At 65.7% G+C, this 56198-nt stretch carries 54 protein-coding genes (2 of these 54 running past the window's edge); 23 read left to right on the top strand and 31 right to left on the bottom strand.

What is annotated here, in order from left to right; translation table 11 throughout:
* The 3 genes from A7X65_RS16700 to A7X65_RS16690 all read left to right on the top strand — a co-directional run.
* Positions 1-289: the 3' portion of a GntR family transcriptional regulator gene (locus A7X65_RS16700; protein WP_430643197.1), read on the top strand. The gene continues 437 nt to the left of window position 1, outside the view; the window shows 289 of its 726 coding nt (coding positions 438-726); its start codon lies off the left edge, out of view; it ends in the stop codon at positions 287-289.
* Between the two features lie 214 nt (positions 290-503).
* Positions 504-1733, top strand: a complete 1230-nt coding sequence (gene hemA, locus A7X65_RS16695; RefSeq protein WP_063687741.1) for a 5-aminolevulinate synthase — start codon at positions 504-506, stop codon at positions 1731-1733.
* Positions 1734-2016: 283 nt separating this feature from the next.
* The gene (locus tag A7X65_RS16690; protein ID WP_063686557.1) at positions 2017-5526 is read left to right on the top strand and encodes a PAS domain-containing hybrid sensor histidine kinase/response regulator; all 3510 of its coding nucleotides are present in this window, start codon (positions 2017-2019) and stop codon (positions 5524-5526) included.
* A 12-nt stretch (positions 5527-5538) separates the two neighbouring features.
* On the opposite strand, the gene A7X65_RS16685 is transcribed toward A7X65_RS16690, so the two are convergent.
* The 4 genes from A7X65_RS16685 to A7X65_RS16670 form a co-directional block, all read right to left on the bottom strand.
* Positions 5539-6360 carry an SDR family NAD(P)-dependent oxidoreductase gene (locus A7X65_RS16685; protein WP_063686555.1) on the bottom strand — a complete coding sequence of 274 codons (822 nt, stop codon included), beginning with the start codon at positions 6358-6360 and terminating at the stop codon, positions 5539-5541.
* Between the two features lie 18 nt (positions 6361-6378).
* Positions 6379-6942 (bottom strand): cytochrome P460 family protein, encoded by a 564-nt coding sequence (locus A7X65_RS16680; protein ID WP_082884962.1) that lies wholly within the window; start codon positions 6940-6942, stop codon positions 6379-6381.
* 74 nt (positions 6943-7016) lie between these two features.
* A complete protein-coding gene (locus tag A7X65_RS16675) occupies positions 7017-8045 on the bottom strand; it encodes an alpha/beta fold hydrolase (RefSeq protein WP_063686553.1) in 1029 nt (342 codons plus the stop codon).
* Positions 8046-8080: 35 nt separating this feature from the next.
* On the bottom strand, positions 8081-8500 hold the full coding sequence (locus A7X65_RS16670) for an organic hydroperoxide resistance protein (protein ID WP_063687739.1): 420 nt from the start codon (positions 8498-8500) through the stop codon (positions 8081-8083).
* A gap of 196 nt (positions 8501-8696) precedes the next feature.
* On the opposite strand from A7X65_RS16670, the gene A7X65_RS16665 reads away from it, so the two are divergent.
* Positions 8697-11540 (top strand): ATP-binding protein, encoded by a 2844-nt coding sequence (locus tag A7X65_RS16665; protein WP_063686551.1) that lies wholly within the window; start codon positions 8697-8699, stop codon positions 11538-11540.
* A gap of 73 nt (positions 11541-11613) precedes the next feature.
* On the opposite strand, the gene A7X65_RS16660 is transcribed toward A7X65_RS16665, so the two are convergent.
* Positions 11614-12285, bottom strand: a complete 672-nt coding sequence (locus A7X65_RS16660) for a response regulator (protein ID WP_063686549.1) — start codon at positions 12283-12285, stop codon at positions 11614-11616.
* Between the two features lie 342 nt (positions 12286-12627).
* On the opposite strand from A7X65_RS16660, the gene A7X65_RS16655 reads away from it, so the two are divergent.
* The gene (locus A7X65_RS16655) at positions 12628-14253 is read left to right on the top strand and encodes an MFS transporter (RefSeq protein WP_186467154.1); all 1626 of its coding nucleotides are present in this window, start codon (positions 12628-12630) and stop codon (positions 14251-14253) included.
* 84 nt (positions 14254-14337) lie between these two features.
* Here A7X65_RS16655 and A7X65_RS16650 read toward each other — a convergent pair whose 3' ends face one another.
* The 3 genes from A7X65_RS16650 to A7X65_RS42635 all read right to left on the bottom strand — a co-directional run bounded on the left by A7X65_RS16650 (position 14338) and on the right by A7X65_RS42635 (position 15756).
* Positions 14338-14817 (bottom strand): secondary thiamine-phosphate synthase enzyme YjbQ, encoded by a 480-nt coding sequence (locus A7X65_RS16650; protein WP_063686545.1) that lies wholly within the window; start codon positions 14815-14817, stop codon positions 14338-14340.
* Between the two features lie 132 nt (positions 14818-14949).
* A complete protein-coding gene (locus A7X65_RS16645) occupies positions 14950-15471 on the bottom strand; it encodes a hypothetical protein (protein ID WP_063686543.1) in 522 nt (173 codons plus the stop codon).
* Positions 15472-15513: 42 nt separating this feature from the next.
* Complete coding sequence (locus A7X65_RS42635) at positions 15514-15756, bottom strand: hypothetical protein (protein ID WP_167358253.1); 243 nt, start codon at positions 15754-15756, stop codon at positions 15514-15516.
* Positions 15757-15831: 75 nt separating this feature from the next.
* Here A7X65_RS42635 and A7X65_RS16640 point away from each other — a divergent pair, with 75 nt between their 5' ends.
* The 5 genes from A7X65_RS16640 (at position 15832) to A7X65_RS16620 (ending at position 18466) form a co-directional block, all read left to right on the top strand.
* Entirely contained in the window at positions 15832-16206 is a 375-nt protein-coding gene (locus A7X65_RS16640) for an AtpZ/AtpI family protein (protein ID WP_063686541.1), read from the top strand.
* 111 nt (positions 16207-16317) lie between these two features.
* The gene (locus A7X65_RS16635) at positions 16318-17067 is read left to right on the top strand and encodes a F0F1 ATP synthase subunit A (RefSeq protein ID WP_063686539.1); all 750 of its coding nucleotides are present in this window, start codon (positions 16318-16320) and stop codon (positions 17065-17067) included.
* Positions 17068-17120: 53 nt separating this feature from the next.
* Positions 17121-17348, top strand: coding sequence for a F0F1 ATP synthase subunit C (locus A7X65_RS16630; protein WP_018643436.1), 228 nt, complete (start codon positions 17121-17123; stop codon positions 17346-17348).
* Between the two features lie 60 nt (positions 17349-17408).
* Complete coding sequence (locus A7X65_RS16625) at positions 17409-17975, top strand: F0F1 ATP synthase subunit B family protein (RefSeq protein ID WP_063686537.1); 567 nt, start codon at positions 17409-17411, stop codon at positions 17973-17975.
* Positions 17976-17980: 5 nt separating this feature from the next.
* The gene (locus tag A7X65_RS16620; RefSeq protein WP_063686536.1) at positions 17981-18466 is read left to right on the top strand and encodes a F0F1 ATP synthase subunit B family protein; all 486 of its coding nucleotides are present in this window, start codon (positions 17981-17983) and stop codon (positions 18464-18466) included.
* A gap of 209 nt (positions 18467-18675) precedes the next feature.
* On the opposite strand, the gene A7X65_RS16615 is transcribed toward A7X65_RS16620, so the two are convergent.
* The 5 genes from A7X65_RS16615 to A7X65_RS16595 all read right to left on the bottom strand — a co-directional run bounded on the left by A7X65_RS16615 (position 18676) and on the right by A7X65_RS16595 (position 23966).
* On the bottom strand, positions 18676-19329 hold the full coding sequence (locus A7X65_RS16615; protein ID WP_063686534.1) for a hypothetical protein: 654 nt from the start codon (positions 19327-19329) through the stop codon (positions 18676-18678).
* A 118-nt stretch (positions 19330-19447) separates the two neighbouring features.
* Positions 19448-20035, bottom strand: coding sequence for a GNAT family N-acetyltransferase (locus A7X65_RS16610; protein WP_063686532.1), 588 nt, complete (start codon positions 20033-20035; stop codon positions 19448-19450).
* A gap of 39 nt (positions 20036-20074) precedes the next feature.
* Positions 20075-21364 carry a M16 family metallopeptidase gene (locus A7X65_RS16605; RefSeq protein ID WP_063686530.1) on the bottom strand — a complete coding sequence of 430 codons (1290 nt, stop codon included), beginning with the start codon at positions 21362-21364 and terminating at the stop codon, positions 20075-20077.
* Positions 21361-22779 carry a threonine synthase gene (thrC, locus tag A7X65_RS16600; RefSeq protein ID WP_063686528.1) on the bottom strand — a complete coding sequence of 473 codons (1419 nt, stop codon included), beginning with the start codon at positions 22777-22779 and terminating at the stop codon, positions 21361-21363. The genes A7X65_RS16605 and thrC overlap by 4 nt, the downstream gene beginning before the upstream one ends.
* A 542-nt stretch (positions 22780-23321) precedes the next feature.
* Complete coding sequence (locus tag A7X65_RS16595) at positions 23322-23966, bottom strand: response regulator transcription factor (protein WP_063686526.1); 645 nt, start codon at positions 23964-23966, stop codon at positions 23322-23324.
* 86 nt (positions 23967-24052) lie between these two features.
* On the opposite strand from A7X65_RS16595, the gene A7X65_RS16590 reads away from it, so the two are divergent.
* On the top strand, positions 24053-25390 hold the full coding sequence (locus tag A7X65_RS16590; RefSeq protein WP_063686524.1) for an ATP-binding protein: 1338 nt from the start codon (positions 24053-24055) through the stop codon (positions 25388-25390).
* Between the two features lie 20 nt (positions 25391-25410).
* Here the strand turns inward: A7X65_RS16590 and A7X65_RS16585 are convergent, their stop codons facing one another.
* From A7X65_RS16585 to coxB, 9 genes are all read right to left on the bottom strand, one after another.
* On the bottom strand, positions 25411-25779 hold the full coding sequence (locus A7X65_RS16585; RefSeq protein WP_063686522.1) for a nuclear transport factor 2 family protein: 369 nt from the start codon (positions 25777-25779) through the stop codon (positions 25411-25413).
* Between the two features lie 108 nt (positions 25780-25887).
* A complete protein-coding gene (locus A7X65_RS16580) occupies positions 25888-26652 on the bottom strand; it encodes an SURF1 family protein (RefSeq protein ID WP_063686520.1) in 765 nt (254 codons plus the stop codon).
* Positions 26649-27050, bottom strand: a complete 402-nt coding sequence (locus A7X65_RS16575; RefSeq protein WP_063686518.1) for a DUF983 domain-containing protein — start codon at positions 27048-27050, stop codon at positions 26649-26651. Before A7X65_RS16575 ends, A7X65_RS16580 begins: the two co-directional genes overlap by 4 nt.
* 97 nt (positions 27051-27147) lie before the next feature.
* A complete protein-coding gene (locus A7X65_RS16570) occupies positions 27148-28044 on the bottom strand; it encodes a cytochrome c oxidase subunit 3 (RefSeq protein ID WP_063686517.1) in 897 nt (298 codons plus the stop codon).
* A 79-nt stretch (positions 28045-28123) separates the two neighbouring features.
* Positions 28124-28771, bottom strand: coding sequence for a cytochrome c oxidase assembly protein (locus A7X65_RS16565; protein WP_063686515.1), 648 nt, complete (start codon positions 28769-28771; stop codon positions 28124-28126).
* Positions 28772-28776: 5 nt separating this feature from the next.
* Positions 28777-28953, bottom strand: a complete 177-nt coding sequence (locus A7X65_RS16560; RefSeq protein WP_063686513.1) for a hypothetical protein — start codon at positions 28951-28953, stop codon at positions 28777-28779.
* On the bottom strand, positions 28950-29894 hold the full coding sequence (locus A7X65_RS16555) for a heme o synthase (RefSeq protein WP_063686511.1): 945 nt from the start codon (positions 29892-29894) through the stop codon (positions 28950-28952). Before A7X65_RS16555 ends, A7X65_RS16560 begins: the two co-directional genes overlap by 4 nt.
* 60 nt (positions 29895-29954) lie before the next feature.
* Positions 29955-31583 (bottom strand): cytochrome c oxidase subunit I, encoded by a 1629-nt coding sequence (gene ctaD / locus A7X65_RS16550; protein ID WP_063686509.1) that lies wholly within the window; start codon positions 31581-31583, stop codon positions 29955-29957.
* A gap of 88 nt (positions 31584-31671) precedes the next feature.
* Entirely contained in the window at positions 31672-32511 is an 840-nt protein-coding gene (coxB, locus tag A7X65_RS16545; RefSeq protein ID WP_063686507.1) for a cytochrome c oxidase subunit II, read from the bottom strand.
* A 446-nt stretch (positions 32512-32957) separates the two neighbouring features.
* On the opposite strand from coxB, the gene A7X65_RS16540 reads away from it, so the two are divergent.
* From A7X65_RS16540 to A7X65_RS16525, 4 genes are all read left to right on the top strand, one after another.
* The gene (locus A7X65_RS16540) at positions 32958-33503 is read left to right on the top strand and encodes an invasion associated locus B family protein (protein ID WP_063686505.1); all 546 of its coding nucleotides are present in this window, start codon (positions 32958-32960) and stop codon (positions 33501-33503) included.
* A 107-nt stretch (positions 33504-33610) separates the two neighbouring features.
* Complete coding sequence (gene tldD, locus A7X65_RS16535; protein WP_028151631.1) at positions 33611-35038, top strand: metalloprotease TldD; 1428 nt, start codon at positions 33611-33613, stop codon at positions 35036-35038.
* The gene (gene lepB / locus A7X65_RS16530; protein ID WP_063686503.1) at positions 35035-35814 is read left to right on the top strand and encodes a signal peptidase I; all 780 of its coding nucleotides are present in this window, start codon (positions 35035-35037) and stop codon (positions 35812-35814) included. Before tldD ends, lepB begins: the two co-directional genes overlap by 4 nt.
* A gap of 120 nt (positions 35815-35934) precedes the next feature.
* Entirely contained in the window at positions 35935-36501 is a 567-nt protein-coding gene (locus A7X65_RS16525; protein ID WP_063686501.1) for a nucleotidyltransferase family protein, read from the top strand.
* A 122-nt stretch (positions 36502-36623) separates the two neighbouring features.
* Here A7X65_RS16525 and A7X65_RS16520 read toward each other — a convergent pair whose 3' ends face one another.
* From A7X65_RS16520 to A7X65_RS16510, 3 genes are all read right to left on the bottom strand, one after another.
* Positions 36624-37190, bottom strand: coding sequence for a PAN domain-containing protein (locus tag A7X65_RS16520; RefSeq protein WP_063686499.1), 567 nt, complete (start codon positions 37188-37190; stop codon positions 36624-36626).
* A gap of 210 nt (positions 37191-37400) precedes the next feature.
* Complete coding sequence (locus tag A7X65_RS16515; RefSeq protein ID WP_063686497.1) at positions 37401-38771, bottom strand: glutamate--cysteine ligase; 1371 nt, start codon at positions 38769-38771, stop codon at positions 37401-37403.
* A gap of 96 nt (positions 38772-38867) precedes the next feature.
* A complete protein-coding gene (locus A7X65_RS16510) occupies positions 38868-39365 on the bottom strand; it encodes a MarR family winged helix-turn-helix transcriptional regulator (protein WP_063686495.1) in 498 nt (165 codons plus the stop codon).
* A gap of 126 nt (positions 39366-39491) precedes the next feature.
* On the opposite strand from A7X65_RS16510, the gene gstA reads away from it, so the two are divergent.
* From gstA to A7X65_RS16495, 3 genes are all read left to right on the top strand, one after another.
* Positions 39492-40106: a glutathione transferase GstA gene (gstA, locus tag A7X65_RS16505; protein WP_063686493.1), complete on the top strand. Its 615-nt coding sequence runs from the start codon at positions 39492-39494 to the stop codon at positions 40104-40106.
* Between the two features lie 116 nt (positions 40107-40222).
* On the top strand, positions 40223-40567 hold the full coding sequence (locus A7X65_RS16500) for a hypothetical protein (protein ID WP_063686491.1): 345 nt from the start codon (positions 40223-40225) through the stop codon (positions 40565-40567).
* 205 nt (positions 40568-40772) lie between these two features.
* Positions 40773-41081: a hypothetical protein gene (locus A7X65_RS16495; protein WP_063687738.1), complete on the top strand. Its 309-nt coding sequence runs from the start codon at positions 40773-40775 to the stop codon at positions 41079-41081.
* Between the two features lie 449 nt (positions 41082-41530).
* Here the strand turns inward: A7X65_RS16495 and A7X65_RS16490 are convergent, their stop codons facing one another.
* The 4 genes from A7X65_RS16490 to A7X65_RS16475 all read right to left on the bottom strand — a co-directional run bounded on the left by A7X65_RS16490 (position 41531) and on the right by A7X65_RS16475 (position 47266).
* Positions 41531-43747, bottom strand: coding sequence for an FAD-dependent oxidoreductase (locus A7X65_RS16490; RefSeq protein WP_063686489.1), 2217 nt, complete (start codon positions 43745-43747; stop codon positions 41531-41533).
* An 18-nt stretch (positions 43748-43765) separates the two neighbouring features.
* Complete coding sequence (locus A7X65_RS16485) at positions 43766-44974, bottom strand: acetyl-CoA C-acetyltransferase (protein WP_063686486.1); 1209 nt, start codon at positions 44972-44974, stop codon at positions 43766-43768.
* Positions 44975-45047: 73 nt separating this feature from the next.
* Positions 45048-46838, bottom strand: coding sequence for an acyl-CoA dehydrogenase C-terminal domain-containing protein (locus A7X65_RS16480; RefSeq protein ID WP_063686484.1), 1791 nt, complete (start codon positions 46836-46838; stop codon positions 45048-45050).
* 41 nt (positions 46839-46879) lie between these two features.
* Positions 46880-47266, bottom strand: coding sequence for a nuclear transport factor 2 family protein (locus A7X65_RS16475; protein ID WP_063686482.1), 387 nt, complete (start codon positions 47264-47266; stop codon positions 46880-46882).
* 213 nt (positions 47267-47479) lie between these two features.
* Between A7X65_RS16475 and A7X65_RS16470 the strand changes: the two genes are divergently transcribed.
* The 4 genes from A7X65_RS16470 to A7X65_RS16455 all read left to right on the top strand — a co-directional run bounded on the left by A7X65_RS16470 (position 47480) and on the right by A7X65_RS16455 (position 53824).
* Complete coding sequence (locus tag A7X65_RS16470; protein ID WP_063686480.1) at positions 47480-48067, top strand: PadR family transcriptional regulator; 588 nt, start codon at positions 47480-47482, stop codon at positions 48065-48067.
* Positions 48068-48363: 296 nt separating this feature from the next.
* On the top strand, positions 48364-51825 hold the full coding sequence (locus tag A7X65_RS16465) for a tetratricopeptide repeat protein (protein ID WP_063686478.1): 3462 nt from the start codon (positions 48364-48366) through the stop codon (positions 51823-51825).
* Between the two features lie 314 nt (positions 51826-52139).
* Positions 52140-53057 carry a sulfite exporter TauE/SafE family protein gene (locus A7X65_RS16460; RefSeq protein ID WP_063686477.1) on the top strand — a complete coding sequence of 306 codons (918 nt, stop codon included), beginning with the start codon at positions 52140-52142 and terminating at the stop codon, positions 53055-53057.
* Positions 53057-53824: a TIGR02186 family protein gene (locus A7X65_RS16455; RefSeq protein ID WP_063686476.1), complete on the top strand. Its 768-nt coding sequence runs from the start codon at positions 53057-53059 to the stop codon at positions 53822-53824. Before A7X65_RS16460 ends, A7X65_RS16455 begins: the two co-directional genes overlap by 1 nt.
* 193 nt (positions 53825-54017) lie before the next feature.
* Here A7X65_RS16455 and A7X65_RS16450 read toward each other — a convergent pair whose 3' ends face one another.
* Both A7X65_RS16450 and A7X65_RS16445 read right to left on the bottom strand, forming a co-directional pair.
* Complete coding sequence (locus A7X65_RS16450; RefSeq protein ID WP_063686475.1) at positions 54018-54791, bottom strand: MBL fold metallo-hydrolase; 774 nt, start codon at positions 54789-54791, stop codon at positions 54018-54020.
* 12 nt (positions 54792-54803) lie between these two features.
* The gene (locus tag A7X65_RS16445; RefSeq protein ID WP_063686474.1) at positions 54804-55715 is read right to left on the bottom strand and encodes a DMT family transporter; all 912 of its coding nucleotides are present in this window, start codon (positions 55713-55715) and stop codon (positions 54804-54806) included.
* Between the two features lie 98 nt (positions 55716-55813).
* Here A7X65_RS16445 and A7X65_RS16440 point away from each other — a divergent pair, with 98 nt between their 5' ends.
* Positions 55814-56198, top strand: partial view of a LysR family transcriptional regulator gene (locus tag A7X65_RS16440; protein WP_063686473.1) — the 5' portion only. The gene runs 479 nt beyond the window's last position; only the first 385 of its 864 coding nucleotides appear in the window; it begins with the start codon at positions 55814-55816; the stop codon falls past the right edge of the window.

Below are 56198 nucleotides of genomic sequence, written 5' to 3'. Positions count from 1 at the left end.
CGTCGCGGCCTGCGGCTCCAAGGTGCTGCTCGATGCACATGCTGCGGTCTACGACCGCTATCTGCGCTATCAGATGATCGCCGTGGTGTTTCGCGGCGAGATGGCGGCTGCCGAACATCGCGAGCTCAAGGAGCTGGCGCTGAAGCGCGACGCCAAGGGCGCCAACAAGGTGCTGCACACCCACATCCATGATTGCGTGACGCATGCCTTGCGCAATTCGGATTGGTTGAAGCCGGTCACGGCGAAGGACGTGCAGCGCGAGCCGCGCAAGAAGGCCAAGGCATCCTAACAAGGCAGCCCGGATCGACCGCGCCCCGGCGCATGGTGCAAAGCAACATTACCTCTCGCGCGAACTTGATCCGGATCAAGTTTCAATTCGCACGATAGGGCATTTTGCCCAAATGCCCCGCAGGGCCAAATGTGGGATAGCGCATAGACATTGGAGCTGGAAAAGCTCTAAGAAGATGCCGCCCTTTTGGTCAGTTCCGTCTTAGGTTTTGCCGATGGATTACAGCCAGTTCTTCAACTCCGCCCTCGATCGTCTCCACTCCGAGCGGCGCTATCGCGTGTTCGCCGATCTCGAGCGCACCGCCGGCCGGTTCCCGCACGCGGTCTGGCATTCGCCGAAGGGCAAGCGCGACGTCGTGATCTGGTGCTCCAACGATTATCTCGGCATGGGCCAGCATCCGAAAGTGGTCGGCGCCATGGTCGAGACCGCGACCCGCGTCGGCACCGGCGCAGGCGGCACCCGCAACATCGCCGGCACGCATCATCCGCTGGTGCAGCTCGAGGCGGAGCTCGCCGACCTCCACGGCAAGGAAGCCGCGCTGCTGTTCACCTCGGGCTATGTCTCGAACCAGACCGGCATCGCCACCATCGCGAAGCTCATTCCGAACTGCCTCATCCTCTCCGATGAGCTCAACCACAATTCGATGATCGAGGGCATCCGCCAGTCCGGCTGCGAGCGCGTCGTGTTCCGCCACAACGACCTCGCCGACCTCGAAGAGAAGCTGAAGGCCGCAGGGACGAGCCGGCCGAAGCTGATCGCCTGCGAGAGCCTCTATTCCATGGACGGCGACGTCGCGCCGCTCGCAAAAATCTGCGATCTCGCCGAGAAGTACGGCGCAATGACCTATGTCGACGAGGTCCACGCCGTCGGCATGTACGGCCCGCGCGGCGGCGGCATCGCCGAGCGTGACGGCGTCATGCATCGCATCGACATTCTCGAAGGCACGCTCGCCAAGGCGTTCGGCTGCCTCGGCGGCTACATCGCCGCCAACGGCCAGATCATCGACGCTGTGCGCTCCTATGCGCCGGGCTTCATCTTCACCACCGCGCTGCCGCCGGCGATCTGCTCGGCCGCCACCGCCGCGATCAAGCACCTGAAGACCTCGAGCTGGGAGCGCGAGCGCCATCAGGACCGCGCCGCCCGCGTCAAGGCGATCCTCAATGCCGCCGGCCTGCCTGTGATGTCGAGCGACACCCACATCGTGCCGCTGTTCATCGGCGATGCCGAGAAGTGCAAGCAGGCCTCCGACCTGCTGCTGGAAGAGCACGGCATCTACATCCAGCCGATCAACTATCCGACCGTCGCCAAGGGCACCGAGCGCCTGCGCATCACGCCCTCGCCCTATCACGACGACGGCCTGATCGATCAGCTCGCCGAAGCCCTGCTGCAGGTCTGGGACCGCCTCGGCCTGCCGCTGCGCCAGAAGTCGCTGGCGGCGGAGTAGTTACTGGTCGTCCTGGCGAAAGCCAGGACCCATTACCCCGACTGCGGATTGTTGTAGCTCGCTGGGGCAACAAGCGTGCCCGAAACCACGTCCCGTGGTTATGGGTCCTGGCTTTCGCCAGGACGACAGCGGGGTTACCACCTGCCCCACCGCTTAACGACAACCCCAGTTCCTCCCCCGGCCCGGCATTTCGCTGTCGCTTGCGTCCCTGCAACGCGCTAGATTTAAAGGGAAAATGAGCATTGGCGCGGGTTTGCCGCGCCCAGGGAGAAACGCGCTCGCCATGCTGCACGACTGGGGCGTGATCGCCGCGGCCTTCGGCTATATCGGCTTCCTGTTCCTGGTGGCGAGCCACGGCGACCGCCGCTCGCAGGCCAAGGCCGGCCGCGCGTCCGGGCTGATCTATCCGCTGTCGCTCGCGATCTACTGCACCTCCTGGACATTCTTCGGCTCGGTCGGCTTCGCCACCCGCACCTCGACCGACTTCCTCGCGATCTATGTCGGCCCGATCCTGATGATCGGCCTCGGCGCGGGCGTGCTCCGCCGCGTGATCCAGCTCGCCAAGGCCCACAACATCACCTCGATCGCCGACTTTATCGGTGCGCGCTACGGCAAGAGCCAGGCGGTGGCGGCGACCGTGGCGCTGATCGCGATCATCGGCTCGGTGCCCTACATCGCGCTCCAGCTCAAGGCCGTGGCCTCCTCGCTCGAGACCATTCTCAGCGAGGACCAGGCCTTCTCCCACATCCCGATCCTCGGCGACATGGCGCTGATGGTGACGCTGGCGATGGCGGCCTTCGCGGTGCTGTTCGGCACGCGGCAGACCGACGCGACCGAGCACCAGCACGGATTGATGCTGGCGGTGGCGACCGAGTCCATCATCAAGCTGGTCGCCTTCCTCACCGCGGGCATCTTCGTCACCTTCTGGATGTTCTCGCCGCATGAGTTGATCGAACGCGCGATGAAGACGCCGGAAGCGGTCCGCGCCATCAACTACTCGCCGTCGATCGGCAACTTCCTGACCATGACGCTGCTGTCGCTGTGCGCGGTCATGCTGCTGCCGCGCCAGTTCCATGTCAGCGTCGTCGAGAATTCCAGCGATGCCGAGGTCGGCCGCGCACGCTGGCTGTTCCCGCTCTACCTCGTCGCCATCAATTTGTTCGTGATCCCGATCGCGATCGCCGGCCTCGTCACCTTTCCGTTCGGCGCGGCCGACCCCGACATGTACGTGCTGGCGCTGCCGATGGAGGGGGGCGCCGACCTGCTCAGCGTCGCCGTCTTCGTCGGCGGCCTCTCCGCGGCGACCGCGATGGTGATCGTCGAATGCGTCGCGCTCTCGATCATGGTCTCGAACGACCTCGTGGTTCCCCTGGTGCTGCAGCGGCGGCCGGAGGGGCGCACCGGCGGCGCCGATTTCAGCGACTTCCTGCTGCGATCGCGGCGCCTCGCGATCTTCGCCATCATGGTCATGGCCTATTTCTACTACCGCGCGCTCGGCAACACCCAGCTTGCGGCCATCGGCCTGCTCTCCTTCGCCGCCATCGCCCAGCTCGCGCCGAGCTTCTTCGGCGGCCTGTTGTGGCGGCGCGCGACCGCGCGCGGCGCGATCGGCGGCATGCTGGTCGGCTTTGCGGTGTGGCTCTACACGCTGTTCATGCCGAGCTTCATGGATTCCTCGACCGCAGGCATCCTGTGGCTCCAGCACGGCCCGTTCGGGATCGAGGCGCTGCGGCCGCAGGCGCTGTTCGGCGCCGATTTGCCGCCGCTGATGCACGGCGTGATCTGGTCGCTGTCGCTCAACATCCTCACCTATGTGCTGCTGTCGCTGGCGCGCCGGCCATCCTCCATCGAGCTGGTGCAGGCCGATCTGTTCGTGCCCAACACGCTGGCACCGATCTCCCCGAGCTTCCGCCGCTGGCGCACCACCGTCACGGTGCAGGACATCCAGACCACGGTGGCGCAATATCTCGGCCCCGACCGCGCCCGGCATTCGTTCGAGGCCTTCTCGGCGCGCCGCAACGTGCGGCTCGAATCCGCCGCACCTGCCGATTTCGAGCTGTTGCAGCATGCCGAGCACCTGATCGCCTCCTCGATCGGGGCGGCCTCCTCGCGCCTCGTGATGTCGCTCTTACTGCGCAAGCGGACGGTGTCCGCCAAGGCTGCCCTGAAGCTGCTCGACGATTCCCACGCGGCGCTGCATTTCAACCGCGAGATCCTCCAGACCGCACTCAACCATGTCCGCCAGGGCATCGCGGTGTTCGACGCCGATTTGCAACTGATCTGCTCCAACCGCCAGTTCGGCGATCTCCTCAACGTGCCCCCGCATTTCATCCAGTTCGGCACACCCTTGCGCGAGATCCTGGAATTCATGGGCGTGAGCGATCAGGCGGGCGAGACCGACCGCGAGGCGATGATCGAGCAGCGGCTCGTGGCCTACACCACCGACAGTGAGCCCTATCTGGAGCGCCTGCCGGACCGCCACATGGTGATCGAGGTGCTGACCAACCGCATGCCCGGCGGCGGCTTCGTCATCACCTTCACCGACGTCACGCCGACCTTCGAGGCGGCCGAAGCGCTGGAGCGCGCCAACGCGACCCTGGAAAAGCGCGTGCGCGACCGCACCGAGGAACTGACCCGGCTGAACTCGGAGCTCGCGCTCGCCAAGAGCGCGGCGGAAGATGCCAGCATCTCCAAGACGCGCTTCCTCGCCGCCGCGAGCCACGACATTCTCCAGCCGCTGAACGCGGCCCGGCTCTATGTCACGAGCCTGGTCGAACGCCAGCACAATGGCGAGGAGACGCGGCTGGTCGAGAACATCGACGAGTCGCTGCAGGCCATCGAGGAGATCCTCGGCGCGCTGCTCGACATCTCGCGGCTGGACGCCGGCGCGATGACGACCTCGATCTCGAGCTTCAAGATGGCCGACCTGATGCGTTCGCTGGAGATCGAGTTCGCGCCGGTCGCGCGCGCCAAGGGCCTCGATCTCACCTTCGTGCCCTGCTCGCTGCCGGTACAGTCGGACCGGCTGCTGCTGCGGCGCCTGCTGCAGAACCTGATCTCCAACGCAATCAAATACACCCCGCGCGGACGCGTGCTGGTCGGCTGCCGCCGCCAGGGCCCCTCGCTCAGGATCTGCGTCTATGACACCGGCGTCGGCATTCCGCCGGTCAAGCGCGTCGAGATCTTCAAGGAATTCCACCGTCTCGAGCAAGGCGCGCGGATCGCGCGCGGCCTCGGGCTCGGGCTCTCGATCGTGGAACGGCTGGCGCGCGTGCTCAAGCACGGCATCGCCATCGAAGGCAACAAGAGCGGCGGCTCGGTCTTCTCGGTGACGGTGCCGACGGCGAAGGCGGTCACCCTCACCGCCGCCGTCACCAGCGCGACGCCGCTGGCGCGCACACCGATCGCGGGCGCGCTGATCGTCTGCATCGAGAACGATGCCGCGATCCTCGACGGCATGCGCACGCTGCTGAAGGCCTGGGACGCCGAGGTGATCGCGGTCGCCGATCCCGAAGGCGCGATCGCGGCGATCGAGGCGGCCGGCAAGCGCGTCACCGGACTGCTCGTCGACTACCACCTCGACCGCGGCAACGGCATCGCCGCGATCCGCGAGATCCGCCGCCGCTTCGGCGACGGCATCCCCGCGATCCTGATCACCGCGGACCGCAGCCCCGCCGTGCAGATCGCGGCACGCGACGAGAAAGTCGCCGTGCTCAACAAGCCGGTGAAGCCGGCTTCGCTGCGCGCCTTGCTCGGCCAGTGGCGCACGCAGCAGATGGTGGCGGCGGAGTAGCTCTGCCGCCGCTCAGAAGTCCGTGGAGACGCCGAGTGCGCGCCACTTCTCCAGCTCTTGGAGACGCTGCCGGTCCGTCGCCGCGATCGCGTTGACGGCATCACTCCCGAGCGCGATCCGCAAGGGCGGACTTTCCATCGCGACGAGCTTCAAGAGGACGGCGGCGGCTTTGACGGGATCGCCGGGCTGCCGGCCATCGTAGTCGCGCTGCATCCTGACAGCGGCGCCGACGACGGCATCGTACTCGGCACGCCCCTCGTCAGTCGCGTGCGCGGTCTGCGCAAACCCGGTGCGGAAACCGCCGGGCTCGACGATCGTCACGTGCACGCCGATCAGCGCCATCTCGCGCGCCAGCGACTCCGAGAAGCCTTCGATGCCCCATTTCGCGGCCGAATAGGCCGCGCGCGCCGGCGCGCCGATCCGGCCGCCCACGGACGAGACTTGAACGATATGCCCGCGGCATTGCCGGCGCAGCACCGGGATCGCCGCTTTGGTGACGATGATGGTGCCGATCAGATTGGCCTCGATCTGCTGCCGGAACGACTCCAGGCTCGTGTCCTCGACCGATCCGAGCTCACCATAGCCGGCATTGTTGACGACCACGTCGAGGCCGCCGAACGCCGTCACGGCGAGTTCGATGGCCGCTTGCGCGGCGGCCTCGTCAGTGACGTCGAGTGTCGCGAGCCGCAGTCTGTCGCCGAACCGGTCGCGCAACGATTCAAGCGGCGCGAGATTCCGGGCAGTGGCAACCACCCGGTCGCCCGCGGCAAGCGCGGCTTCCGTGATGGCGCGGCCAAGCCCACGGGAGCTGCCGCTGATGAACCAGGTCTTCAAGTCGGCCTCCGCATGATCTCAGGGCGCAAGCCGGGTGAAGACATAATCATGGCTCTTGGCGCGGGCTTCGTGACAACCCCAGCAGGTGCGGTGCTGGGCCGCGTCGACCGGCTTGCCGTCGATGAAGCGGCCAAAGCCCCAGCCGCCGGTCGCTGCGTATTTCTTGGAATCCTTGACCATCACCTGCACCGTGGTTGCGACGCCGGGAACCGTTGCCGACGCGAATTCCGGCGATTGCTTCCGCTTCCAGGCGCGCTTGACCAGAATGGTCCCGTCCGGGAACGGCAGCTTGCCGGCCTGATAGGCGTCGATCGCCGTCTGGTTGCCGACGACGGCGCGAAGCTCGTCGAGCGGCGGCGCCTCTTCGGCGGGCGCGATCAGCTCCCACTGCTTGTATCCGGCGGGAATCGTGACACCGAAGATCGGGGAGGCGTCCGCCGCGTTGTCTGGCGCCGGCCCTTCGGCAAGTGCGATCGAGACCAGATAGGGGACGCAAGTGAGGAGAACGACGAGAAGGAGCATGCCCAGCGTGATCGCCGTGGCATAGGAGCGCTTTTTCGTCTCGGGTTCGACAGGGGTCATGATGTTTTCTTCAAGCGAGGGATCGCGGCAGGTCCTCGGTCCAGCTGCGCTGGACCGAGGCATCGAATGAGTGCTCAGGCGCCGTCGGCGTCGATCACCGCCTTGGCAAAGGCCTGCGGCGCTTCCTGCGGCAGATTGTGGCCAATGCCACCGGTGATCAGGCGGAAGTCGTAGCGACCCTCGAACTTCTTGGCATAGGCGCTGGGATCGGGATGCGGCGCGCCGTTGGCGTCGCCCTCCATCGTAATCGTCGGGACCTTGATCACCGGAGCTTCCGCGAGCCTCTTTTCGAGATGGTCGAACTTCGGCTCGCCCTCGGCGAGCCCGAGCCGCCAGCGATAATTGTGGATCGTGATCGCGACGTGGTCCTTGTTGTCGAGCGCCGCCGCACTGCGGTTGAAGGTGGCGTCGTCGAACTTCCATTGCGGCGAGGCGAGCTTCCAGATCAGCTTGGCGAAGTCGTGCGTGTACTTCGCGTATCCGAGGCGGCCGCGCTCGGTCGCGAAATAGAACTGGTACCACCATTGCAGCTCGGCCGACGGCGGCAGCGGAGCATTGCCTGCGGCCTGGCTGGAGATCAGATAGCCGCTGACCGACACCAGCGCGCGGCAGCGATCCGGCCACAGCGCGGCGATGATGTCGGCGGTGCGCGCGCCCCAGTCGAAGCCGGCGATAACAGCCTTCTTGATGTCGAGCTTGTCCATCAGCTCGATGATGTCGACGGCCATCGCCGCCGGCTCGCCGTTGCGCGGCGTCTCGCTGGAGAGGAACTGCGTCGTACCATAGCCGCGCAGATAGGGGATGATCACGCGATAGCCGGCCTTTGCCAGGATCGGCGCGACATCGACGTAGGCGTGAATGTCGTACGGCCAGCCGTGCAGCAGGATCGCCACGGGCCCGTTCGATGGGCCGACCTCGGCATAGCCGACATTGAGGACGCCGGCATCGATCTGCTTGATCGGGCCGAAGGATGCATTCGATGCGGCGCCGCGCGTCGCTTCCGTTTCGGCGCGGGCAAGGTCGATCACGCCGAGACCGAGAGCGACGGTCCCTGCGGCGACGCCAAAGAACTTGCGGCGATGCTGGTCGATGAGCTGGTTCATGATGGGCTACCTCGTTGCTGGTTGGTTGGGGGTGATCAAATCAGTGCGACCGTGACGTCGATGTTGCCGCGCACGGCCTTGGAATAGGGGCAGGTCAGATGTGCCTCATCGATGATGGCGCGCGCGACCTCGAGATCGAGGCCCGGCAGGCTGACATTGAGGCGCGCCCGCAGGGAGTAAGTGTTGTCTTCGAGCAGAAGATCGATTTCCGCATCGATCGCGCTTTTTCGAGGAAGCACGATTTCCCGCTTGCGCGCCGCCTTCTCCATCGCGCCTTCGAAACACGCCGACCAGCCGGCCGCGAACAGTTGCTCGGGATTGGTGCCGATGCCCGCGCCGCCCGGCGGCGACAATTTGACATCGAGACGGCCGTCCGAGCTGCGCGATATGCCGTCGTGTCGTCCGCCGCTGGTGTGAGTGCTGGCCGTGTAGATCAGTTTTGCCGCTTGCGTCATGAAGGTCTCCTTGCCGTCAGGCAAATGACTAGCAGCCGCCTCGGCGGGACACCCGTTGGGAGTTGTGAGAACTTGTGAGGCTGGCCGGGAACCCAATGGCGAGACCTGCAAACGTAGCCGGATGGCGATGCGCTGCTGGCCTTGCCGGATCGACGACGGCTCGTTATCCGGTTCTCCAAATGAGCAAGAATTCGTGATGACTGAACCGGCTGCGCCCGCGGCATCGATATTGATATTCGGCCCCTTCACCGTGACGCCGCATGAAAGGCTCGTGATGCGCGACGGCGTCGCGCTGCCGATGGGCGCCAAGAGCTTCGATACGCTGATCGCGCTGATGTCGCGGCCGAACCAGGTCGTCAGCAAATGGGATTTGATGGCGCTGGTCTGGCCCGGCATGACGGTCGAGGAGACCAATCTGCGCTTTCACATCGCCGCGCTGCGCAAGGCCCTCGGCGACGGCAAGGACGGTGCACGCTACATCACCACGCTCTCCGGCCGCGGCTACTGCTTCGTGGCGCCGATCTCGCAAGCGGAGCCTTCGGCAAAGCCGGCTCCGGCAGCGCCGCGAACCGAACTTCCGCCGGTCAAGCTGCCGAACCGGCTGCAGCGAATGGTCGGGCGCGACGAGGAGGTCGCCGCCATTTCGGACAAGCTCATCACCATGCGCTTCGTCACGATTGCCGGCCCCGGCGGCGTCGGCAAGACGGCGGTCGCGGTGGCGATCGCTCACGACCTGCTCGAAACCTTCTCCGATGCCGCACACTTCGTCGATCTTGCGGCTCTGAGCGATCCCGAACTCGTGATCACGTCGATCCTGCTGATGCTGGGCCTGCCGGCCCAGGCCGACGATCCGCTGCCCGCGCTGCTCGCGCATATCAGGGACAAGCGGATGCTGCTGATCCTCGACAATTGCGAGCATGTCATCGCGGCTGTGGCACCGCTGGCGGCAGCGATCTTCCATGCGGCGCCGCATGTCCACATCCTCGCCACGAGCCGTGAAGCCCTGCGCGTCGAGGGCGAGCAGGTCTATCGGCTGGCACCGCTCGCCGTTCCGCCGGACAATGCCGCTCTGACGGCGACGGCCGCGCAGACTTATCCAGCACTTCAACTGTTCATCGAGCGCGCGACGGCCGGCGGCGCACACATCGCGCTCAACGACGGCAATGCCGCGATCATGGCCGGCATCTGCCGCAAGCTCGACGGCATGGCGCTGGCGATCGAGCTCGCGGCGGGCCGGGTCGAGGCCTACGGCCTGGAGCAGACGGCGGCACTGCTCGACGAACGCCTCAATCTGCTCTGGCAGGGCCAGCGCACCGCGCCGCCGCGGCAGAAGACCTTGCAGGCGACGCTGGACTGGAGCTACGGACTGCTGTCCGACGTCGAGCGCCTCGTGCTGCGCAGGCTCGCGGTCTTCGCCGGCCATTTCACCATCGACGCCGCGCTCGAGGTCGTGCCGGACCAGCGTGTCGACCGTGCCCGCCTGTTCGACGCCATCGACAGCCTCGTCGCCAAGTCGATGGTCGCGCCGCGCCCGATCGGCGCCATGATGCGTTACCGTCTGCTCGACACGACGCGCGCCTATCTGCTCGAGAACGAGCCCAGCGACGCGGCGCTCTCGGCCCGGCACGCGACCTATTACCGGCAATGGCTGGAGCAGGCCGGCACGACCTGGGCGACGGTGCCGAGCGCGGACGAACGGGCAATCCACTTCTCCGCGCTTCACAACGTGCGCGCCGCTCTGCACTGGTGCTTCGGCGCGGACGGCGATGCGGGCATCGGCATTGCGCTCACCGCCGCGGCAGCTCCCATCTTTCTGGCGATGTCGCTGCTGATCGAATGCCGGCGCTGGTCGGAACGGGCGCTGCTGGCGATCGCCCCGTCCGAGCACGGCAGCGCCGAGGAGATGCACATCCAGGCGGCGCTCGGATTGACGCTGATGTTCACGCGCGGCGGCAGCGAAGCGGCGCGTGACGCATTGAGCAGGGCGCTTGCGATCGCGCAGGCGCGTGGCGACGCGCCGAACCAGCTCCAGTTGCTCGGCCGCATGCATATTTTCCACGAGCGGATGGGACAGTTCGATGGCGCGCTCGGTTATGCCCGGCAGAGCCTCACCGTCGCCGAGACGCTCGGCGATGCCGCCTCGATCGCGCTCGCAAAATCACTGCTGGGCGTCTCCCTGCATCTGGCCGGCGAGCATCGCGACGCATTGACGATGCTGAAGGCTGCCTGGCAGGGGCCGGGCACGGAGCGGATCAGCACGGTGCACGGCTTCGACCATCGCAACCGGGCCGGCATCTCGCTTGCGCGCGAGCTCTGGCTGCAGGGCCGTCCCGCGGAGGCTCAGCAGCTCGCGCGACAAACGGTCACCGAGGCCGCGCAGATGGACCACCCGATCACGCTCTGCATCGCGCTGATCTGGGCGGTGTCGATCGATCTCTGGAGCGGCGACCTCGACGGCGCCGAATGCGACATTGGCCACTTCATCGCCCACGCCGAATCGCGCTCGATGGGCCCCTATCTCGCGGTCGGCCGCGGCGTCAAAGGCGAGCTGGCTATCGGGCGCGGCGACGCCGCCGCCGGCGTCGAGACGATACGCGCCTGCCTGCGCGAGCTGCACGAGGCCGGCTACGAGCTGCTCACCACGACGTTCAACATCGCGCTGGTTCAGGGCCTGCTGGCGCTCGGCCAGACCGGACAGGCGGCGCGCCTGATCGACGACGCGATCCGCCTCGTCGATCAAGGCGGCGATCATCTCTACATGCCGGAGCTGCTGCGGATGAGGGCCAGCGTACTGCTGTCGCTCCCTGAACCCGACAGAGGGGAAGCTGAAGCCAATCTCATGCAGTCGCTGGAGCTCAGCCGCGACAAGGGCGCGAAGGCCTGGGAGCTGCGGGCGACGATTGACCTTGCGCAGATCCTGGCCGAACGGGACCGCCGCGGGGACGCAAAGCTGTTGCTCCAGAGCGCCCTCGAAGGTTTCGTCGACGCCTCGGACATGGCGGATATCAGGATCGCCAACGAGCTGCTGCAGGCATTATAAATCCGACGCTGTACCGAATACCGTCATCCTGAAGCGCTCGCGAAGCGAGCCTCGAAGAATGACGGCTCCAGTATCACCCCGTCGGCGTGCCCTGCTTCCACTGGCCGCCGGCGATCCTCGCGGCGGCGATCACCGCTTGGGTACGGCTCTCGACGCCGAGCTTTTGCAGGATCGCCGAGACGTGCGCCTTGATGGTGGCTTCGGAGACGCCGAGCTCGTAGGCGATCTGCTTGTTGAGCAGCCCCTCGGACAGCATCATCAGGACCCGGACCTGCTGCGGCGTCAGCGTGACCAGGCGGTCGCGCAGGCGCGTCATGTCGGGATCGGCTGCGGCCGACAGGTCGGTGTCGGCGGGAACCCAGACGTCGCCTTCCATCACCTTGAGGATGGCGTCGCGCAGCGTTTCGACGCCGAAGCGCTTCGGGATGAAGCCGGAGGCGCCGAAATCGAGCGAGCGGCGGATCGTGGCGCTGTCGTCGGAGGCCGAGACGATCACCACCGGGATCGCCGGATATTGCGCGCGCAGATAGATCAGGCCGGAAAAGCCCGAGATCCCGGGCATCGACAGGTCGAGCAGGATCAGGTCGACGTCGGAGGTCTGTTCCAGAAGCTTGGTCAGATCCTCGAACGATCCTGCCTCATCGATCCTGGCCGAGGTCAGGACGCTCGCCACCGCCTGCCGTAGCGCGTCGCGGAACAGGGGATGATCATCGGCAATGACGAGATGGGTCGAGGGAGCGTTCATCGTTCTCTTGCTGTCGTTCGCAACCGCCGGGCGAGTCGATGCCGCGGCGGGTCAATTCTTCCCCGAGCGGCCGTGGCATGCAAGTGTACATTATCCCTTTGCTGGAAAGGGGTTAATCCGGAATTCTCCGCACTTGCGGTCCGGCATCTGCGACGGGACGTCAGGTGCGCGTCAGTGCGCAAGGCCGAAAGTCGTATTGGGGCAGGTTTCACGCCGATGTTACCTTGCGGGCAAGACCTGGGTTGGTCCGGCATGTCCGGACATCCGGGGCGCGAGGAAACGCATTTCGGGGAGCGACTCACTATGTCGACAATGGCTGTGTCTCAGGCTGGCGCAGGAGGGATGACGAAAGACGAACGTTTCGTCATTCTCGCCTCCTCGCTCGGTACCGTCTTCGAATGGTACGACTTCTATCTCTACGGTTCGCTGGCCGGCATCATCGGCGCGCAGTTCTTCTCGGCCTATCCGCCGGCAACCCGCGACATCTTCGCGCTGCTGGCATTCGCCGCGGGCTTCCTGGTACGTCCGTTCGGCGCCATCGTGTTCGGCCGTATCGGCGACATCGTCGGCCGCAAATACACCTTCCTCGTCACCATCCTGATCATGGGCCTGTCGACGTTCATCGTCGGCCTGCTGCCCAACGCGGCGACCATCGGCATCGCGGCCCCGATCATCCTGATCGCGCTGCGCCTCGCCCAGGGCCTGGCGCTCGGCGGTGAATATGGCGGCGCGGCGACCTACGTCGCTGAGCATGCTCCGAACGGCAAGCGCGGCTACTACACCTCCTTCATCCAGACGACGGCGACGCTCGGCCTGTTCCTGTCGCTGCTGGTGATCCTGTTCACCCGCACCGCGACCGGCGAAGCCGACTTCGCGGCCTGGGGCTGGCGCATTCCGTTCCTGGTCTCGGTGCTGCTGCTCGGCATCTCGGTCTGGATCCGTCTCCGCCTCAACGAATCGCCGATCTTCCAGAAGATGAAGGACGAGGGGAAGAGCTCGAAGGCGCCGCTCACGGAAGCCTTCGGCAACTGGCAGAACGGCAAGCTCGTGCTGCTCGCCCTGCTCGGCGGCGTGATGGGCCAGGGCGTGGTCTGGTACACCGGCCAGTTCTACGCGCTGTTCTTCCTGCAATCGATCCTCAAGGTCGACGGCTACACCGCCAACCTGCTGATCGCCTGGTCGCTGCTGCTCGGCACCGGCTTCTTCATCGTGTTCGGCGTGCTGTCCGACAAGATCGGCCGCAAGCCGATCATCCTCGGCGGCTGCTTGATCGCGGCGCTGACCTTCTTCCCGATCTTCAAGATGATCACCACCAACGCCAACCCGGCGCTGGAAAAGGCGATCGAGACGGTCAAGGTCGACGTGGTGGCGGATCCCGCAGCTTGCGGTGACCTGTTCAACCCGGTCGGCACCCGCGTCTTCAGCGCGCCCTGCGACACCGCGCGTGCCTACCTGTCGCAGTCGTCGGTCAAGTACTCGACCTCGCCTGGCCCCGCCGGCTCCGGCGTGAAGGTTGTGGTCAACGGCAAGGACGTTGCCTACGCCAACGCCAAGGACGGCAACCCCGCACTGCTCGCCGCAGTGCAGGCAGCCGGCTATCCGAAGCCGGGTGACGCGGGCATCGTGAAGATGTCGAACCCGTTCGACATCTTCCGTCCGCAGGTGGCCGCGACCATCGGCTTGCTGTTCATCCTGGTGGTGTTCGTCACCATGGTGTACGGCCCGATCGCCGCGATGCTGGTCGAACTGTTCCCGACCCGCATCCGCTACACCTCGATGTCGCTGCCCTACCACATCGGCAACGGCTGGTTCGGCGGCCTGCTGCCCGCGACCGCCTTCGCCATCGTGGCCTCCACGGGCGATATCTATGCCGGTCTCTGGTATCCGGTCATCTTCGCCTCCATCACGGTCGTGATCGGCTTCCTGTTCCTGCCCGAGACCAAGGACGTCGACATCAAGGCGACCTGATCGAAGCAGCGATCAACCAACACCAACCGGCCGCGGTCTCCGCGGCCGGTTTTGTTTTGGGCCCGAGCTTCGCGCGAGAGCGCTCTAGCGATTGCCGCCGATGAATTGCAGCACGACCTCGCGGCGATGCGGGCGGGTCCGGTGCTCGATCAGATAGATCGCCTGCCAGGTGCCGAGCGCGAGCTTCCCGTCCAGGACTGGCACGTGGAGCGAGGTCCCCGTCAGCATGGTCTTGACGTGCGCCGGCATGTCGTCCGGCCCTTCGGTGTCGTGAGTCCAGCCTGCATCTTCATCGTCCGGCGCGAACCGCGCCAGCGCCGTGGTGAGGTCGACGAGCACGGAAGGATCGGCATTCTCCTGGATCGTCAGCGACGCCGAGGTGTGACGGATGAACAGCGTCAGCGCGCCGTCGCGCGCGCGGACTTCGGCGACGAACTTCGCGGCCTCGCTGGTGAGATCGATGAAGCCGCAGCCCGGCGTCTGCACGGTCAGCAGCGACGATGAGATGGTGGTGGCCTGCACCGAGCTCGGCGTCGAGCGGGTGATGGATTTGGTGGATGTCATGAACGTCTCTCAACTCGGAAAGCCGCCGTAGGGCGGGCAAAGCGAAGCGTGCCCACCAATCCGCGCGACGATATCAAGATCGTGGGCATGGCGCGTTGCGCCTTTGCCCACCCTACGGCAGCTCGTCGCGCGTCAAATCTTCCCCGACACGTCCTTTTGCACGCGGTTGGCCATGTCGATCAGCCGGCGCCAGGCCTTTTCCAGGAACGACATCACGCGGTCGACGTCCTGATCGCTCGGCAACGGAATCTCGATCTTGCGGTCGCCCTCGGCAACCTTCGGCTCGGTCTTCTTCAGCGGATCGGATTTCGGCAGCGCCTCGTCGATCTTGCCCGAGACCGTCGGCCCGGCCGCGAGCTGTCCCTTCAGCTTCTCGACTTCGGCCTGGAGCCGGCCGATCTCGGCATCGAACGCGGCACGCTCGTCGGGCACCGCGTAGCAGGCCCAGCCGGACCCGTTCCGGGTGCAGGTCGACATCGTGCCGGTGCGGGTGTCGAGCCGCAGCACCCCCTCCGGGATCGGTGTCATGGTGTAGCGGCCGTTTTCGCTGTCGGGCGCCGATTGGGCGGCCAAGAGGCTGCCGCTGACGGTCATCACTACGGCGAACGACGCCGCCGCAAGCCATGATGCTGTGGATGACGTCACTGGTCTCATCGCACTCTCCGCCACGACGCCAAACGTGGCACATCCGCAATTCTACACCCGGGCGAGGCGATCCGCCGCCAAAAACACCCGCCCGGAATCAACGATGCCGGGCGGGTGTTTGATCCCTGCAGCGCGGCGAAATGGCGGCCGCGTCCACCGATCCGCAAGAGAGCTGCTGCGGTGCGGCGTCACGCTGTGTGCAGCGCTGCCGTGCGCGCCAATATCGTCAAACAAATCAGCTACATAGAAGAAAGCGACGCAATCGTGACTTGGCTTGACTTGATTATAGGCCATCAGTATGGTCCGCGCGGCTTTTGAGGGTGGCGGGCGTAATTTCCATTCAGCCGCGGCGTTTCGGGTCTTCGTTGCATGACACAGGGCACGGGACACGGCGAGAATGGAGATCGCGATAGATCGCCCGAGGAAGCTGCGCTTTCCGAACGGCTCGGAAATCTCGATCAGCGGTTGTCGGAAATTCGCGACCGCCGGATCAAGACCGAGCAACCCGCAGGTGACGGTGGAGACGGAGCGGCCAGAGCCTCGGCGATGGCGCTTGGTTTTCGGTTATCCTCCGAGTTGGTCGCCGGTGTCGCTGTCGGAGCGGGGATTGGCTGGGGGTTCGACCGCTTGCTGTCGACGTCGCCTTTCGGATTTATCGTGTTCCTGCTGCTGGGCTTCGTGGCCGGCGTGGTGAACGTGGTGAGATCGGCGGGCGCGGGTCAGAACAGGCGCGGTGGTTCGTAAGGCGATCCGCACGGAGAGGAATGATCGTGCCGGCATCGCCGGTACGGGCCGGCCCGGCCGGCAGACCGAGACCCGCCGGCATCGCCCGGCAGACCAAGAGATGCCGCGCTGATGAAAATCGACCCGATCCACCAGTTCAACATCGAGCCTCTCTTCACCCTGGGCCATATCGGCAATCACACGATCGCCTTCACCAATTCGTCGCTCTACATGCTGGTGGCGGTGGCGATCATCACGCTGCTGATGCTCGCCAGCGGCTCGCAACTGGTTCCCGGGCGTCTGCAGTCGGTCGCCGAAATCTCCTACGAATTCGTGGCCTCGACCATCCGTTCGACGGCCGGCGCGGAAGGCATGAAGTTCTTCCCGCTGATCTTCTCGCTGTTCATGTTCATCTGCGTCTCGAACCTGGTCGGCATCATCCCCTACACCTTCACGGTCTCGAGCCACCTGATCGTCACCGTCGGACTGGCGCTGCTGGTCTTCTTCACCGTGCTGATCTACGGCGTCGCCAAGAACGGCCTGAAATTCTTCTCGATTTTCGTTCCGCACGGCGTCCCGGGCTACATCCTGCCGCTGGTCATGTTCATCGAGATCCTGTCGTTCTTCCTGCGGCCGGTCTCGCACAGCATTCGTCTGTTCGCCAATATGCTGGCCGGCCACATCGCGCTGAAGGTGTTCGCTGGCTTCGTCGCCATGCTGGGCTTCTCGCTCGGCGCCGTCGGCTGGGTCGGCGGCGTGCTGCCGCTGGCGCTCACTGTCGCGCTGTACGCGCTCGAGATTCTGGTCGCGTTCCTGCAAGCCTATGTGTTTGCGATCCTGACCTGCATCTACCTCAACGACGCCATTCATCCGGGACACTGAGCGGTCCGGGGAATTTCCACCCACAACCCAATCTTTCTTCCAAGGAGTCTAAAATGGATCCGGCAGCAGCAAAACTTATCGGCGCGGGCATCGCATGCATCGGCATGGGCGGCGCGGGCGTCGGCGTGGGCGTGATCTTCGGCAACTACCTCGCCGCAGCCGTCCGCAACCCCTCGGCCGCTCAGGGCCAGTTCGGCAACCTGATCTTCGGCTTCGCCGTGACCGAAGCGCTCGGCATTTTCTCGCTGCTGATCGCGCTGCTTCTGCTGTTCGTTTTCTAAGAACGACTTCTTTCGCGCCGCTTCATCCGAAGCGGCGCGTGACAGCAACGGGAGTACTCCATGGCTGAGAGTCATGGCGGCGCAAAAGGTCCGGCGGCGGGCGCTCACACTGAGGCTGACGGTGGTCACCACAGTGGCGGGTTTCCGCCGTTCGAGAGCAGCACCTTCGCTTCACAGCTGGTGTCGCTCGCGATCTTCTTCGTCCTGCTTTACGTGATCGTGTCCAAGTTCGCTCTGCCGAAGGTCGGCGGTGCGATCGAAGCGCGTCAGAACAAGATCGAGGGTGACCTCGCCGAAGCGCAGCAGCTGAAGGACCAGTCCGAGGCTGCGCTGAAGGCCTATGAAGGCGAGCTTGCTTCGGCCCGCTCGCGGGCACAGGCGATCGGCAACGAATCCCGCGACAAGGCGAATGCGCAGGCGGAAGCCGAGCGCAAGGCCCTGGAAGAGCAGTTGGCGGCCAAGCTCGCCGGGGCGGAAAAGACCATCGCCTCGACCCGCGCCACCGCCATGAGCAACGTCCGCGGCATCGCGGCCGATGCGGCAGGCCAGATCGTGCAGCAGCTCACCGGCGTCGTTCCGGATGCAGCCTCGGTCAATGCTGCCGTTGACGCGTCCTTGAAGGGTTAGTCGATATGTTCTTCGATCCTGAGACCTGGGTCGCCGTCGCCTTCGTGATCCTGATGGTCGTGTTCGGCTATGTCGGGGTGTTCAAGTCGGCGATGACCGCGCTCGATCATCGCGCCGATCGCATCAAGGCCGAGCTCGCCGACGCGACGCGCCTCAAGGAAGAAGCGGCCAAGGTGCTCGCGGACTACAAGGCACGCAGCGCCACCGCCGAGCGCGAGGCCGCCGACATCATCTCCAACGCCAAGGCCGAAGCCGAGCGCATCGCTGCCGACGCCAAGGCGAAGATGGAAGACTTCGTCGCCCGCCGCACCAAGACCGCGGAGAGCAAGATCGCGCTCGCCGAGGCCCAGGCGCTGGCCGATGTCCGCGCCGCAGCCGCGGAAGCCGCCGTCCAGGCCGCTTCCACGATCCTGTCGCAGTCGGTCAAGGGCCAGGTCGCCGACGACCTGCTCGCCAAGGGCATCAACGAAGTCCGGCAGAAGCTGAACTGAGGGTTTCGCCTTCACCAATCAAAAAGCCGGCGCGATGAGCGCCGGCTTTTTTGTTGGGCGGAGTGGTCTCGTGTCCCGGACGCGACGCGGCATGAAATGACGCGGCGCAGAGCCGGGACCCATGCATCCACAGGTCCTGGGCCCCGGCTCTGCGTCGCACCGCTGCGCCGCGTCCGGGGCACGAGCCCCCCTTGCCGAGACCCCTTCCCCTACTTCTTCTTCCCCCGTGCCTTCGGCTCGGGCGTGAGCGCCTGCGGGTCGAAGCCGACATAGAAGATGTAGGAATCGGCGACCGCGGCCGACGGCACCGGATAGGACAGATCCTCGGCGACGAAGGTGAAGGGCACGCTGCCGCCCTCCGACATCTCGACCGTGGTCCGGTAGGCCTTCGAGGCGATCACCTTCTCGCCGACGCCGCCGTGCACCACGGCGACGCGCAGGGGGACATCGACCGTGGCTGGCGCACCGGCAGGACCGGCGATGACGCGGCCCTGGATGCCGATCCGGGCCGTGATGCCGGCGCTGCTGCGGGAACATTCGCGCGCCATCTTGGTGATGGTGGCCTGGTAGCGGATCTCATTGCCGGTGGCAGGCTTGCCGCCGGCGCCGACCGCGTAGGTCGAGGCGCCCGCGCGCACCGTGACCTGCGGGCAATCGACGTCGTCTTCAGCCGGCTGGCCGGGTGCCGGCGCCGGCTTGGACTCGGCCGGCTCGTCGGACTTGCCGCCGAACAGGTTCTTGAAGCGGTCGGTTAGCGACTGGGCCGCCACGGGCGAGACCGAGGCGAGCGCAACCGACGACGCCAGCGCGACCGCCATGACCCGCAGCAAATTGGTCCGCGATGACCGAAGCACCTTCACCATCGACGCCCATACTCCATGACAATGTTCCGGCCGACCGGTCGGCCCCAGCGCGTTATATCGCCAAAATCGGCGAACCCAAGGCAGCAAAAAGGGTATTCGGGCCGCACGCCCCGGCGGCTCAGCCGCGGAAATCCTCGTGCAGGAGGCCGAACAGCAGGTGGTCCTGCCAGACCCCGTTGATGCAGAGATAGCGGCGTGCGAGGCCCTCGCGGGAGAAGCCGCACTTCTCCAGCACCCGGATCGAGGGCGCGTTGGTGGGGATGCAGGCGGCCTCCACGCGGTGCAGGTTGAGCTCGCCGAACAGCGTCGGCAGCAGCACCCGCAGCGCGGCCGTCATGTAGCCGCGATGGGCATGGGGCTGGCCGACCCAATAGCCGATGGTGCCGGCCTGGACGATGCCGCGGCGAACGTTGGCCAGCGTGATGCCGCCGACCATGGCGCCGTCGAGCTCACGGAAGATCAGGAAGGGATAGGAGCGGTCCGCGGCGATGTCCTCGGAATAGCGGCGCAGGCGGCGGCGGAAGCCGGAGCGGGTCAGGTCGTCCGAGGGCCAGATGGGCTCCCAGGGCGTAAGATAGTCGCGGCTGGTCTCGCGCAGATGGGCCCATTGCAGGAAGTCGGACATCTGCGGCGCGCGAAGGACCAAGCCATTGCCGCGCGGCGCGAGGGCGGCGGGTCCACTGGATGGCAGGCGAAAGAGGGCCATGGTGATGCTTCCCGGGGCGAGGCGGCCCGCGCGCGGCTCCTAATGCAGCCGCGCCTTGGCGCGTGCCCGGGTCAATCCTTCCGCAAAAGACACCGCCGTGTCCAGACCCCTGCCGCTGCCCAATGCAACGACTGCAGGGCGGCTGCGCGAAAGCAGTGCACGCGCGGCGTCCCGGGTCGATTCGACGCTGACGGCGTCGATCCGGGCCACCAGCTCCTGCACCGTCTGCGGCCGGCCATAGGCCAGCACGTGGCGGGCGAGCTGCTCGGCCCGCGACGAGCAACTCTCCAGCGCCATCAGCAGGCCGGCCTTCATCTGCGCCTTGGCGCGCGCGATCTCGGCCTCGGTCAGGGTCTCGACCGAATCATTCATGATGTCGACCACGACCTCCATCATCTCCGGCGCATCGGCCGGATCGGTGCCGGTGTAGAGGCCGAAGAAGCCGGTATCGGTATAGGGCGCGTGGAACGAGTAGATGGAATAGCAGAGGCCGCGCTTCTCGCGGACCTCCTGGAAGAGCCGCGACGACATTCCGCCGCCGAGGATGTTGGTGAAGACCTGGAGCGAGAACAGCGACAGATCGTTCTGCGGCACGCCTTCGAGCGCCAGCGTCAGATGCGCCTGCTCGAGCTCGCGGTGCACCACCTTGGCGCCGCCCTTGCCGAACTGGGCGGCCTGCGGCTTCGGGCCCGGCGTCCCCTCGAAGCTCGCAAAGCGCTTCTCGACCTCGGCAACGACTTGCGCGTGGTCGACCGCGCCGGCGGCCGCCACCACCATGTCGGGGCCGCGATAATGCGTCGACAAATAGCCGCGCAGCATGTCGCGGTTGAAGGCGCGCAGGGTCTTTGCCGTGCCGAGCAGCGAGCGGCCCATCGGCTGGTCGGGATAGCAGAGCTCGTTGAGATGCTCGAACACGACGTCGTCGGGCGTGTCCTGCGCGGCTCCGATCTCCTGCACGATGACGTTCTTCTCGCGCTCCAGCTCGTCCGGCTCGAAGGCGGGATTGGCGAGGATGTCGGCGAGCACGTCGAGCGCGAGCGGCACATCGGCCTTCAGCACGCGGGCATAATACGAGGTGGTCTCGGTCGAGGTGCCGGCATTGAGGTCGCCGCCGACCGCCTCGATCTCCTCGACGATCTCGCGCGAGGTGCGCTTCGTCGTGCCCTTGAACGCCATGTGCTCGAGCAGATGCGAGATGCCGTGCTCGTTCGGCTTCTCGTCGCGTCCGCCGACGCCGGCCCAGACGCCGAGCGCGGCAGTCTCGAGGTGAGGCATCTTGTCGGTGACGACGGTCAGGCCGGATGCAAGCTTGGAGATCTCGACGCTCATCCGGCAACTCCCTGTTTTGCGGCGCGGCTGACCGACAGCACGAACCGCTCGACCTCGGCCTGGTCGTTCTTCATCACCTTCATGTGTTCGGATTTGGTCATGAGCCCATCGAGCCAAGCCGGCAATTGCGGCCGCTGGCCGCAGGCCGCTTCGACCGCGTCCGGGAATTTGGCCGGATGGGCGGTGGAGAGCACGATGCTCGGAACCGTGGTGTCGGTGGTGTCGCGGTCGGCGACGGCGAGCGCCACCGCGGTATGGGGATCGACCAGTTCGCCCGCCTCGCGCCAGGCGGCGCGGATGGCGGCGGCGGTCTCGGTCTCGTCGGCGCGGCCGGCGTCGAACTCCTCGCGGATCGCGGCAAGCGTCGCATCGGGCAGCACGAAACGGCCGGACTGCTTCAGCGAATCCATCAGACGGCGCACGCCGGCTGCATCGCGCTTGCCGGCCTCGAACATCAGCCGCTCGAAATTCGAGGAGATCTGGATGTCCATCGAGGGCGAGGCGGTCGCGTGCACCTCGCGCACCTCGTAGATGCCGGTCTTCAGCGTGCGCGCCAGGATGTCGTTGACGTTGGCGGCGATGCGCAGGGTGCGGACGGGAAGGCCCATGCGCTTGGCGACGTAGCCCGCGAAGATGTCGCCGAAATTGCCGGTCGGCACCACGAAGTCCACCGCGCGCGCCGGCGCGCCGACGGCGACGGCGGAGGTGAAGTAGTAGACCACCTGGGCAACGATGCGCGCCCAGTTGATGGAATTGACGCCGGAGAGCGAGGTCGCATCGCGGAAGCGATGGTTGTTGAACATGCCCTTCACGAGCGCCTGGCAGTCGTCGAAATTGCCCTCGACGGCGAGGGCATGGACATTGGCTGCGCCCGTCGTCGTCATCATCCGCCGCTGCACCTCGGAGATGCGGCCGTGCGGAAACAGCACGATGAGGTCCACGTTCTCCAGGCCTGCGAACGCCTCCACCGCGGCGCCGCCGGTGTCGCCTGACGTCGCGACCACGATGGTGGTGCGCTGGCCGCGCTTGGCGAGCACGTGGTCCATCAGCCGCGAGATGAGCTGCATCGCCACGTCCTTGAAGGCGAGCGTCGGACCGTGGAATAGCTCCAGCACGAACTGGTGCGGCGACATCTGGCGCAGCGGCACCACGGCGGGATGGCGGAAGGTGGCATAGGCCTCGTTCGCCATGCGGCCGAGCTCGGCATCGGAGATCTCGCCGCCGGCGAAGGGACGGATCACGTCGACGGCGACCTCCCAATAGGGACGGCCGAAGAAGCCGGCGATGGTCTCGGCGCTGAGCTGTGGCCACGTCGCCGGCACATACAGGCCGCCGTCACGGGCCAGCCCGGTCAACATCACGTCGCAGAAGCCGAGTTCGGGGGCCTCCCCCCGGGTCGAGATATAACGAGTCAAACTGCCCTCCAAAGGCCGACCGAGCCTGAGCCAGATCCGTAAGCCTTTGATTTTACGAAAATACTTGTCAACAGCCAGAGGCTTCGCGCCACCATAAAGTGTTTTGCGGCATCGGGAAACCGCTTCCCGCCGGGCCCTTTCCAACGAAAAAGGGCTGCGGCGATGCCGCAGCCCTCTCTTGGAAGGTCTGTCGTTGATATGTGCAGACCGGTTTGCTCGTCCGGGACACCCGCCCGTTAAAACTGTCGGTGCAAGCTTTCGACGCCTGTCACGAAATCGTCAAGGCCAAAACCGCTGGACCCGACGAATGTTCCTGCTTTTCCCGGCAGCCTACGAATGACACTCGCAGCTGCGAGCCTGTTGCGCAGGCGCATTGCCGTTTTTTCCCGAATTGAAGAGCAAGGCAGGAACGAACATCGCCCTCGCCCATTGTGTCGCCGGATGGCGTCGGCCGCCGGCGACGCATTGCCCGGCTGGCGGAGGTGCCATCCGTCGACCGAACCGCTGCATCCTGGAGCAGCCGGTTCGGTCGCTGGGGCAGGTCAGCCGATTCCGATTTCCACCGCGATCCGGATCAGGTCGGAATGGTTCTTGGCGCCAAGCTTCTGCTTGAGCAGGGAGGTGGTGTTGGCGACGGTCTTGTAGGAGATGCCGAGCGCCTCGGCGACCTCGACGATCTTGTCGCCGCGCCCGAGCAGACGAAGGATTTCCAGCTCCCGCGGCGTCATCTGCGAGGCCGGATTGGCCTTGATCGCAGCGCCTGAGAACGTCACGGCTTCGGCAAGCTGCGGCGAGATGAAGTTGTCGCCCGCGACCACCTTGCGAACCGCTTTCAGGAGGATCCGGGGATCGTCGCCCTTGGAGACATAGCCCTGCGCGCCAAGCTCGACGGCCCGCACCACAAAGGCGGGATCGTCATTCATGCTGAACATGATGATCTTGGCGTCGGGGTCGTCCTTGCGTATGCGTCGCATCAGCTCGAAACCGGAGACATCGGGCAGGCTGATGTCGATCACGGTGACATCCGGCCGCTTGCTGACATAGGCACGGTGCCCGGATTTGGCGTCTGTCGCCTCCTCGATCCGGATCGTATTGTCCGAGGCAAACAGGGTGCGACAGCCGGACAGCACAACGGGGTGGTCGTCGACAATGAGAATTCTGGTCGCCGGTTTGGCGGTATCTTGCATCGCGCGCTCTCTTGTTTTCCGACTCATAGACCGGCGGGAACAAATGGAAAGAGAAAATCCCGCCGATGCGCGTTAGAATTGGCCTAATGTGGCAACGACTTTCCTTCCGGACGCAACTGTTTCTTCCACTCGGCGCCAGTTTTCTCGCGGCGCTGGTGCTGGGCGGCATATTGCTGCAGATATTTGCAACTGGCCAGCTGGCTGACGAGAACGAGCCGGCCCGGCGCTCGATCAGGGTGATCGCCGCGGCGCTCAACAACACGCTGCGCACTTCGGACCATCCGCAGACGACGCTGGATGCCTTTGTCCAGTCCCTGGGCACCTCCTCGGATATTCAATTCCGGGCAGCCGGCACGGGCCCCCCTCCCTCCGCGAAGGAGGGTCTGCGCAACCTGCAGGCGGTTCCACAATGGTTCGTCAACCTGTTGACCATGCCGGACATCGACGCGGCGTCGCCGGTGCTCATTGACGGCAGGCATGTCGGCGACCTCGTGTTCCTGCCGGACTTGTCGGCCGACCTGTTCGAGAAGTGGATCGGCTTCCTTGCCCTGACCGGCCTCGTCGTCGTGCTGATGGCGCTGACGGGCACCATCGCCTATCTCTTCGCGAAATCGGCGATGCGATCGCTGCAGCACCTCGGCGAAGGACTGACGCGAATACGGCGCGGCGACTACGCGACGCCGATCCCGGTCGGAGGACCGCCGGAGGTGCGGCGCAGCTGCGAGGCGGCGAATGCCCTGTCCACAACGCTCGCGCAATTGAGTCACGACAATCGCGACCTGTTGCACCGCCTGGTGTCGCTTCAGGACGATGAGCGGCGCGATCTTGCTCGTGAGCTGCACGACGAGCTCGGCCCGCTGCTGTTCAGCATCCGCGCCGGCACAATCTCGCTGATGGAAGCCGCCTCCCCGACATCGGGAAATCTCGGCAATTCTGCGGAGGACGTGTTGCAATCGGTCGAGGCGCTGCAGCAGACCAACCGCCGCATCCTCGACCGGCTGCGCCCGCTCTACATCGAAGAGCTGGGGCTCGCGACGAGCGTGCAGACGCTGCTGCAGAACTTTCGCAAGCAGGCACCGCATATCGGCCTGACGTCCGCGATCGATCCCGGCCTCAACGCGATCGACGGACCGCTTGCCCAGACCGTCTATCGCGTGATCCAGGAGGCGCTGACCAACGTGCTGCGCCATGCCGGGGCCAACCATGCCCATGTGCAGGCGACCATCGCTGGCGACGCGCTCGACATCGAGGTCTCCGACGATGGCGGCGGATTTCCCGAGGGCAACAGGTTCGGCCGCGGCCTGACCGGCATGCACGAGCGCGCGCGCGCACTCAGCGGGTCGCTGTCATTGCTGCGCGCGGATCAACGAACCCGTGTGCGCTGCCGCTTGCCCATCGAAAGGGTACGAAACGCGCCCGCGTGAGGCGTCACGCGGATCATGCGTCAGCAGGCGCAGCCCTCGTGGGCGTTCTGTCGCGAGGGCGTGCACAGCGTGCTGTAGATCTTGCCTTCCGGGCTGAAACGAAACGAGGCGTGGATACGCAGCGCGCCGGCGACGGAATATTCGAGATCGACGCCATCCGGCGCCGGCTCGATCTCCTCCAGGCCGAAACCCGCCGCCAGATAGGCGCTGAGCCGCGATCCCCAATAGCTTTCGAGTTCGCGCCGGCCGCGATGATAATGCTGCGTGCCGTTGCACGTGCATTCGACCTGCGCATCGTCCGCATAGAGGTCGAGCAACATCGTAAGGTCGCCCGTCCTGCAGGCATCCACCCAATCGACGACAACACCCATCTGATCAAAATCACTCACGGCGCATTCCTGTTCTGCCGCGGACAAACTCAAGCGCGGCTTAGGATCACAGTCGTGAATATGTGCTGAATAATAAAGCCCGGACGATTCCGGGTTCCCACCGGGAACCTACGGACGTCCCTGGCTTTCCCGCCGCGTTCTCACCCAGACGCCGAATGCGATCAGCACCGCGCCTGCGAGCGTGAACCAGGTGATGGCGTATTGCAGATGGTCGTCCTTCAGATGCACGTCGAGCGGCCCCGGACGCGGGATGTTGTTCTCCGGCGCCGGCTGCTCGAGGTCGACGTAGAACGGCGCCACCGCGCCCCAGCCGAGTGCGCTCGCGATCGCCCGATGATCGCGCACGAACCAGAGCCGCTTGTCGCGGTTCTCCGCCGGATTCATCCAGCCCGATGCCTCCGGGAAGCGGAGATAGCCGGTGAGCACGACCGGCTGTCCAGTGACGAGCTTCTTCACCGCGCGATCCTCCACGCTACGGTCCTGCATCGTGTTCTCGACGAAGCCGGCATCGATCACGACGACCTCGCCGCCCGCAAGCCGCGCCGGCAGGAACGCCCAGGTGCCGGGGCCGGAGGCATCCTTGCGCACGGCCGAGCCGGACGAATAGACCATCGCGTCGGGCAAGGGCGCGTAGGTCGCGGTGAAGGTGACGCGGCGGAATTCGTCGCGTGCGGGATCGAGCGCGGCCCACTGCGCGGGCGAAGGCAGCGCGACGGGCGCCTGCGCGAGGCGCTCGGTAAGGGCCGCGACCAGCTCGTGCTTCGCGGTACGGCGCTGCAGCTGCCAGACGCCGAGCGCCACGAAGACGGCGGTCAGGAAAAGCGTGAACAGCGCGAAGCCGGCCACGCGAGGCTTGCGCGCGGTTGAGTTCATTTCGCGCGGTCGATCAGCCGGCCCGGCGCCGCCTTGTGATGGTATTGCAGCGCGATCAGCAGGGCCTTCATGGAGCGCAGCGGCAACAGCGTGGTGGCGAGGATCAGCGGCAGCCAGAGCACCGCATGCAGCCAGAACGGCGGCTGGTATTTGACCTCGACGACCAGCGCGCAGCCGACGACGATCGCGCCCGCCAGCATGATGATGAAGATCGCCGGACCGTCGCCGGCATCGATGAAGGCATAGTCGAGCCCGCAGCGGTCGCAAGCGGGAGCGAGCGTGAGGAAGCCCGCATAGAGCTTGCCCTGGCCGCAGCGCGGACATTTGCAGGCAAGCCCGCGCAGCGCGCTTTGCAGGACGGTGGTTTCGGGCTCCGAGGGGCCGGCAGTGTCGTTCATGATGGCAGACTCTATCACAGTTCCGCCGAAACCTGCGGCGGGGCGGAAAGAGAAAGGGCGGCCCTGCGGCCGCCCTTTCCCATCAATCCATTGCGGCTCAGTGCGCGCCGTGAGCCATGGCCTCGGCACCGTGTCCCCAGACATAGATGCAGAGGAACAGGAACAGCCAGACCACGTCGACGAAGTGCCAGTACCAGGCGGCGAACTCGAAGCCGAGGTGCTGCTTCGGCGTGAAGTGGCCGGCATAGGCGCGGAACAGGCAGACCAGCAGGAAGATGGTGCCGACCAGCACGTGGAAACCGTGGAAGCCGGTCGCCATGAAGAAGGTCGCGCCATAGACGTTGCCGGCGAAGGAGAACGCTGCGTGGCTGTACTCATAGGCCTGCACGCAGGTGAAGAGCGCGCCGAGCACGACGGTGAGGATCAGGCCGTATTTGAGACCCTGGCGATCGTTCTCGAGCAGCGCATGGTGCGCCCAGGTCACGGTGGTGCCCGACGTCAGCAGGATCAGCGTGTTCAGGAGCGGCAGGTGCCAGGGATCGAAGGTCTCGATGCCCTTCGGCGGCCAGGTGCCGGGGACCGCGCAGGCGCCGGCCTGGGTGCCGAGGCCGCAGCCGAACACGGCGTCGCGCGTGGCGTGGACGGCGTCGGCCGGAAACAGCGCGGCGTTGAAATAGGCCCAGAACCAGGCCACGAAGAACATCACCTCGGAGGCGATGAACAGGATCATGCCGTAGCGGTGATGCAGCTGCACGACGCGGGTGTGGTCGCCCTTGTACTGGGCTTCCTTGATCACGTCGCCCCACCAGCTCGCCATGGTGTAGAGCACACCGACGGTGCCGACACCGAACACGATCGGTGCCGCCGAGAACATGTGATGCATCCAGGCGATCGCGCCGACCGCCATGATGAAGGCCGAGAGCGAACCGACGGCCGGCCAGGGAGAGGGATCGACCAGGTGATAGTCGTGTTGCTTGCCTTGAGCCGTAGCCATTTCCGTCTCTCTCCTCAATCCCGTGCCTATCAGGCACTTATCCCCTTGTTTCCAACCTGCCGCGCCCAAAGCCCGGCGATCAGAGATTTCCCTTGCGTTTGTCGTTCTCGCCGGATGCGAGCGGCTTCACCACCGGATCCTTCACCGGATAGAACGTGTAGGACAGCGTGATCGTGTTCAGCCCGTCGTTCTCGTGGTCGTCGGCAATCGACGGATCGACGTAGAACACGACCGGCATCTCGCGCTTCTCGCCGGGCGCCATGGTCTGCTCGGTGAAGCAGAAGCAGTTGATCTTCTGGAAGTAGGAGCCGACCGTCAGCGGCGCGACATTGTAGGCGGCCTGGCCTGCGGTGGTCCGCGCGGCCTGGTTGGTCACGGTGTAGAACACGGTCACGACCTGGCCGATATTGACCTCGATCTCGCTCTGCTCCGGCTCGAACTTCCAGGGCAAACCCGGCGCGACGTTGGAATCGAAGCGCACCGCGATCTTCCGCGCGATCGGACCGGTGGCGGGCGCCGAGGTCGCGACCTGGGTGGTGCCGTTGAAGCCGGTGGCGCGGCAGAACCAGTTGTAGAACGGCACCGCCGCGTAGGAGGCACCGACCATCAGCGCCACCACGGCGCCGCAGATCGAGGCGACCACCACATCACGCCCCAGCCCGCGGCCCTTGGCGGCATTGGCCGGCTTGGCGCTGACATCCTGCGATATGGTCGGCTCGTGATCCATGTTTCCTACATCGGCCGGACTAGCACCGCCGGTCCCTTGACCATGGTGACGGCGAAGAACAGAACGACGAGCACACCGAGCGCAAGCGCGATCGCAATCGAACGCTGGCGACGGCTCTTCTTCTGCGCCTCGGTGAGGACGATTCCATCTGGCTCGGGTTTGTCGGCCATTGCTGCGATCATGCGCCCCCAACCATCGGAGCAAGCGCCCGGAACACGACCTCGGCCAGCAGGGTCGCGAACAGCGCAAACAGATACAGGATCGAGAAGGCGAACAATTTGCGGGTCGCGCGCAGCGACTGGCTGCGCTCGCGGCGCAGATAGACGTTGATCGCGAGCACCAGCATTCCGGCGCCGAGGATCAGCGAGACCACGCCATAGACGGCATCGAAATAGCCGAGCGCCCAGGGCGCGGCGGCGACCGCGATCAGCACGATGGTGTAGAGCAGGATCTGCAGACGCGTCGCGTCGGGACCGGCGACGTTGGGCAGCATCGGAATGCCGGCGCGCGCATAGTCGTCGGAGCGGAACAGCGCCAGCGCCCAGAAATGCGGCGGCGTCCAGAAGAAGATGATGGCGAACAACAGCAGCGGCTCGACGTCGACCGTGCCGGTGACCGCGGCCCAGGCCACCACCGGCGGCAGCGCGCCGGCGGCGCCGCCGATCACGATGTTCTGCGTGGTCCAGCGCTTCAGGCCCATCGTGTAGATCACGACGTAGAAGAAGATGGTGAAGGCGAGCAGCGCGCCCGCGATCCAGTTGACGAGGATGCCCAGCGTCATCACCGAGAAGAAGGACAGCGTCAGGCCGAACGCCATCGCTTCGCCGCGGGTGATGCGGCCGCGCGGGATCGGCCGGTTCGCCGTGCGCGACATCTTGGCGTCGATGTCGCCTTCCAGCGCCATGTTGAGTGCGCCGGAGGCACCGGCACCGACGGCGATGCAGAGCAGCGAGGTGATCGCCAGCACCCAGTGGAAATGCCCGGGCGCCATCGCCATGCCGACCAGCGCGGTGAAGATCACCAGCGACATCACCCGCGGCTTGAGGAGCGCGAGATAATCGCCAACCTCCGCTTCGGAGATGCGGGGATTGATGTCGATGGCGTTCTGGTCGAGGACGGACACTAGTTCAACTCGCTTCGTTATAGAGCCGCGGCGCCCATGGCGGGCGCCGCGGAAGATGGCTTACTGCACGCGGGGCAGCACTTCGAACTGATGGAACGGCGGCGGCGAGGGCAGCGTCCATTCCAACGTGGTCGCGCCCGCACCCCACGGATTGTTGCCCGCCGGGACCTTCTTCATGAAAGCGTCGAGCACGCAGTAGAGGAAGATCAGCACGCCGAAGCCGGAGATGTAGGAGCCGACCGACGACACCAGGTTCCAGCCCGCGAACGCGTCGGGATAGTCGACGTAGCGGCGCGGCATGCCCGACAGGCCGAGGAAGTGCTGCGGGAAGAACACGAGGTTCACGCCGATGAAGGTGACCCAGAAGTGCGCCTTCGCCAGCGTCTCGTTGTACATGTAGCCCGTCATCTTCGGGAACCAGTAGTACCAGCCGGCAAAGATGCCGAACACGGCGCCGAGCGACAGCACGTAGTGGAAGTGCGCGACGACATAATAGGTCTCCTGCAGCACGCGGTCGACGCCGGCGTTCGCCAGCACGACGCCGGTGACGCCGCCGACCGTGAACAGGAAGATGAAGCCCACCGCCCAGATCATCGGGGCGCGGAAGTCGATCGAGCCGCCCCACATCGTGGCGATCCACGAGAAGATCTTCACGCCGGTCGGGACCGCGATCACCATCGTGGCAGCAACGAAGTAGGCCTGCGTCGCCGAGGACATGCCGACCGTGTACATGTGGTGTGCCCACACCACGAAACCGATGCCGCCGATCGCGACCATGGCATAGGCCATGCCGAGATAGCCGAACACGGGCTTGCGCGAGAAGGTCGAGACGATCTGGCTGACCATTCCGAAGGCCGGCAGGATCAGGATGTACACCTCGGGGTGGCCGAAGAACCAGAACAGATGCTGGAACAGCACGGGGTCGCCGCCGCCGTCGGGCGCGAAGAACGTCGTGCCGAAATTGCGGTCGGTGAGCAGCATGGTGATCGCACCGGCGAGCACCGGCAGCGACAGCAGCAGCAGGAACACCGTCACCAGGATCGACCACACGAACAGCGGCATCTTGTGCAGGGTCATGCCCGGCGCGCGCATGTTGAAGATGGTGGTGATGAAGTTGATGGCACCGAGGATCGACGAGGCGCCCGCCAGATGCAGCGACAGGATCGCGAAGTCGACGGCCGGGCCCGGGTGACCGGAGCTCGACAGCGGCACGTACATGGTCCAGCCGGCGCCGACGCCGTTGGCACCGGGCTCGCCCTCGACGAAGGTCGACATCAGCAGCAGCGCGAAGGAGGCCGGCAGCAGCCAGAACGAGATGTTGTTCATGCGCGGGAAGGCCATGTCGGGCGCACCGATCATCAGCGGCACGAACCAGTTGCCGAAGCCGCCGATCATCGCCGGCATGACCATGAAGAAGATCATGATCAGACCGTGGGAGGTCACGAAGACGTTGTAGGTGTGCGTCTCGTGGAAGATCTGCACGCCCGGATACATCAGCTCGGCACGGATCGCGATCGACATCGCGGCACCGATGATGCCCGCGATGACCGCGAAGATCAGGTACATCGTGCCGATGTCCTTGTGGTTGGTCGAATAGACGTAGCGCCGCCATCCGGTCGGATGGGCGTGCTCGTGGTCATGTCCGTGGTCTTGCGCGTGATCGCCGTGTGCCGCTGCGCTGGTTGCCATTTTCAAATCCTGCCTTGCGTCCCAATCGGACCTTTGGAGGTCCCGCCCTTTATTTCGCTTTCGATCCCCTCGAGCCTGGACCCGGCGCTTACTGCGTCGGGCCGGCCGCGGAGGCGTAGGTGCTGGTGCCGCCGCTCGCAAACTTCTTCTTCGCCGTCTCGACCCAGGAGGCGAACTCCTTGTCCTCCACGACGCGAATCGCGATCGGCATGAAGGCGTGGTCCTTGCCGCAAAGCTCCGAACACTGGCCGTAGAACATGCCGGTCTTGGTGGCCTTGAACCAGGTCTCGTTCAGCCGCCCCGGAATGGCATCGATCTTGACGCCGAAAGCCGGCAGCGCGAAGGCGTGGATGACGTCGGCGCCCGTGACCTGGACGCGAATCACCTTGTTGACCGGCACCACCATCTCGTTGTCGACGCCGAGCAGACGGGGCTGCTTGTCCTGGGCCATCAGCGAGTCGAACTCGAACTTGCCGTTATCGGGATAGGCATACGACCAGTACCACTGCTTGCCCGTCGCCTTGATGGTCAGGTCCGCCTTCGGCACGTCGAGCTCCAGGAACAGCAGGCGGAACGACGGCACCGCGATGCCGACCAGGATCAGCACCGGAACCAGGGTCCACACCACCTCGATCAGCGTGTTGTGGGTCGTCCGCGACGGCACCGGATTGGCCTTCGCATTGAACTTGAGCACCACAACCACCAGCAGCGCCAGGACGAACAGCGTGATCAGGGTGATCAACACGAACAGGAAGTTGTGGAACCAGACGATGTTATCCATCACCGGCGAGGCGGACTGCTGGAGCGTCCACTCCCACGGCGCCGGCTGTCCAAGCTCGGCGAATGCCGAACCGCCCGTCGCCAGCGTCAGGCCAGCAACGGCCAATCCCAGCATATGCCGGCCTACCCGGCCCATCGACATCCTCATGCCGTCGCGCTCCCCTTACGAAATCACCCCAAGTGCACTCCCCTATTTCTGGGGAACGCTTATTCGATTCGTCCGTCTGACAAACCGCCGCTCAAGAATACCTCTAAGAGGAATTGGGGCCAGATCGCTAGAACGCCGAAATCAAGCCTCTCAAACCATAATTCTTGATCTATCGCAATGCAGTCTTGAGGCCCGTCTGTCAGCGATCACCCGCAAGATATTTCCCAGTAAGATCAGACAAAAATACCGTTTCCCGGGATGGCGCGGCTTGACAGCGGAATTGCCCGCTGTAGGCACTTGCGAACGGCCGCACAGGAACCTGATTCGTGCCGGCGGCGGCGGCCACGGCGGCGCGGAATTTGCTTGGGAATTGCCTTCAAGACGCCGTCATTTCCGTATCAGTCCACCCGCGCAAGCGACCCAAGCGAGCAGAGGGACCGACCCCGATGGGGCTTTCGAGATGCATGGCAAGGCTGGCTCAGAGGCAGGCTAACGGCCTCACGGCGCTTGCGGCCCTGCTGGCTGCGGCCGTCCTCCTGGCCCTCCCGGGCCTTGCCCATGCGCAGGGCGCGGTGCGCTCCGTCCATGGCGACTGGCAGATTCGCTGCGACACCCCGCCCGGCGCCCAGACCGAGCAATGCGCCCTGATCCAGAGCGTGGTGGCCGAAGACCGGTCCAATGCCGGCCTGACCGTGATCGTGCTCAAGACCGCCGACCAGAAGAGCCGCCTGATGCGGGTCGTCGCCCCGCTCGGCGTCCTCTTGCCCTCCGGCCTCGGCCTCAAGCTCGACAACCAGGACGTCGGCCGCGCCGGCTTCGTCCGTTGCCTGCCCAATGGCTGCGTCGCCGAGGTCGTCATGGACGACAAGCTGCTCGGCCAGCTCCGCAGCGCCAAGACCGCCACCTTCATCATCTTCGAGACGCCGGAAGAAGGCATCGGCTTCCCGCTCAGCCTGAACGGGCTCGGCGAAGGCTACGACAAGCTGCCGTAAGCTTGGCCGCTGCAATCCTATTGTTTCCGTAATGTGAGGCTTCGCGCCCTCGCGGAACCGGGCCGAAACCATTATCTTGCCCCCATCCCCCGATAATGGACGGACACATGACCAACCCTGCCACGACCTCCCTGCTCGACCGTGCCAATCTCGATCGCGACCAGGTTCGCAACGAGGTCGCGCGCGGGCTCGCCGGCGCCGACGACGGCGAATTGTTCCTGGAATACAGCCAGACCGAAGCGCTGATGTTCGACAATGGGCGGCTGAAGCAGGCGACCTACGACACCTCGCAGGGTTTTGGCCTGCGCGCCGTCAAGGACGACGCGGTCGGCTACGCCCATTCCTCCGACGTGTCGCTGCCCGCGCTGATTCGCGCCGCCGACGCGGTCGCGGCCGTCCGCGGCGGCTACTCCGGCAGCTTTGCCGCCCCGCCGGCGCATACCAACGTGCGGCTTTACAGCGACGACAACCCGCTCGATGCCCCCGGCTTCGAGACCAAGGTCAAGCTGCTGGCCGAGATCGACGCCTACTTACGCGACAAGGACCCGCGGGTGCGGCAGGTCAGCGTCAGCCTGGGTGCGACCTGGCAGGTCGTCGAGATCCTGCGGCCCGACGGAGAGAGCTATCGCGATATCCGTCCGCTGGTGCGCGTCAACGTCTCCGTCGTCGCCGGACAGGGCGACCGCCAGGAGAGCGGCAGCAAGGGCTATGGCGGCCGCGCCGGCTATGCCGAATTCATCGAGAGCAAGAACTGGCGCGACGCCGCCGACGGCGCGCTGCGCGAGGCTCTGGTCAATCTCGAATCGATCCCCGCCCCCGCCGGCGAGATGGACGTCGTGCTCGGCGCCGGCTGGCCTGGCGTGATGCTGCATGAAGCGGTCGGCCACGGCCTCGAAGGCGACTTCAACCGCAAGAAGACCTCCGCCTTCGCCGGCCTGATGGGCCAGCAGGTCGCGGCCAAGGGCGTCACCGTGGTCGACGACGGCACCATTGCCTCGCGCCGCGGCTCGCTGTCGATCGACGACGAGGGCACGCCGACCAACCGCACCGTGCTGATCGAGGACGGCATCCTGGTCGGCTACATGCAGGACCGCCAGAACGCGCGCCTGATGAACATGAAGCCGACCGGCAACGGCCGCCGCCAGGGCTACGCCCATGTGCCGATGCCGCGCATGACCAATACCTACATGCTCGCGGGCGACCGCGATCCGGCCGAGATCCTCGCCTCCGTGAAGAACGGCGTGTTCGCCGCGAATTTCGGCGGCGGCCAGGTCGACATCACCTCGGGCAAGTACGTGTTCCAGTGCACCGAGGCCTACAAGATCGAGAACGGCAAGATCGGCGCGCCACTGAAGGGCGCCATGCTGATCGGCAACGGGCCGACCGACCTGCATCGCATCCGCATGATCGGCAACGACCTTGCGCTCGATACCGGCATCGGCACCTGCGGCAAGAACGGCCAGGGCGTGCCTGTCGGCGTCGGCCAGCCGTCGCTTCTGATGGAACGCATTACGGTGGGTGGAACGGGCGCATGAGCGTTGAAGACAAAGTGACTGCGCCCGCCAAGCGCAAAAGCAGCGGCTGGGGCGGACAGATCGTTCAGCTCGCCGGCATCGTGGCCGCCGTGTTCATTGCCAAGGGCGCGCTCGCCGAGCCGTTCTACGTGCCGTCGGGCTCGATGGAGCCGACGCTGCTGATCGGCGATGCCCTGCTCGCCTCGAAATTCCCCTACGGCTACGGCACCTCGTCGCTGCCGATCCAGATCAACCTGCCCGAAAGCGGCCGCGTCTTCGCCGAAACGCCGAAGGAAGGCGACGTCGTCGTGTTCCGCTGGCCCGGCGATCGCTCGCAAGCCTGGGTCAAGCGCGTCGTCGGCCTGCCCGGCGACCGCATCCAGATGCGCCAGGGCCAGCTCTTCGTGAACGACCGTCCCGCCGAGTTGAAGCCCGATGGCATCGGCCAGGCCGAGGACGACAACGGCGGCAGAGAGCCCGCCTATCGCTATATCGAGACGCTGCCGAACGGCGTCTCGCATCTGATCTTCAAGATGCGCGACAACGGCCCGCTCGACAACACGCCGGAGGTGACGGTGCCGCCCGGCCACCTCTTCGTGCTCGGCGATAACAGAGACAACTCCGCCGACAGCCGCGTACCCTTGCGATCCGGCGGCGTCGGCATGCTGCCGATCGACAATCTGATCGGACGCGCGGATGCCGTGGTTGGCTCTTGGGATCTCGGCATGCGCAGCCAGCCTGTGTACACTTGGCTGTCCGGCTTCCGGCTCGCGCGGTTCTTCACCGCCGTGCACTGACGGGATCGTAGACCGCAGGGTGGGCAAAGGCGTTCTTACGCCGTGCCCACCATGTTTCGACGATGACGAAAGAAGACGTGGGCACGCCGCTCCGCGTCTTTGCCCACCCTACGATTTCCGATGACCCGCGACGAATTCCTCGCATCGGCGCTCCGTAATCCGATCAACGCCGCGATCGTCGACGAGCTCCGTCGCCTCGCGCTGCCGGATCCGTGGCTGGTCGCCGGTTGCCTGGTGCAGACGGTGTGGAACGTGCTCACGGACCGCGCCGTCGATCACGGCATCGCCGACTACGACGTGTTCTATTTCGATTCCGATACGTCGTGGGAGGCGGAGGATTCGGTGATCCGCGAGTTGCATGCGCGGCTGGCGCATCTCGGCGCCAAGGTCGAGATCCGCAACCAGGCGCGCGTACATCTGTGGTACCCGGGCAAGCACGGCCTTCCCTATCCGCCGTTGACGCGCTCGACCGACGGCATCGACCGCTTCCTGACGGAGAACACCCAGCTCGGCATTCGACCCGCGGGCGGCGATTTCGACGTCTATGCGCCACACGGGTTCGGCGACGTCGCGAAGATGATCGTGCGGCCCAATCGCGCGCAGAATTTTTCAGCCGCAAATTACGCAGCGAAGGCCGCACGGTGGAAGGCGCTGTGGCCGGAGCTCACGGTGATCGCGGCGGAATGAGATCGCGTAGGATGGGCAAAGGTACGAAGCACCGTGCCCACGTTCTCTCCATTGCGGTGAGAGATGGTGGGCACGCTTCGCTTTGCCCACCCTGCGGGACCGCCCCAGTTACGGCACCCGGCCTATCGCACCACACCCGAGGTGAACCCCGGCTTGCGGCGCGGCGGCTTGATTTCCTTTTTCAGGTAGCAGCGCGCCTCGCGCCCGGTGTAGCCGGGGCGGGAATAGGTGAAGGCGCGGCACTTGTTGTCGGCGGTGCAGGCGGCCTTGCAGGCCTCGACGCTTTCACCGTCCTTGAGCTCGAAATTGCGCAAGTCGCCGCCGGGGCGGTCGATCGACGTCTCCACGCCCTCGACGCGCGGCTCGATCACGCCGGCGCCGCGGACGCCGGAGATGCAGCAATTGCCGGGCACGCGCGGCGGCACCGTGTTCTTGAGCCAGCACACCGCCGCGGCGCCGTCGATGTCGGGATAGCTGAAGCTCCAGGAGCGGCACTTGCGGTCGCGCTCGCACAAGAGCGCGCAATCCTCGGGGTCGCCCGAGGTCACCGGCTGGCTGAAATAATCGCCGCCGGGCCGGTCGAACGCCGTCTGGGCGCGCGCCGGCACGCCCGCGAACGCGAGCAACAGCAGCGCGGCGCATGCCACGAGGCTTGCCATGACGGCCCCATGCAGGCGGCCCTTCCCCATCGGAACAGCTTTCGAGTTATTGACGACGCTCGGGTTTTTCAGCCGGTCATTTGATCGCCGCAAACCTGTATGGGCGATGAACGGCTGAAGTCCTGGGCGTTGGCCTATCGGCGTAGAGCGTATTCGCGCGAAGTGGGTACCGGTGCGCGTAAAGACGCGTCAAAATAAGAATCTAGAGCCCCGTTCCGATTTATCGGAACGGAAATGGCTCTAGAACGCGTATTCCGCGTAGGCCGGTTCCACGGAGCCCTTCCAGGGGCCGTTGAACTTCTCGAGCATTTCCTCGGCCGGCGTCCGGCCGGAATCGATGATGCGGTCGAGCGGCTCGAGGTGGCGCGTCTCGTCGCGTCCAAGCTGGTCGATCCGGCCGCGGCGGCGCAGGCCCGCATGTGCCAGAACGAGGCATTCCTTGGCGATCTCGAACAGATAGCGATCCTTGATCCGCGCCTTGAAGCCGAAGCGCGGCACGTCGTCGCGCAGCGCCTGGCGCTCATGTGCGCTCCAGTGCTTCACCATGTCCCAGGCGGCATCGAGCGACACATCGTCATAGAGCAGCCCGGCCCAGAACGCCGACAGCGCCGGCAGACGGCCCCACGGGCCGCCGTCGGAGCCGCGCATCTCGAGATAGCGCTTCAGCCGCACTTCCGGGAAGATCGTGGAGAGATGGTTGGCCCAGTCCGACAGCGTCGGACGCTCGCCGGGCAGGTTGTTGTTGCGGCCGTCGAAGAAGGCACGGAACGAGGAGCCCGACACGTCGATGTAATCGTCGCCGCGCTTGACGAAGTACATGGGCACGTCGAGCGCGTAGTCGACATAGCGCTCGAAGCCCATGCCGTCCTCGAACGCCCAGGGCATCATGCCGGCGCGCGCATTGTCGGTGTCGCGCCAGATCTCGGAGCGGAACGAGAGGAAGCCGTTCGGCTTGCCTTCGGTGAACGGCGAGTTGGCGAACAGGGCCGTCGCAACCGGCTGCAGCGCGAGCGAGACGCGCAGCTTCTTGACCATGTCGGCTTCGGAGGAGAAGTCGAGATTGGTCTGCACCGTGCAGGTCCGGTACATCATGTCGAGGCCGTACTGGCCGACCTTCGGCATGTAATTGGTCATGATCTTGTAGCGGCCCTTGGGCATCACCGGGATGTCGGAGCGCGACCAGGACGGCGTCATGCCGAGGCCAAGGAAGCCGATGCCGAGCGGCGTTGCGATCTCGCGCACCTGGGCGAGATGCGCCATCAGCTCGCTCTGGGTCTGGTGCACGTTCTCGACCGGTGCGCCCGAAAGCTCGAACTGTCCGCCCGGCTCGAGCGAGATCGCGCCGCCGCCGGTGACGTCGTAGAGGCCGATGATGTTGCCCTTCTCCATGATCGGCTCCCAGCCGAGCAGGAGCTTCATGCCCTCGAGCAGCGCGCCGATGCCGCGCGCGCCCTCGTAGGGAACGGGGCGGTGGCCTTCGAGCGTGAACGGCGTCTTCTCGTGCTCGGTGCCCATGCGGAATTCGGACGGGTCCTTGCAGCCGGCCTCGAACCACGCGACGAGCTCGTCGCGCGATTGCAGCGGCGTCATATCGATCTGGTCTCGCGCCATATCAAACTCTAATCAAAAGCGCTTCGACCGAATGCGCGGGTGACAGGGATGGTCCGCGAACCCACCGGGCGCGCGGACGTGCTTGGGTGCCGTCGATCATCGCGACGGTGAAGTTTCGTTGACGCTGGCGACGGGCGGCAGTTTCATCTCGCCGCACGAGCAGCCCAGCCGGTCGAGCAGGCCGCTGAGTTTGACGGCGTCGGCATCGGATAGTTTCGAGCCGACATATTTCTCGATTGCGGCCGAATAGGCGCCCCACATCCGCTTCTGCAGCTCGCGGCCGGCTTCGGTGATCTCGACGAACTGACCGCGCTTGTCGATCTTGCATTCGCGCCGGGAAGCGAGCCCCTCGTCGACCAGGCGGTCGATCAGGCGCGAGGTGGAGTATTGCGGAATCAGCATCTGCCGCTCGAGCTCGACGGGCCGCAGCTCGCCGGACGGCGCGCGCGACAATTCGAGCAGGGCGTCGTACCATGCCAGCGGCGGGAACCCGGCCTTCTTCAAATCCTGCTCGACGCAGTCGAGCACGCGGCTCTGCACCCGCATCAGGCGGATCCAGGCGGAAGTGGCCTCGGTCGATGGTTTGCGTTTCATGGTCCCGCTCAAGCTCGTCGCCCGTCTCTTACCCCATTCGATGCAGCTGCATCAATCTTGACTATTGCATGCAGGTGCATGTAGGCGTTCTTTCGCCCGAGCCAAGCAACAAGAGGAGGAAATTCCATGAAACTCTATTACTCACCCGGCGCCTGCTCCCTGTCCCCCCATATCGCGCTCCTGGAAGCCGGCCTGCCCTACGAACTGGTCAAGGTCGATATCCGGGCCAAGAAGCTCGAAAATGGTGAGGATTATCTGAAGCTGAACCCCAAGGGCCAGGTCCCTGCGCTGGGCCTCGACAGCGGCGAGATCGTGACCGAAGGCCCGGTGATTGTCCAGATGATCGCCGATCAGGCCTCGGCCAAGGCGCTGGCGCCGGCCCACGGCAGCGCCGAGCGCTACAAACTGCTCGAATGGCTGAACTTCCTCACCTCCGAGGTGCACAAGAGCTTCGGCCCGCTGTTCGCCCCGGCCCTGAACGACGAGGCCAAGGCGTTCTTCAAGGACCGCGTCATGGGCAAGCTGAAATATATCGACAGCCAGCTCGCTGGCCGCGACTACCTGATGGGCAAGCAGTTCACGGTCGCCGACGGCTATCTCTTCACGATGCTGACCTGGGCCGACCGGATGAAGTTCGACTTTTCGGCCATGCCGCACCTTGCCGCCTACAAGGCCCGCGTCGCAGCGCGCCCGCAGGTGCAGGAGGCACTCAAGAAGGAAGGGCTCGCGCAGGCCGCCTGAGCGCTCGCAAGTCGTGAACGATCGAAAGGCCGGATTGAGGATCCGGCCTTTCTTCGTTGTGAACCAATCGATCGGCGGCGGCGTCGAAGGATCACCTTCCGCGAAACAGTTGCGCCATGAACATGATCGTCCTCATGACTGCCGCCGGCGCGCCACTCGCGATGCTCGGCCTGTCGACGCCGGTCACGCCGCAGCGCAGCTGCATCGTCATGGTCCATCCGCAGATCACCTCGACAGTTTTCGAAAGCAAGGAAGGGAAGATCGTCTTTCCGGACCGGCCGACCGAATATCCGTGCAGCTACGCCAGGACGAAGGGCGGAGCGGACATCGCCTTCACCAACCAGAACGGCTGGCGTTTCGAGGTCCGCATCGGCCGCAGCGATGAAGGCACCTGGAAAGCCAGCCTGGCCGACGACGCGGTCTCGGGCCGCGCGTTCTCGCCGTTCGGCGAGCAGAAATAAGCGAGCCGGATCGCCGATCCCGCCGCCATATTTGCTGCAGCACAGCAAAGGCGCGAGCCCCGTTTGCGCCGGATCATCGTACCTTGATTAGACTTATGAACTACTGTTCGCCAAGATTAAGTGGTGCTGTCTTGTCAGCACCCGCGAAGCGGGCGAGTTTAGCACTATTGATTGAAGATTATTTGCACGCTCATTGAGGTTGAAGTTGACGATTGCCATCGTCCTGATCGTTGCAAGCGCTCTGGTAGGAGTAGCGACAGGTCGCTTTTTCAGGATCTGGGCGCTGGTCGTCTTTTCGCCTGTGATCGCGATCGTCGCGGCGATCGTTCTGCGCGCTTACGATTTCGGGATGGTGGGGGGCGTGACCGTCGTCGCCATCTGCCTTGCCGCTTCGCAGCTCGCCTACCTCGCGGCGTCGTACCTGCTGCACGCGCGCGCGGTCTCACCCCATGACGAAGTCGACGGCAACCCAGGCGAGATAGGCCAGCAAAAAGTCCGCCGCCAGCACAAGTAGCACCAGCGCGGCCCAGAGCGCCGGACCCTTGCGGCGCAGGCGCGCCGGCTTCTGTTGCGAATGGAGTCGGCCCGTTGCGGACGCAACGGCATGTCTTGCGGTGAGATCGCGATCGAGCGCGGTCTTCCGCAGCACCAAGGAGTTCATCAAGGACAACTTTCTTTTCGTCTTCGGCCTGCCGACGGGATCGGCAAGTGTCCCAACGCGATTCGTGACCCTGACCCGCAGCAAGACTAGTGCCAGGGCTGAGCAAAAGAACGGCGCCGCTTTGACGCGCCTATGACAATTGCGCGACGCCGCTGCAGCGGGACTCTCGCACGGTTCCTACGCGGATTCTGTGATCGGTTCCACAACCTGGAACAAATCTGACACAACCGTGATGACACCCGCAAAAAGCAAAAAGGCCGGATCGATGATCCGGCCTTTCGTTTCGATGCGTCGCCAAGCAATCAGGCAGCTGCCGCCTTCTTCGGCGCGAATCGGCCGTAGAAGGTCTCGCCCTTCGCGGCCATCTCCACCAGCAGCTTCGGCGGCGTGAAGCGCGAGCCGTACTTCGCTTCCAGCTTGTGGCAGAGCTCGACGAACTTCTTCGTGCCCATGAAGTCGATGTAGGACAGCGTGCCTCCAGTGAACGGCGCGAAGCCGAAGCCGAGGATCGAGCCGACATCCGCCTCGCGCGGATCGGTGATGACGTGGTCCTCGACCGTGCGCGCGGCTTCCACCGCCTGCACCACCAGGAAGCGCTGCTTCAGTTCCTCGATGTCGAGTGTGTCGGGGTCGAGCTGCTTGGGCTGCAGCGCCGAGAGGCCCGGCCACAGGCTCTTCGAGCCCTTGCCCTTCTCGGGATAGTCGTAGAAGCCCTTGCTGTTCTTGCGGCCGAGCCGGCCCTGCTTCTCGACCATCTCCACCATCAGCTTCTTCTGATCGGGGTTGATGGCGTTGGGGCCGAGATCGGCTTCGGTGGCCTTCATGATCTTGAGGCCGAGGTCGAGCGCGACTTCGTCCGACAGCGAGAGCGGGCCGACCGGCATGCCGGCCATCTTGGCGCAGTTCTCGATCATCGCCGGCGGCACGCCCTCGAGGAACATCTCATTGCCCTCGGCGACGTAGCGGCCGACGCAGCGGTTGGCGAAGAAGCCGCGGCTATCATTGACCACGATCGGCGTCTTGCCGATCTGACGGACATAGTCGAGCGCGGTCGCGAGCGCGACATCGCCGGTGTTCTTGCCGAGGATGATCTCGACCAGCATCATCTTCTCGACCGGCGAGAAGAAGTGAATGCCGACGAACTTGCCCTGGTCCTTGAAGCCCTCGGCCAGCGAGGTGATCGGCAGCGTCGAGGTGTTCGACGCGAAGATCACGTCCGGCTTCAGATATTCCTGCGCCTTGGCGAAGGTGTCCGCCTTGACCTTGCGGTCCTCGAACACGGCCTCGATGACGAGATCGACGTCCTTCAGCGCGGCATAGTCCGAGGTCGGCGTGATGCGCGCGAGCAACGCCTCGGCGTCCGCGGGCTTGGCACGGCCCTTCTTGATCTGGTCCTCGATCACCTTCTGCGCATGCGCCTTGCCCTTGTCGGCGCTCTCCTGATCGCGGTCGATCAGGACGACGTCGAGGCCGGCGCGGGCCGAGACGTAGCCGACGCTCGCGCCCATGAAGCCGGCGCCGATCACGGCGATCTTCTTCACCTTGGTCGCGGGCACGTCCTTCGGACGGCGCGCGCCCTTGTTGAGCTCCTGCATCGACAGGAACAGGCTGCGGATCATCGCAGCCGCTTCCTTCGAGCGGAGCACCGAGGTGAAGTAACGCGACTCGACGCGGAGCGCCGCGTCGATCGGCAGCTGCAGCCCCTCATAGACGCAGCTCATGATCGCGCGCGCGGCCGGATAGTTGTCGTAAGTCTCGCGGCGATAGATCGCGTTGCCGGCCGGGAACATCATCATGCCGGCCTTGGAGAACACCGGGCCGCCGGGCAGCTTGAAGCCCTTCTCGTCCCAGGGCGCGACGGCCTTGCCGCCGCCCTTGATCCAGTCCTTCGCCGCCTTGACGAGGTCGGCTGCGGGAACGATGGCGTGAATCAAATTCAGCGCCTTCGCCTTCTCGACCGTGACAGGATCGCCCTTGAGCAGGATCGTCATCGCATCCTGCGGCGGCACCAGGCGCGGCACGCGCTGCGTGCCGCCGGCGCCGGGGAACAGGCCGACCTTGACCTCGGGCAGGCCGAGGCGGGTCTTGGGATTCTCCGCGGCGACGCGGTAGTGGCAGCACAGCGTGATCTCGAAGCCGCCGCCGAGCGCGAGGCCGTTGATCGCAGCCGCCCACGGCTTGCCTGAGGTTTCGATCGAGCGCAGCACCTGCGAGAAGCGGCGGCTCTGGTCGAACAGCATCTGGTTCGCGGCGGTCTCGCCCTGCTCCTTGAAGACCTTGGCGTAGGCCTGGTTCATGCCCTCGAGCATGGAGAGGTCGGCCCCGGCGCAGAACGCCTCTTTGGCCGAGGTGATGACGACGCCCTTCACGGCGGCATCGGCCGTGGTCGCCTTGACGATCGCGTCGAGCTCGCTGGTCGAGGTCTCGTCGAGCACGTTCATCGAACGGCCCGGGATGTCCCAGGTCACGAGCGCGATGCCGTCGGAATCGGTCTCAACCCTGAAGTTCTTGTACGACATGTTGGTTGCTCCCTACCCTTAGACGCGCTCGATGATGGTCGCGGTGCCCATGCCGCCGCCGATGCACAGCGTGACGAGAGCCGTGGACTTGTTGGTGCGCTCGAGCTCGTCGAGCACGGTGCCGAGGATCATCGCACCGGTCGCGCCAAGCGGATGGCCGAGCGCGATGGCGCCGCCATTGACGTTGATCTTGGCATTGTCGATGTCGAAGGCCTGGATGTAGCGCAGCACGACCGAGGCGAAGGCCTCGTTGAGCTCGAACAGATCGATGTCCGACTTCTTCATGCCCGAGCGCGCGAACAGCTTTTCGGTGACGTCGACCGGACCGGTCAGCATCATCGCCGGCTCGGAGCCGACATTGGCGAACGCGCGGATTTTTGCGCGCGGCTTGAGGCCGTACTTGCTGCCCGCTTCCTTGCTGCCGAGCAGCACGGCGCCGGCGCCGTCGACGATGCCCGAGGAGTTACCGGCGTGGTGCACGTAATTGACGCGCTCGATCTCCGGATGCGACTGGATCGCGACGCCGTCGAAGCCGCCCATCTGCGCCATCATCGTGAACGACGGCTGCAGCTGCGCCAGCGACTGCATCGTCGTCGAGGGACGCATGTGCTCGTCCTTGGCGAGGATGGTGAGGCCGTTGATGTCCTTCACCGGCACGATCGACCTGTCGAAGCGGCCTTCCTCCCAGGACTTCGCCGCGCGTTGCTGGCTCTGCACCGCATAAGCGTCGACGTCGTCGCGGGAGAAGCCGTACTTGGTGGCGATCAGGTCGGCCGAGACGCCCTGCGGCATGAAGTAGGCCGGCACGGCCATCGAGGGATCCATCGGCCAGGCGCCGCCGGAGGCGCCGATGCCGACGCGGCTCATCGATTCGGCACCGCCGCCGATCACCAGCTCATGCTGGCCGCTCATCACCTGCGCGGCGGCGAAGTTCACGGCATCGAGGCCGGAGGCGCAGAAGCGGCTGATCTGCACGCCGGGGACGGCTTCGCCGAGGCCCGCCTTCAGCGCGGCGAAACGCGCGATGTCGGAGCCGGCTTCGCCGACCGGATCGACCACGCCGAGCACGACGTCGTCGACCGAATCTTCCGGAAGGTTGTTGCGGTCCTTCAGCGCCTTCAGCGGCACCGTGGCGAGCGCCAGCGCGGTGACTTCGTGCAGCGCGCCGTCGGCCTTGCCGCGGCCGCGGGGAGTGCGGACGTGATCGTAGATATAGGCATCTGCCATGGGGAGCCTCCTGATTGCAGTTATTGTCGCGGCGACCGCTGCGCGGTCGCGATCTCTGGCGAAGCGGAAGGCCTCAGAAAGCTTCCGCCGGCAATTCCATGATGGTGGCGCAGCCGGACTGGATGCGCGCGAGATTGGCCGCCGTCTCCGGCAGCATCCGCTCCATGAAGAAGCGGCCGGTGACGAGCTTGGTCGAGAGATAGGGCGTCGCCCCGCTCTCGGCAATCTTGGCGTTCGTCACCTTGGCCATCTTCGCCCACATGTATCCGAGCGCGACGAAGCCGAAGAGATGCAGGTAATCGGTCGCGGCGGCGCCGGCATTATCAGGCTTCATCATCGCGTTCTGCATCAGCCAGGTCGTGGCCTGCTGGAGATGACCGAGCGAGGCCGAGAGCGGGGTGATGAAGGGCTTCATCGCCTCGTCGCCGCCGTTCTCCTTGGCGAAGGCCATGACCTCGCCGAAGAAGGCCATGATGGCGCGACCGCCGTCGCGCGGCAGCTTGCGGCCGACGAGATCGAGCGCCTGGATGCCGTTGGCGCCTTCATAGATCATGGCGATGCGCGCATCGCGCACGAACTGCTCCATGCCCTGCTCGGCGATGTAGCCGTGGCCGCCATACATCTGCTGCGCCTGCACCGCGTTGGCGAAGCCGTAGTCGGTAAGGAAGCCCTTCAGCACCGGCGTCATCAGGCCCATGTGGTCGTCGGCGGCCTGGCGGTCCTTCGGGTCTTCGGAGCGATGGGCGACGTCGCTCTTCAGCGCGGTCCACATCACGAAGGCGCGCGCGGCTTCGTTGAAGGCGCGGATCGAGAGCAGCGTGCGGCGCACGTCGGGATGCACGATGATCGGGTCGGCCGCCTTGTCCGGCGCCTTCACGCCGGTGAGCGCGCGGCCCTGGATGCGCTCGCGGGCATAGGCGACGGCGTTCTGATAGGCGACCTCGGACTGCGCGAGCCCCTGAACGGCGACGCCGAGGCGGGCTTCGTTCATCATCACGAACATGCCCTGCATGCCCTTGTTCTCTTCGCCGATCAGCCAGCCGGTGGCGCTGTCGTAGTTCATCACGCAGGTCGAATTGCCGTGGATGCCCATCTTGTGCTCGATCGAGCCGCAGACAACGCCGTTACGGGCGCCAACCGAACCGTCAGCGTTCACCAGGAATTTCGGCACCACGAACAGCGACACGCCCTTGATGCCGGCCGGCGCGCCCTCGATGCGGGCGAGCACGAGGTGGATGATGTTGTCGGCAAGATCATGCTCGCCGGCCGAGATGAAGATCTTGGTGCCGGTGATCTTGAAGCTTCCGTCGGGCTGGCGCACCGCCTTGGTGCGGAGCATGCCGAGGTCGGTGCCGCAATGCGGCTCGGTCAGGTTCATGGTGCCGGTCCACTCGCCGGCGATCATCTTCGGAACGTAGGTCTTCTTCTGATCCGGCGTGCCGTGCACCAGCAGCGCGGCGGTCGCGCCCATGGTGAGGCCGCCATACATCGAGAACGCCATGTTGGCGGAGATCTGGAATTCGTTGACCGCCTGCGACAGCGTCACCGGCAGGCCCTGGCCGCCGAACTCCTGCGGCGCGGAGAGACCGAGCCAGCCGCCTTCGGCGACCTGCTTGAACGCGTCCTTGAATCCCTTCGGCGTGGTGACGCTGCCGTCGTCGGCGCGCTTGCAGCCTTCGAGATCACCGACGCGGTTCAGCGGCTGCAGCACCTCTTCGGCGAGCTTGGCGGCTTCGCCCAGGATCGCCTCGCGCACGTCGCTCGACGCATCGGAGAAGCCGGCGAGGTTGTCGTAGCGATCGATCTGGAAGACGTCGTTGAGCAGGAAGTTCACGTCTTCGACGGGGGCTTTGTAGATCGGCATGGCGTTCTCCCGGCAGGGCCTTCTAAGGGATGATGTTGGGCTTATGATTGGGCGGCGGCAAGCTGCTCCGCCATCAGGCGGTGCAGCATGTTGATCGCCTTGAGGGGACGCACCATCACCTTGAAATGGGTGATGCGTCCCTCGGTATCGAAGCTGATGATGTCGACGCCGTTGATCTCGATGCCGTCGATCACGTTCTTGAATTCGAGCACGGCGCCATCGGCGCTCTTCCACTCGCCGACATAGGTGAAGCCGGGGCCGCCGAGCACCTTCTCGGCGCTGGAGAGGTATTTGAAGGTGATGTCGCGGCCGCGCTGGGGCGAATGCACCACGGGGCTTTCGAACACGGCGTCGGGGTGGAGCAGGTCCCAGAGCGCTGCGCGGTCATGAGACTTCATGTAGGCGTACCAGGAATCGAGGCCGGTCATTCTCGGGTGCCTCCCTAAAAGGGCTTTCCAGGAGCCTTGGCCAAAAATTGCGAAAACAACCCCATGCACAGTAGCGAGGAGGTTGATTCCATTGGATTTCGGGACGGACCTTCGGCCCCTCCCGCGAGCCGCCTCATATGCACATTGACGCATATGCGCCGATGCGCATAAAGTCAAGCAGATTGGTCAGAGTTCGAGAACAGGAGGCCGGTCATGGCACTGGGCGACGCAATCCTCGCATGCCTGACGGAACGTCCGATGACGGGCTACGAGCTCGCCAAGACGTTCGATTCCTCGATCGGCTTCTTCTGGAAGGCCGACCACCAGCAAATCTACCGCGAGCTCTCCAAGCTGCGCGACCGCGGCTACATCCAGGGTCGCGAGGTCGTGCAGACAGGCAAGCCCAACAAGCTGGTTTATACGCTTACGCCCGAAGGTAGAACAGCGCTGCGGCACTGGGCCGCGCGGCCAAGCACGCCGGCTTCGACCAAGGACGATTTGCTGGTCCGCCTCCATGCGCTCGACAGCATCGACATCGAGCCGCTGCGCACCGACCTGATGGCCCGCCTGGAGCACCATCGCGACCGCCACGCCAATTACGAGCGCATCCTGAAGAAGCGTTTTCCCGACGGCACGGCGGAAGGCCGGCTCGACCTCGGCAATCTGCTCCTGCTCCGCCTCGGGGCCCGTCACGAGCAGATGGTCGCCGACTTCTGCGAAGAGGCCCTCGACGCGCTGTCGTCGATGAGCGGCAAGGCCGCGGTGGTGCCGATCGAGGACGGGAAGCGGGAGAAGGGCTGAGAGCCACATCGTCATGGCCGGGCTCGACCCGGCCATCCACCACCTTGCTTGCGCGACCGAAGAACGTGGATGCCCGGGACAAGCCCGGGCATGACGGCTTATGCACGCCCCCAGGTTCCCCCCGCCCAACTTTAAGACACCGGGTCGGCGTTCCTTAACCCGTTATTTACCGTAACAGGAAAAAGTCGGTTTTCGAGGCAGACGACCCGCGCCAAATTCGATTGTCTTTGCAACCGGCACGCGTGGGAAGGCTGGAGGCGCCGGGTGGGGCGCCGGAGTCGGAACCGGACAGAGTCATGAATTCGCGCGTATCGTGGAGTGTTGACGGCATCGATCCATCCGTCAGGGAGCGGGCCGAAGCTGCTGCGCGTCGCGCTGGCATGTCACTCAACGATTGGCTGAACTCCACGCTCGGCGAGACTGCGCCGCCGAACTTTCGCGGACCTTACGATCAACGCCAGGATCAGCGTCCGCAGCAGATGCCGAGCCAGGCACCGAGCCAGGAGGCTCGCGAAGTCGCGGATATCCATCAGCGGCTCGATGCGATCACTCAGCAGATCGAACGGATTTCAAAGCCCGCTGCGCCGCGCCAGGATGTCTCGCGCGAGCAGGGCGTCGCGCGCCAGCTCAACGACGCGATCTCGCGGCTCGATGCGCGGCTGTCGCAGATCTCCCGCCCGCAACAGCCGCAGCAAGCACAAGCGCCGCGGCCGGCCCCTGCCCCGTCTCCCGTCGAAATGCGCCAGCGCCAGGCCGATGCGGTCGAACGCGCAGCCGCGCAGGTCTATCGCAGCTCACCACCCCTGAGCCCCGCCTCGTTCGACGTCGCGGTCGCCGAAATCACCGCGCGCCAGAGCGAGCTCGACGGCTTTACGCCCCGGCAGATGCCGCCACGCGCCGCGCCGCCGATTGCACCCGCAGCACCTTACGCACCCCCGATGGCGCCGCCTGCGCCGGCCTATGCCCCGCCGCCACCGCAGGCGGGGCCGGATTTCTCGGCGCTCGAGCGCCATCTGCTCAAGATCACGAGCCAGATCGAATCGCTGCAGCGGCCCGACCATACCGAGCAGGCGATCAACGCCTTCCGCAGCGAGCTCGCGGACATTCGCACCGCCATCACCGAGGCGATGCCGCGGCGTGCGATCGAATCGATCGAGAACGAGATTCGCTCGCTGCACCGGCGCATCGACGAGACCCGCTCCAACGGCACCGACGGCCAGGTACTGTCGGGGATCGAGCGCGCGCTCTCCGACATCAAGCAGGTGCTGCGCACGCTGACCCCGGCCGAGCAGCTCACCGGCTATGACGAGGCGATCCGCAATCTCGGCGCCAAGCTCGATTTGATCCTGCGCGCCAATGACGATCCCTCCACGGTGCGCCAGCTCGAAGGCGCGATCTCGGCGCTGCGCGGCATCGTCTCCAACGTCGCCTCCAACGAGGCACTGGGCCGGCTGTCCGAGGACGTGCAGCTGCTGTCGTCCAAGGTCGACCAGATCACCCGTTCGTCCGGCCACAGCGACAGCTTCGCGGTGCTGGAGCAGCGCATCGCCGCGCTCACCGCCGCGCTCGAAACCCGCGAACGGCCGCAAGCCACCGAGAGCACCGAGCATCTGGAAGCCGCGATCCGCGCGCTGTCGGACCGCTTCGACCGCATGCAGGTCGGCAACGATTCCGCCTCGACTTTCGCGCATCTCGAGCAGCGCGTCTCGTATCTGCTGGAGCGGATCGAGGCCGCCGCCGATCCGCGCAACGGCAATCTGAGCCGCGTCGAGGACGGCCTGCACGACATCCTCAGGCACCTGGAGCGCCAGCAGGCAACCTACTCGGCCCTTGCCGAGAGCCGCAACGCTGCGCCGCCCGCCGACACGGGCGTGGTCGATCTCGTCAAGCGCGAGCTCTCCGACATCCGCTTCAGCCAGGCCGAGACCAACCGCAGCACCCAGGACTCGCTGGACGCCGTCCACAGTGCGCTCGGCCATGTCGTCGACCGCCTCTCGATGATCGAGGGCGATCTGCGCGCCGTGCGCAGCGCGCCGCCGGCTCCTGCACCGCAGCCGATGCCGATGCCGATGGCAGCGGCCGCTCCGATGGAGTACGCGCCGGTCGCGCGCGAGCCGCGGCCGCAAGCTCCGCAGCAACAGCCGAAATACGATCCGAAGCCCGAGCTGCCCAATCCGGCCGCTGCGCAACAGCCGCAGCAGGCCGCCTTCGTCGCCGCGCCGCGCGAATTCCACGCGGCTGCACCCGCCGCACCGCCGCCGATGCCACCGGCCCCGCCGGCGCCGCAAGTCACAGCCCCCGTGCCGCCGCGCGCGATCAGCGAGATCCTGGAGCCGCATACGGCGCCCGCGCGCGCCGCGATCGCGCCGGACCTGCCGCCGGATCATCCGCTCGAGCCGGGCACACGGCCCGGCGGCCGCGCCGCCACGCCGTCGGAACGCATCGCCGCCTCCGAGAGCGCGATCAGCGAAATTCCCGCAGCTCCAAAGGAGCCGGTGTCGTCGTCGAGCTTCATCGCCGCCGCACGCCGCGCGGCGCAAGCCGCCGCCGCGCAGCCACCGGAAAAGCCCGCCCGCGGCGCCAAGGCAGCCATTGCCCGCGCCAAGGACAAGGGCCAGGAAGGCGCCTCGACCATCACCTCGAAAATCCGCTCGCTGCTGGTCGGCGCGAGCGTGGTCGTGATCGTGCTCGGCGCCTTCAAGATGGCGATGAACCTGCTCGATGGCGGCAGCGCGCCGCCGGCACCGCAGGCGATGCAAACCGTTCCGAGCGAGCCGGTATTGCCCGCCCCGCCACCGCCGGTGGAGAGCAAGCCGTCCGCGCCCGAGCAGATCACGCCGTCGATGACCTCGCCGACGCCGATCGGGCGGCAGTCCCAGAACAATGCCGCACCGGCGCTGCCCGCCAACACGGGCAACTCGGCCTCGGTCGAAATCCCGCAGGCGCCTGCGACGGCAGTGCCGCCTGCTGCCAGCAGCGACGTCACCGGCGCGCTGTCGGGCACCAGCCGCGGCAGACTGGGCCTCGTCCAGGTGCCGCCGAGCGAGAAGCTGCCCGATGCCATCGGCGGCCCCGCCCTGCGCACCGCCGCGATGAAGGGCGATGCGACTGCGGCCTACGAGATTGGCGTGCGCTTTGCGGAAGGCAAGGGCGTCGCCAACAACTACGACGAAGCGGCGAAGTGGTACGACCGCGCGGCGCAGGCCGGCGTGGTGCCCGCGACCTTCCGCCTCGGCACGCTCTATGAAAAGGGCCTCGGCGTGAAAAAGGACGCCGACATCGCGCGTCGCTACTACACCCAGGCCGCCGAGCGCGGCAATGCCAAGGCGATGCACAATCTCGCGGTGCTCGATGCCGACGGCGGCGGACGCGGCGCCAATTACAAGAGCGCGGCGCAGTGGTTCCGGAAGGCCGCCGATCGCGGCGTCGCCGACAGCCAGTTCAACCTCGGCATCCTCTATGCCCGCGGCATCGGCGTCGAACAGAACCTCGCCGAATCCTACAAATGGTTCAGCCTCGCAGCCGCCCAGGGCGATGCGGACGCTGCCGGCAAGCGTGACGACGTCGCCAAGCGCCTCGACCCGCAATCGCTGGCCGCCGCCAAGCTCGCGATCCAGACCTTCAGCGCCGAGCCGCAGCCCGACGATGCCGTCAACGTCTCCGCCCCGAACGGCGGCTGGGACAGCGCTCCACAGGCGAACGCCAAGCCCGCGCCGAAGGCGGTAGCAAGCAAGAAGTCGGCGTCGGCGGCGCGTTAAGAGTGTCGCTCAACTGCCTCTGACTGGGTCGTCCTGGCGAAAGCCAGGACCCATTACCACAGTCAGTCGTTGTTGAAGGACGCCATAGCTACAGCTTGCCGCAACAACAAGCAGTCGGGGTAATGGGTCCTGGCTTTCGCCAGGACGACGTTGGGGCGCTACCGCGCCTGGATCACACTCGCACTCATTCACCACGCCCAAAATTCCTGGTCCCTCCCGCCCGCAAATTCCGCTATTGAGGGACGCGGCAATCGTTCCGTTCTTTCCGCGAGCATTCCGCGTTCGTCGATCCGTCTCGCCGGTGCGCAGGTTCAATGCAGCTTTACCTTCCGATCGCCGATCTCCCGGTCAACGTCTTCCTGGTGCTGGCGATGGGCGCGGCCGTGGGCTTCGTCTCCGGCATGTTCGGCATCGGCGGCGGCTTCCTGATGACGCCGCTCTTGATCTTCATCGGCATCACGCCGGCGGTCGCGGTCGCCTCCGTCGCGAGCCACATCGCGGCCTCCTCGTTTTCGGGCGCCCTCTCCTACTGGCGGCGGCGCGCGATCGATCCGGCGCTGGCGAGTGTCCTTCTATGCGGCGGCGTGACCGGGACAGCGCTCGGCGTCTGGGCCTTCACGCAGCTTCGCGCGCTCGGCCAGCTCGACCTGATGATCGCGCTGTCGTACGTCGTGCTGCTCACAACCGTCGGCAGCCTGATGTTCTCCGAGGGCCTGCGCGCGTTGATGCGGACCCGCCGCGGCGCGGTGGCGCCGCGGCGCACGCATAACTGGATCCACGGCCTGCCGCTGAAGATGCGGTTCAAGCGCTCGAAGATCTATCTCTCCGTGATTCCCGTGGTGATCGTCGGCATCGTGATCGGCTTCATCGGCGCCATCATGGGCATCGGCGGCGGCTTCATCCTCGTGCCGATCATGATCTACGTGCTGCGGGTGCCGACCTCGACGGTGATCGGGACCTCGATGGTCCTCACCCTCGTCACCATGCTGGTCGCGACCATGCTGCATGCGGTGACCAATCACCTCGTCGATGCCGTGCTGGCGCTGATCCTGATGGTCGGCGGCGTCACCGGCGCGCAGTTCGGGGCCCGTGCCGGCCAGAAGATCCGCGGCGAGCAGCTGCGGCTGCTGCTGGGCCTGCTCATCCTCTCGGTCGGCATCCGCTTTGCCATCGAGCTGGTGATCCAGCCTACCGATCTCTTCACCATCCGCGAGCTGGGGGTGAGCAGCTGATGCGCGTCCTCCTCGCAGCGCTTCTCGTCCTGATGCTCGGCTCGGTCGCACGCGCCGAGCGGCTGATCGTGTCGGTCTCCAACCATCGCGTCACGGTGACGCCGAACTATTCCGGCGAGGAGCTGGTGCTGTTCGGATCGGTCGAGAAGGACGCCACGACGCCGGCGGACCGCACCGCCTACGACCTCGTCGTCACAGTGATCGGTCCGCGCGCCGACATGGTGACGCGGCGCAAGGAACGGAAGTTCGGCATCTGGATCAACACGGATTATCGCCAGTTTCTGGAGGTGCCGAGCTATCTGGCGCTGTTCTCCAACCGCCCGTTCGAGGCCATCACGTCGCCCGAGATCGCACGGCGGCAGCAGATCGGGCTCAACAACGTGCTGCTGACCCAGCGTGTCAGCGGCGACTATGCCGACGTGGTGCCGAACGACGCTTTTCGGTCCGCGTTCATTCGCTTGCGCACCCAGCGCGGGCTCTATCGCGAGGATCCGAGCGCGGTGACGTTCCTGACGCCGACGCTGTTCCGCACCGGCATTCCGCTGCCGGCGGAGGTGCCGATCGGCACCTATGAGATCGAGATCAAGCTGTTCGCAAACGGCGCGCTGGTCACCAAGACCGAGACCGCCTTCGAGATCGTCAAGGTCGGCTTCGAGCAGTTCGTCGCCACCACCGCGCGGCAGAACGGCCTGATCTACGGCCTCGCCACCGCGGCCATGGCGCTGATGACGGGGTGGATGGCCTCGATCGTGTTCAGGAAGGATTGAGGGGGGCGTTCGTTACGAAAGCCGCCAACAACATCTCCGATGTCGTCCCGGCGAAGGCCGGGACCCATACCCCCAGGGAGCAGTTGTTGCGTGAGGCTCCAACTCCGAGTCCTCGCAATCACTTCCGCCGGTGGTTATGGGTCCCGGCCTTCGCCGGGACGACGCTGGTGGCTCGCACCAGCCTCGACGGCAGCTACGGCGCCTCCACCACTGTCGGCACGCCGGGCTCCAATAGCCGCAGCCGCGTTCCGAAGCCCAGCACATCAAACGTCTTGCGCAGATCCTCGCTGTTCTGGCGGAAATGCGCCCAACCTTCGGTGTGCACCGGCACGATCATCGCATCGGGAAACGCGCGGGCGGTCTCGATGGTGTCGTTGGTGTCCATGGTGAGATGGAACGGCCCGCGGGTCTGCGCGGCGCCGGCAAACGGCAGCACCACGCCGCACTTGAAGCGGCGCGCGACCTCGGCGACGCCGTCGAACCAGGTGGTATCGCCGCTGATATAGACCGAACTCGTGTCCTTGCGGCTCGAGGTCACAACGAAGCCGATGACGTCGCCCGACAGCGGCTCGATCCCGGCCGGGCCGTGACGCGCCGGCGTTGCCGTGATCGTCAGTGTGTTGCCGTCACGGTCTTTCAGATGCGCCGTCGCCCAGGGCGCAAGGCCTTCGACATGGCCGCCCAGGCGCTTCGCGCCGGCTTCCGTCGTCAGCGCGCGCTTCGCCTTCAGCAGATAGTCGCGGCCGGAATTGTCGAGATTGTCGGAGTGCTGGTCGTGGCTGAGCAGCACGGCATCGATCGGACCGATCGCGTCGGCCTTGAGCGCAGGTCCGATCGTCTTCTCCAGCTTCACATGCGGCAACTGGTAGGCGCCGGGCGCATCGAAAGTGGGATCGGTGAGCAACCGAAAGCCGTCGATTTCGATCAGCGCCGTGGGGCCGCCGATCAGGGTGATGGAAATGGGCACGATGAACTCTCCTTACGATGCGGGCTTCGCGGGGCGCGTTACCAGATAGATGCCGAGCGCCACCGGAATGATGCCGAGCAGGTCGCGGGCCTCGACGCGCTCGCCGAGCACGATGTAGGCGAACAGCATGCCGAGCGGCGGCATCAGGAAATGATAGGCGCTGGCGGCGGTGGCGCCGCACACTTTCAGGAGATGGAACCAGAGCCAGTAGGCCAGGATCGATCCGCCGAGCACGAGGAACGCGAAGGCGCCGATCAGGCCGGGCGTCACGTCGATCGCGTGGATATCGGCAAAGGTGAACGCGACCGGCGTCAGCACGATGCCGGCGGCGAGGTTCTGCACGCCGTTGCCGACCCACAAGGATCCCTTCGGCGCGAGCAGCTTGAACAGGATGGTGCCGGCGACGATCGAGGCGAGCGAGGCCAGCGTGAAGACGATGCCGTCCAGGCTGTCGGTGCCGACCGACAGGCGATGCCAGACGATCGCGGTGACGCCGATGACACCGAGCAGCAGTCCGCTCGCCTTGCGCCAGGTCATGCCCTCGCCAAGCAGAAGCGCGGCGAGCGCCGCCGTGAACACCGGATTGGCCGAGACGATCAGGCCGCCGAGGCCGGCGGAGACGGATTGGAGGCCGGTGTAGCCGAGCCCGAGATAGAGCGCGTTGTTGGCGATGCCGAGCACCGCAAAGACCACGGCATCGCGCCAGGACAGCGACCAGCCCTCGCCGCGGACGAGCGTTGCACCCAGGATCAGAATGCCCGCGAGCGAGAAGCGCGCGGCGAGCAGGATCAGCGGCGGGCAATGAGTGACGCCGATCTTGCCGGCGACGAAGGCATAGCTCCAGAGCAGGCAGAACAGGCCGATGGCGAGCGGCAGCGTGTTGAAACGGCTGCGGGGGGCGGGAATCGAGGTGGCGAGGGACATGCGGGCATTCTCCTGACCCTCGATCTAAGGACGCCGCTTGCCATTTGGAAATTAAATGATTAACTGCCGTCCAGTGGATTTATGAATGGAGGCCGGACATGCTCGACCTCGAGCTTCTGCGCAGCTTCGTCTCGGTGGTCGAGGCCGGCGGCTTCACCCGCGCCAGCGAGCGCGTCCACCGCACGCAATCGACCGTGAGCCAGCAGATCAAGCGGCTGGAGGAGGATGTCGGCCAGGTGCTGCTGCACCGCGACGGCAAGGATGTGCGCCCGACCGAGGCCGGCGAGCGGCTGTTGTCCTATGCGCGGCGGCTGCTGTCGCTTGCCGAGGAAGCCCGCGACGTCCTGCGCGAGCCCGGCGGCGAAGGCGCGATCCGGCTCGGCATTCCCGAGGACTTTGCCGCCTATCGCCTCGCAAAGCTGCTCGGCACGTTCGCGCGCTCGCATCCGGGCCTGCGCATGGACGTGCGCGCCGACCAGAGCA

The organism is Bradyrhizobium stylosanthis, assembly GCF_001641335.1.
Taxonomy (GTDB): domain Bacteria; phylum Pseudomonadota; class Alphaproteobacteria; order Rhizobiales; family Xanthobacteraceae; genus Bradyrhizobium; species Bradyrhizobium stylosanthis.
Note: the sequence above shows the minus strand (reverse complement) of the source record. Positions and strands in the feature narration are given on the sequence as shown.

Excerpts from the sequence above, each read along its gene's own strand:
- hemA (WP_063687741.1), top strand. The coding sequence starts at position 504 with ATGGATTACAGCCAGTTCTTCAACTCCGCCCTCGATCGTCTCCACTCC.
- A7X65_RS16690 (WP_063686557.1), top strand. The coding sequence starts at position 2,017 with ATGCTGCACGACTGGGGCGTGATCGCCGCGGCCTTCGGCTATATCGGC.
- A7X65_RS16680 (WP_082884962.1), bottom strand. The coding sequence starts at position 6,942 with ATGACCCCTGTCGAACCCGAGACGAAAAAGCGCTCCTATGCCACGGCG.
- A7X65_RS16675 (WP_063686553.1), bottom strand. The coding sequence starts at position 8,045 with ATGAACCAGCTCATCGACCAGCATCGCCGCAAGTTCTTTGGCGTCGCC.
- A7X65_RS16670 (WP_063687739.1), bottom strand. The coding sequence starts at position 8,500 with ATGACGCAAGCGGCAAAACTGATCTACACGGCCAGCACTCACACCAGC.
- A7X65_RS16665 (WP_063686551.1), top strand. The coding sequence starts at position 8,697 with ATGACTGAACCGGCTGCGCCCGCGGCATCGATATTGATATTCGGCCCC.
- A7X65_RS16660 (WP_063686549.1), bottom strand. The coding sequence starts at position 12,285 with ATGAACGCTCCCTCGACCCATCTCGTCATTGCCGATGATCATCCCCTG.
- A7X65_RS16655 (WP_186467154.1), top strand. The coding sequence starts at position 12,628 with ATGACGAAAGACGAACGTTTCGTCATTCTCGCCTCCTCGCTCGGTACC.
- A7X65_RS16650 (WP_063686545.1), bottom strand. The coding sequence starts at position 14,817 with ATGACATCCACCAAATCCATCACCCGCTCGACGCCGAGCTCGGTGCAG.
- A7X65_RS16645 (WP_063686543.1), bottom strand. The coding sequence starts at position 15,471 with ATGAGACCAGTGACGTCATCCACAGCATCATGGCTTGCGGCGGCGTCG.
- A7X65_RS42635 (WP_167358253.1), bottom strand. The coding sequence starts at position 15,756 with ATGGCCTATAATCAAGTCAAGCCAAGTCACGATTGCGTCGCTTTCTTC.
- A7X65_RS16640 (WP_063686541.1), top strand. The coding sequence starts at position 15,832 with ATGACACAGGGCACGGGACACGGCGAGAATGGAGATCGCGATAGATCG.
- A7X65_RS16635 (WP_063686539.1), top strand. The coding sequence starts at position 16,318 with ATGAAAATCGACCCGATCCACCAGTTCAACATCGAGCCTCTCTTCACC.
- A7X65_RS16630 (WP_018643436.1), top strand. The coding sequence starts at position 17,121 with ATGGATCCGGCAGCAGCAAAACTTATCGGCGCGGGCATCGCATGCATC.
- A7X65_RS16625 (WP_063686537.1), top strand. The coding sequence starts at position 17,409 with ATGGCTGAGAGTCATGGCGGCGCAAAAGGTCCGGCGGCGGGCGCTCAC.
- A7X65_RS16620 (WP_063686536.1), top strand. The coding sequence starts at position 17,981 with ATGTTCTTCGATCCTGAGACCTGGGTCGCCGTCGCCTTCGTGATCCTG.
- A7X65_RS16615 (WP_063686534.1), bottom strand. The coding sequence starts at position 19,329 with ATGGTGAAGGTGCTTCGGTCATCGCGGACCAATTTGCTGCGGGTCATG.
- A7X65_RS16610 (WP_063686532.1), bottom strand. The coding sequence starts at position 20,035 with ATGGCCCTCTTTCGCCTGCCATCCAGTGGACCCGCCGCCCTCGCGCCG.
- A7X65_RS16605 (WP_063686530.1), bottom strand. The coding sequence starts at position 21,364 with ATGAGCGTCGAGATCTCCAAGCTTGCATCCGGCCTGACCGTCGTCACC.
- A7X65_RS16595 (WP_063686526.1), bottom strand. The coding sequence starts at position 23,966 with ATGCAAGATACCGCCAAACCGGCGACCAGAATTCTCATTGTCGACGAC.
- A7X65_RS16590 (WP_063686524.1), top strand. The coding sequence starts at position 24,053 with ATGTGGCAACGACTTTCCTTCCGGACGCAACTGTTTCTTCCACTCGGC.
- A7X65_RS16580 (WP_063686520.1), bottom strand. The coding sequence starts at position 26,652 with ATGAACTCAACCGCGCGCAAGCCTCGCGTGGCCGGCTTCGCGCTGTTC.
- A7X65_RS16575 (WP_063686518.1), bottom strand. The coding sequence starts at position 27,050 with ATGAACGACACTGCCGGCCCCTCGGAGCCCGAAACCACCGTCCTGCAA.
- A7X65_RS16570 (WP_063686517.1), bottom strand. The coding sequence starts at position 28,044 with ATGGCTACGGCTCAAGGCAAGCAACACGACTATCACCTGGTCGATCCC.
- A7X65_RS16565 (WP_063686515.1), bottom strand. The coding sequence starts at position 28,771 with ATGGATCACGAGCCGACCATATCGCAGGATGTCAGCGCCAAGCCGGCC.
- A7X65_RS16560 (WP_063686513.1), bottom strand. The coding sequence starts at position 28,953 with ATGATCGCAGCAATGGCCGACAAACCCGAGCCAGATGGAATCGTCCTC.
- ctaD (WP_063686509.1), bottom strand. The coding sequence starts at position 31,583 with ATGGCAACCAGCGCAGCGGCACACGGCGATCACGCGCAAGACCACGGA.
- coxB (WP_063686507.1), bottom strand. The coding sequence starts at position 32,511 with ATGAGGATGTCGATGGGCCGGGTAGGCCGGCATATGCTGGGATTGGCC.
- A7X65_RS16540 (WP_063686505.1), top strand. The coding sequence starts at position 32,958 with ATGGGGCTTTCGAGATGCATGGCAAGGCTGGCTCAGAGGCAGGCTAAC.
- tldD (WP_028151631.1), top strand. The coding sequence starts at position 33,611 with ATGACCAACCCTGCCACGACCTCCCTGCTCGACCGTGCCAATCTCGAT.
- lepB (WP_063686503.1), top strand. The coding sequence starts at position 35,035 with ATGAGCGTTGAAGACAAAGTGACTGCGCCCGCCAAGCGCAAAAGCAGC.
- A7X65_RS16525 (WP_063686501.1), top strand. The coding sequence starts at position 35,935 with ATGACCCGCGACGAATTCCTCGCATCGGCGCTCCGTAATCCGATCAAC.
- A7X65_RS16520 (WP_063686499.1), bottom strand. The coding sequence starts at position 37,190 with ATGGGGAAGGGCCGCCTGCATGGGGCCGTCATGGCAAGCCTCGTGGCA.
- A7X65_RS16515 (WP_063686497.1), bottom strand. The coding sequence starts at position 38,771 with ATGGCGCGAGACCAGATCGATATGACGCCGCTGCAATCGCGCGACGAG.
- A7X65_RS16510 (WP_063686495.1), bottom strand. The coding sequence starts at position 39,365 with ATGAAACGCAAACCATCGACCGAGGCCACTTCCGCCTGGATCCGCCTG.
- gstA (WP_063686493.1), top strand. The coding sequence starts at position 39,492 with ATGAAACTCTATTACTCACCCGGCGCCTGCTCCCTGTCCCCCCATATC.
- A7X65_RS16500 (WP_063686491.1), top strand. The coding sequence starts at position 40,223 with ATGAACATGATCGTCCTCATGACTGCCGCCGGCGCGCCACTCGCGATG.
- A7X65_RS16490 (WP_063686489.1), bottom strand. The coding sequence starts at position 43,747 with ATGTCGTACAAGAACTTCAGGGTTGAGACCGATTCCGACGGCATCGCG.
- A7X65_RS16485 (WP_063686486.1), bottom strand. The coding sequence starts at position 44,974 with ATGGCAGATGCCTATATCTACGATCACGTCCGCACTCCCCGCGGCCGC.
- A7X65_RS16480 (WP_063686484.1), bottom strand. The coding sequence starts at position 46,838 with ATGCCGATCTACAAAGCCCCCGTCGAAGACGTGAACTTCCTGCTCAAC.
- A7X65_RS16475 (WP_063686482.1), bottom strand. The coding sequence starts at position 47,266 with ATGACCGGCCTCGATTCCTGGTACGCCTACATGAAGTCTCATGACCGC.
- A7X65_RS16470 (WP_063686480.1), top strand. The coding sequence starts at position 47,480 with ATGGCACTGGGCGACGCAATCCTCGCATGCCTGACGGAACGTCCGATG.
- A7X65_RS16465 (WP_063686478.1), top strand. The coding sequence starts at position 48,364 with ATGAATTCGCGCGTATCGTGGAGTGTTGACGGCATCGATCCATCCGTC.
- A7X65_RS16460 (WP_063686477.1), top strand. The coding sequence starts at position 52,140 with ATGCAGCTTTACCTTCCGATCGCCGATCTCCCGGTCAACGTCTTCCTG.
- A7X65_RS16455 (WP_063686476.1), top strand. The coding sequence starts at position 53,057 with ATGCGCGTCCTCCTCGCAGCGCTTCTCGTCCTGATGCTCGGCTCGGTC.
- A7X65_RS16445 (WP_063686474.1), bottom strand. The coding sequence starts at position 55,715 with ATGTCCCTCGCCACCTCGATTCCCGCCCCCCGCAGCCGTTTCAACACG.